The sequence below is a fragment of the Arthrobacter liuii genome (genome assembly GCF_014639275.1).
In the GTDB taxonomy this organism is placed as follows: Bacteria; Actinomycetota; Actinomycetes; order Actinomycetales; family Micrococcaceae; genus Arthrobacter; species Arthrobacter liuii.
On the sequence record NZ_BMFW01000011.1, the window covers coordinates 1 to 55,954 of the forward strand.

A 55,954-nucleotide genomic window follows, 5' to 3' on the forward strand; every position below is an offset into this window, starting at 1 on the left:
AACGCGGGACCAACGAGAACACCAACCGGCTCCTGCGGTTCTGGTTCGAGAAAGGCTCAGACCTCTCCGTCCACACCCCGGAGGACCTCCGCCAGGTCGCCGCGAAACTCAACCGCCGTCCCCGGCCACCCTGAACCTCGAGACCCCAGCCAACCGGCTGAACCAGCTGCTGCTGCAAACAGCGGCCTAAACCCCTGCGTTGCACTGACTAGTTGACTTTGCCGCTCCGCCATTACTGTTAAGTGCCAACTCGCGGCATAGGATCAGGAAGTATGGCTCCTAAAAAAGAACCGGAAACCGATACCGATGCCGACGCCGGCCAGTCAGGCGGGGTCCAGTCCGTGGAGCGCGCCCTGACCGTCCTGGAGATCCTGGCCAGGGAAGGCAGTGCCGGTGTCAGCGAGATTGCCGAGGAGATGGGCATCCACAAGTCCACGGTCTCCCGGCTCATGGGTTCCCTGGTCAGCCGGGAGATGGTCCATCAGAAGAGCGAGCGCGGGAAGTACCAGCTGGGGTTCGGCATCCTGCGCCTGGCCAGCTCCATTCCCGGCCGGCTGAGCCTGGTCCACGAGGCACGGCCGGTCCTGGAAAACCTGGCCCAGGAATTCAAGGAAACCGTCAACCTGGCTGTCCTGCGCTCCAACTACGCCGTAAACGTGGACCAGGCCATGGGCCCCTCCACGCTGGCCACCTACGACTGGGTGGGAAGCCTGACCCCGCTGCACGCCACCTCCAGCGGCAAGGTCCTCCTGGCGGCGCTGGAGGCGGACGACCGGGACCGAATCCTGAAGGAGACGGGCCTGACTGCCCGCACCGCCCGCACCATCACCGCCCGCAAGGAGCTGGACGCACAGCTGCTCGAGACAGCGGCCAAGGGGTACGCGGTGGTGCGGGAGGAGTTCGAGATCGGCCTGAATGCCGTGGCAGTGCCCGTCTACAACCACCAAGGCGTCGTGATCGGCGCCCTCAGCATTTCCGGGCCGGCATTCCGGTTCGACCCGGAGAAGATCCCGGGCCTGCTGGAAACCCTCAAGGACGCGGGACTCAAAGTCAGCGCCAACATGGGTTACACACAGCGCTGAGAGCTCCGAGAGTCAACACGGCAGTGACCGCGGGTTCGTTTAGACCCGGGGTCACTGCCGTGGAGTGCTAAACCCAGATTTGGTAGCCGGACGACTTGTCGAAAATGCGCCGGGTGCTGATGCCCTCGGCGGCTATCCAGAGCACTGAGCCGTCCTCCGCAGACTGGTCCACCACCCCGCTGGCCACGTGCTCACCCCGCAGCCGCACTTCGACGCTGCGGCCGGGTAGTCGCGACCAGTCGACCCGGAGGCCGGGAGCCTTTTTCAACGTGCCGCGGCCCTGCCCATCTAGTTCGAGGTCAAGGTGGGTGGCGCCACGTGCGGCTTCAAGGGCTGCTTGGGAATTCACTGGCCGCTCCGACCGCCGGCGCCGTCGCCGCTCGAATCCGTCGCTGATATTTATTTCATATATCAGCTTGGACTGAGAGTATGGTGCAGGTCGCATTCATGTCAACAGGCACCCCGACGCAGATGGCACTAGGCCCTGAAAAGCGCCTCCCGCACCGCACTTTCGAATCCGCTCACGTGGACGCGGGCAAGCTCCGCGGCCCGCTCCTCATCCCCGTCGATGACGGCGCGGAGCAGATCGAGGTGTTCACGAACGTGATGGGACAAGTCCGGCAGCCGGTCAATGACCATGCACCAGATACGCGTCGCCAGGTTGTCATAGCGGATCAGGATGTCCTCCAGGTGCGGGTTGGCAGCGGCGGCGTAGATGCCCTGGTGCACCCGGGCATCCAGCTGCAGCGTCTCCGTCACGGTCGCCGCGGACACATCGAACGCTTCAACCTTCCCGAGCGTGGCACGCAGCTCGTCCCGGACCGCAGGGGAAGCCACCCGTGCGGCACGCGCCGCCGCGAGGGGCTCGAGCTGGGCGCGGATCTCCGAAATGAAGGAGAGGTCAGTTACGTCCACCCGGGTAGCGAAGGTGCCCCGCCGGGGATAGGTCTTCACCAGCCGGTCCAGTTCCAGTCGCTTCAGGGCTTCGCGCACTGGAGTGCGTCCCACACCTAGATTCTTGGCCAGGAGCTCGTCGTTTAGCAGCTCGCCGGGTTTGATTTCAAGGGTCAGCAGCCAGTCGCGGATGCTCTCATAGGCGACGTCGGCCAGGGACTTCCTCCCCAAGTCGTCCGTCGCCGCCAAAGCTTCGAATGCCACGCTGAGCCCCTTCTTCCCAACCTGAAAAAACCATTGACCTAGCCTATGGACCAGTATACGCTGGCACCCAATCTAATATATCAGTTCATCGCTTTTGAATATATCTAGAAGGAGGAGGGGCATGACCCTCATCGAAGCAGCCTCAGCAACCATCACCCTGCCGGCGCTCAAGGAAGAGCAGGCGCAGAAGTTCGTGCTGACCCTGTCCTGCCGCGAGCAGGCCGGGATCGTGCAGGCGGTGGCCACGTTCCTGTTCGAGCGTGGCTTCAATATCGACGAGCACCAGCAGTTCGACGACAGCCTGCGCGAGACACTCCACCTGCGCACCGCGTTCTCCGGCTCCCCCGGCTACACGCCTGCCATGCTCGAGGAAGAGTTCGCGGGCATCGCCAGCCGGTTCGACATGAAGTTCAGCTTCCACGACCAGATACCCAAGCGCGTCCTGGTCATGGTGTCAAAGTTCGGCCACTGCCTCAACGACCTCATCTTCCGCTGGCGGGGCGGCAGCCTTGGCGGCGAGCTGGTTGCAGTCGTTTCCAACCACGAGACCCACCGCGCCATGGCGGAAGCCGCCGGGCTCCCCTTCATCTACGTCCCCGTCACCCCGGGCACCAAGGCCGAAGCAGAGCGCCAGCTGCTGGAACTGGTGGATGAGTACGAGGCCGACCTCGTGGTCCTGGCCCGTTACATGCAGGTACTCTCCGACGATCTGTGCCGGGCACTGGAGGGCCGGGCCATCAACATCCACCACTCCTTCCTCCCCGGGTTCAAGGGCGCGCGCCCCTACCACCAGGCCTACGACCGCGGAGTCAAGCTGGTGGGCGCCACCGCCCATTACGTCACCGCCGACCTGGACGAGGGGCCGATCATCGAGCAGGAAGTCATTCGCGTGGACCACACCTATGGCCCGGCGCAGCTGTCCCACGTGGGCCAGGACGCCGAGGCACTGGCCTTGTCCCGTGCCGTCCGCTGGCACTGCCAGCACCGCGTGCTGCGGGACCAGACCAGCACCGTGGTGTTCCGGTAAGCACACCTCGTCCGCAGACATAACTCGTAAGGCAGCAGGAGAGACCCCTTGGAATCGTCACCACGCATTGTCATCATCGGAGCCGGCATCGTCGGCGCCAACCTCGCGGATGAACTCGTTACGCGCGGCTGGAACAACATCACCGTCCTCGACCAGGGACCCCTCAACATGCCGGGCGGCTCCACCTCGCACGCCCCGGGACTCGTCTTCCAGACCAACCCCTCCAAGTCCATGGCCCTGTTCGCCAAGTACACCGTGGAAAAGCTGCTGTCCCTCACCGAAGATGGCGTCAGCTGCTTCAACCAGGTGGGCGGCCTGGAAGTCGCCACCACCGAGACCCGCCTGGCGGACCTGAAGCGCAAGCTCGGCTACGCCGCCTCCTGGGGCATCGAAGGCTCCATCCTCTCCCCGGCCGAATGCAAGGAGCTCTACCCCCTCATTAACGGAGAGGACATCCTCGGCGGCCTCCACGTTCCCAGCGACGGCCTTGCTTTGGCAGCCCGCGCCGTCCAGCTGCTGATCAAGCGCACCGAGGCGGCCGGCGTGAAGTACATCGGCAACACCAAAGTCACGGGCATCGAACAGTCCGGCCGCCGGGTCACCGGGGTCCAGACGCCCGACGGCGTGGTCCCGGCCGACATCGTGGTCTCCTGCGCCGGGTTCTGGGGCGCCAAGGTCGGGGAGCTGATCGGCATGTCCGTGCCGCTGCTGCCGCTGGCGCACCAGTACGTCAAAACCACCCCGGTCCCGGCGCAGCAGGGCAAGAACGAACTGCCCAACGGCGCTTCGCTGCCCATCCTCCGCCACCAGGACCAGGACCTCTACTACCGCGAGCACGGCGACCGGTACGGCATTGGCTCCTACGCCCACAAGCCCATGCCCGTTGACCTGGACGAACTCGGCAGCTTCAAGCCGAACGAGATCAGCGAGCACAACATGCCGTCCCGGCTGGACTTCACGGTGGAGGACTTCCTCCCGGCCTGGGAAGCCACCAAACGGTTGCTCCCCGCCCTGCGCGAAAGCGAGATCGAGGACGGCTTCAACGGCATCTTCTCCTTCACCCCCGACGGCGGCTCCCTCGTTGGCGAGTCCAAGGAACTCGACGGCTTCTTCGTGGCCGAAGCTGTCTGGGTCACGCACTCGGCGGGCATCGCCCGCGCCGTCGCCGAACTCCTCGTGGACGGCAAGTCCAGCATCGACCTGGGCGACTGCGACATCCACCGCTTCGAGGACGTCCAGCTGACCCCCGAATACGTCAGCGAAACCTCGCAGCAGAACTTCGTGGAGATTTACGACGTCCTGCACCCCCTCCAGCCCAAGCTCTCCCCGCGCAACCTGCGCGTGTCCCCCTTCTACGCCCGCCACAAGGAACTCGGCGGCTACTTCCTCGAAGGTGCCGGCTGGGAACGCCCCTACTGGTTCGAGGCCAACGCCGAGCTCCTCAAGGAGATGCCCGCAGACTGGCAGCCGCCGGCCCGCGATTCCTGGTCCGGCATGTTCAGCTCGCCAATTGCCGCAGCCGAGGCATGGAAGACGCGCACCGCCGTCGCCATGTACGACATGACGCCCCTGAAGCGCCTCGAAATCTCCGGCCCAGGCGCCCTGAAGCTGCTGCAGGAACTCACCACCGCGGACCTGAACAAGAAGCCGGGAGCCGTTACCTACACGCTGCTGCTGGACCACGCCGGCGGGATCCGCAGTGACATCACCGTCGCCCGCCTCACCGAGGACACCTTCCAGCTCGGCGCCAACAGCAACATCGACACCGCCTACTTCGAACGCGCCGCCCGCCACCAGACCGAAAGAGGAACGGCCAACGACTGGGTCCAGGTCCGCGACACCACCGGCGGCACCTGCTGCATCGGCCTGTGGGGCCCGCTGGCCCGCGAGGTAGTCGGCGCGGTCAGCAGCGATGACTTCTCCAATGACGGCCTGAAGTACTTCCGGTCCAAGCAGGTGGTCATCGGCGGCGTACCCGTCACCGCCATGCGCCTGTCCTACGTCGGCGAGCTGGGCTGGGAACTGTACACCAGCGCCGACAACGGCCAGCGCCTCTGGGATGCGCTGTGGAAGGCCGGCCAGCCGTTCGGCGTCATCGCGGCCGGACGGGCCGCGTTCAGCTCGCTCCGCCTGGAGAAGGGCTACCGCTCCTGGGGCACGGACATGACCACCGAACACGATCCCTTCGAAGCCGGCCTGGGCTTCGCCGTGAAGATGGCCAAGGACAACTTCGTCGGAAAGGCGGCCCTGGAAGGCCGCACCGAGGAGAACTCCGCGCGGCGCCTGCGCTGCCTCACGGTCGACGACGGCCGCAGCCTGGTGCTGGGCAAGGAACCGGTGTTCTACAAGGACCAGGCAGTTGGCTACGTGACCAGCGCCGCGTACGGCTACACGGCCAGGAAACCGATCGCCTACTCCTACCTGCCCGCCGAAGTTTCGATCGGCGACTCCGTGGAGATCGAGTACTTCGGGCGCCGGATCGTGGCCACGGTCACCCAGGACCCGCTGTACGACCCCACCATGACCCGGCTCCGCGGGTAAGGCCATGATCAGCTCAGAGACGATCAGCAGCTACCTCACCCGGTTGGCCGCCAAGAAGCCGACGCCGGGCGGCGGTGCTGCCGCGGCCCTGCACGCGGCCCAGGGTGCAGCGTTGGTGGCCATGGTGGCGCGGTACACCACCGGCGCCAAGTACGAACAGCACGCACCCCTGGTGCAGCGCATTACCGCGGCTGCCGACGGTCTCGTCGGCGAGGCACTGCGCCTGGCCGACGCGGACGAAGAGGCCTTCCAGGCAGTCATCGACTCCTACAAACTCCCGTCCGGCACGGCTGAGCTCAAGGCCGCCCGCGCTGTCGGGATCCAGTCCGCACTCATCCAGGCGGCGCAGACCCCTGCGCGGCTTATCAAGCTGTCTGGCGACATCGTGGACCTTGCCACCGAGCTGTTCGACGTCGCCAACGCCAACGTCATCAGCGACGTCGCAGCGGCCGCCGATGCCGCCCGGGCAGCCGCCACTACAGCGCGCGTGAACATCGACATCAACGTTGTGGCCGTCAAGGACCCGGAGGCACGGGCCCGACTTGCGCGGCAGACGGACGGCATTGAGGAAAAGGTGGTCGTGGCAGCAGATGCCCTCTCGACCCGCGTGGGGGAAAGGATCCTTGGTTGAGCACCACATTACTTTCCGGAAAACCTTTGGCCGCTTTGTTCCAGCAGGAGGTCCAGGAGCAGGTCCGGTCGCTTGGGGTGGACGGCGTCCGCCCGGTCGTGGCGGTGGTCATGGCGACCGCCGACGAGTCAACGCACTGGTACGTCCGTTCCATTGAGCGGGCAGCAGAGCGCACCGGAGTCGGCTGCCGGATCATCGACCTGGGACACGACGCAACGGAGCCGGTGCTGGCCGGCGTCCTGCGGGACCTCAGCGCCGAACCCTCCGTCAACGGCATCATCCTGCAAACCCCGCTGCCGCCCGGTGTCCGGACCGACAGCCTGGTGGGCCTCATCGCCCCGGAAAAGGACATTGACGGCGCCAATCCGCTGAGCCTGGGACGCCTTGCCGTCGGGCAGCCGGCCTTTGCGCCCGCTACCGCGCGCTCCGTCGTCGAGATCCTGGAGCATTACCGGATTCCCCTGGCGGGCAAGGGCGTTGTGGTGGTGGGCCGGTCCGCCATAGTGGGCAAACCCTTGTCCCTCCTGCTGCTGGCACGCGACGCCGCCGTGACGGTCTGCCATTCCAGGTCGGGCCCGCTGGCGCGCTACACGAAGGATGCCGATGTGGTGGTGGTGGCCGCCGGCCGCGCCGGACTGCTGGGAGGCAGCGACGTCTCCTCCCGGACAGTGGTGGTCGACGTCGGCACGAACGTCCTTCCCGACGGCTCGCTGGTGGGTGACGTGGACGAAGCCACCGTCACCGGGACAGCAGCGGCGCTCACTCCGGTTCCCGGCGGCGTGGGCTCTGTGACCACGGCGTTGCTGCTCCTTCACACCGTGGAGGCCGCACGCAGGCAACGGTCATCCCCGCCGCCGGCGTCCGAGGCCCTGGAGCCCCAGGTCCTGGAAGCCGCGGGCTAGGAAGGACACAGCATTGTCAACGGGTGTCCCGTTCTCCGTGAAAGGTGCTTCGGTGGGCCTAAGACCTGGGGAGGTATTCCTCATCGAAGCACCGTTTTCGGACAACGGGGCCCCGCAACCGGCACGGTGCCGGAGACTCAACGAGAAGGGGCCAGGATGGCGGCCAATGGACTGACAGCCACCGTTTCCGGAAGCACCGCCGCGCCGGGCACCGTCCCGGAACGCGGGTGCATACCGTGGTCCGAAGCGCGCCATGTAGCCTTCGGTGCCGCCGGTCCGCTCCCGCCCGTGGCCGTCCCGCACAACAGCCTGAACGTCTACCCCGGCCGGGAACGGCTGGCCCGGCCACGTCTGGAGGCCACCATCCCAGCCTGACGCGGAGGTTTGACCTGTTTACCCCTCACCGCGGCACTCGGTACGACAACCCGGGGCGGTCTCCCTATCCCAACGGGTAGGGCCTTCGGCATGCCCCGGAGCACGAAGCAAGAACGCTTACATACTTCGTCTTTCACAGCTCACGCTCTTGACATTGAGTGTGACCTAGCGCACGATTTTGTTGCATACAGCGAACGTTGTTGATCATCACGGAACGAAGCTCACCTGGATATGCTCCTTCCCGCCCCCGGCTCCACCCGTGATGGCCTTGGAAACAGACGAACGAATTCATGATGGCCGATCCAAAGGGGAGCCCTGGCTCGCGCATCGGCCGCACAACGTTGTCAGCATCCCTGCGGCAGCGCTAAATCACTAAAGGAAACTGTTTATGACTATCAAAGGTGTCAGCACCATCGATCAAAGCAGTGCGGAGCGCCGGAATCTGGGGACGACGCCGAAGTCATCCCGCCAGTCCTGCGCGGCAATATCGGCTGGCATCGAGCCAGTCGGCCTCGTCCACCGGTCATCAAGGGCTGCGTCTGTCCGCACGTCCGGCAAACGGCGCTCTAGTGCCGTCAACGGTTTGCGCTGAAGCAGAAGGGAACGAATCTTAATGATCAATCCGACCAGGACGACGGCCACCGTCGACACCTCCATATCAAAAGAGACCAGCTCCAAGTTCAAACGCCGCTTCATGGTGCGGCTTGTCGCTGTCTTCATCGGCGGGATGTTCCTCGACGGTTACATCCTCGGAATCATCGGCCCCGTCACCGGACCCATGCGGTCAGATCTCCAGCTCGACGCGCTATCTCTGGGCATGATCGCTGCAGGCCCGCTGGCTGGTATCTTCGTCGGCTCCCCGCTGGCTGGCTGGGCTACTGACAAGTTCGGACGCAAGCCCATGTTCCTCGTGGACATGGGCCTGTTCCTCCTCGCATCAGCGGCCCAGTTCTTCGTAACCTCCGGAGACGGAGCCGTGATCCAGCTGGCCATCATCCGGTTCATGATGGGCGTCGCGATCGGCGGCGAGTACGCAATCGGTGGCCCATTGCTATCAGAGTTCTCCCCTCCAAAGCTCCGCGGGCGATTGCTCGGGCTGACCCTGATCGCCTGGTACGTCGGCTTCATGATGGCATTCATCATTGGCACGCTCCTGCACGACGCCGGCACCCCATGGCGCCTCGTAATCGGCACGAGCACGATACTCGCATTCGTCCTGTTCCTCGCCCGCTTCGGTCTCCCCGAATCACCGAGCTGGCTCATTACGAAGGGACGGCGTGAGGAAGCACTCGCCATCGCACACAAATACGTCGAATCGCCCCAGATGCACAACAGCATCACCGAAGAGATCGACCTGAGGATGATCCAGGAGGCCCAAGCCGCGCAGAGCCGGACCAAAATCCAGAGCGCCTCAATCGGAATGCTGTTCTCAAGGCATAACTGGCGCACCACCCTCTTCACCTCGGGTTTTTGGTTCTGCGCGGTCACCCCGTACTTCGCGATCGCAACCTTCGCCGACGACGTGCTCACCCAGTTCGGCTTCGGCGGCGGCTGGGCCGGTGGAGTCGGCCTGTCCGCCCTTGCGACCGCGGGTGTTGTCACAACTGTGCTGCTGATTGACAGGCGCGGGCGCCGAATCCTCACCGTGCCCGGGCAGTGGCTCTGCGCAGGCATCCTGCTGGTCATCGGAGTCTGGGCGGACGCACCAGCGATCCTCATACTGGCCCTGTTCCTCGCCTTCTCCTTCTTCAATGCCGGCTACACGACGTTGACCCAGGTCTATCCGGCCGAGCTGTTCCCCGGCCACCTGCGGGGCATCGGCATGGGCTTCGCCGCGGCCTTCAGCCGCATCGGAGCCGCACTCGGCACCTTCGCCCTGCCCTGGGCGATCAGCAACATCGGCATGGGCCCAAGCATGGTGGTAGCCGCCGCGGTCGCATTACTCGGCGCAATCCTCTCGCAATGGCTCGCGCCTGAGACGAAGGGGCGCACCCTCGCCGAGATCTCAGCAGACGTCTCCCACTGACACACCGGGACTGCACGGTCCGGCGTGTTTGAACTGCTCCCCGAAAGTCAGAACTGATTTCCCAGTCCAACTTTCGGGGAGCGGTTCAGTTTTAACCGGCCCTTCCTGTTCTTCGGCAAAAGTCACTTGCCGCGCCGAGTGGATCAGCAGGGTGTTGGACTGGACATCGCGCCTGCGTCGTGAAGGGTTCCGCGAAGATCTGCGATGCAGCGTCAGCGCTGCATTGGTAACGGCAGCTGACGCAACAATGCAGCAAACCCTTGACATTCCATGTGAGCTGCGCCACTGTGTTGCATATAGTGATGCACGTTGCTTATAGCGAAGCAAACGACCGTCGCCGGCAAGACGCACCCGCTCAGAAAATTTCGAGGTACCCCGAATGCACCAGGCATGCCCGCTCAGTGAACTGGCACCAGGTGAAGCCCTGCGCCTCGACACCTCGCTCGCCAAGTTCAACCTCCGGGACAGTAGCGTCGCCGCCGTGATCATGGTCCACGAATCCACCGAAGCACCCAACCTTCCTCCGGGCCTGACCGTGACCGGACACGTCCAGCCCTGAACCGTCCGGACCGCCGGACCGCCGGAGCCCAGCCCAGCATCAACCAGGAGAACCACGACATTATGAGCGCATCACCCCGCGTCGTCATCATCGGAGCCGGCATCGTCGGCACCAACCTCGCCGACGAGCTGGCAAGCCGCGGCTGGAACGACATCACCGTCGTCGAGCAGGGCCCGCTGGAGCTGGCAGGCGGCTCCACGTCGCACGCTCCGGGCCTCGTGTTCCAGAACAACCCGTCCAGGACCATGACGGAATTCGCAACCTACACCGTCAACAAGCTGCTCGCCCTGAGCAAGGACGGCCAGTCCTGCTTCAACCAAGTGGGCGGCCTTGAACTGGCAACCACTCCGGAGCGCCTGGCGGACCTCAAACGCAAGATGGGCGTGATGACCTCCTGGGGCGTCGAAAGCCGGATCGTGGACGCCGACGAATGCGAAAAGATCTACCCCCTGCTGAACACGAGGAAGCTCAGTGGCGGCCGGGAGGTCCTGGGCGGCCTCCTCATCCCCACCGACGGCCTCGCGCTGGCGGCCCGCGCTGTCCAGCTGCTGATCGAGCGCACGCGCGAGCGCGGCGTCACCTACCGCGGCTCCACTACCGTCACCGGCATCGCCCAGGAGGGCGGCAAGGTCACCGGCGTCGAGACGTCCGACGGCGTGATCCCGGCTGACATTGTGGTGTCCTGCGCAGGCTTCTGGGGCCGTGAACTCGGGAAGATGGTGGGCTTGGAGGTGCCCCTCCTGCCGCTGGCCCACCAGTACGTGGTCAGCACGCCCCTCGCCGAACTTGAGGGCGTCAACGAGCTGCCGAAGGGTGCCAGCAAGCCCATCCTGCGCTACCAGGACAAGGACCTGTACTACCGCGAGTGGGGCGACCGCATCGGCATCGGCAGCTACGCCCACCGCCCGATGCCCGTGGACATGTCCGCACTGCCGAAAGTCCCTGCCGGAGACATGTCCGACCACCGCATGCCCTCCCGCCTGGACTTCACCCTCGACGACTTCGTGCCCGCATGGGAGGACAGCCAGGACCTGCTGCCGGCACTGCGCGGCACCGAAATCCAGGACGGCTTCAACGGCATCTTCTCCTTCACCCCGGACGGCGGCCCACTCATGGGAGAGGCGCCGGAGCTCGAGGGCTTCTTCGTGGCCGAGGCCGTCTGGGTTACGCACTCGGCCGGCGTTGCCAAAGCCATGGCAGAGCTGATCATCGACGGCCGGCCGCAGACCGACCTGCACGGCTGCGAGCTAACCCGTTTCGAGAAGGTGCAGACCTCCGACGCTTACGTCAGCGAAACCTCACAGCAGAACTTCGTGGAGATCTACGATGTCATGCACCCGCTGCAGCCGCGTGAATCGCCGCGGGACCTGCGCGTCAGCCCGTTCAACGTCCGCCAGAAGGAACTCGGTGCCTTCTTCCTGGAGTCCGCCGCCTGGGAACGCCCGCACTGGTTCGAGGCCAACCGCGGGCTCCTGGCCGAACTGCCGGCAGAATGGCAGGCGCCCGAGCGCGACGACTGGTCCGCGATGTTCCACTCCCCCATCTCCGCCGTCGAAGCGTGGAAGACGCGCACCGCCGTCGGACTTTTCGACATGACGCCGCTAAAGCGGGTCTCCGTCAGCGGCCCCGGAGCGCAGGCCCTCCTGCACCGGCTCAGCACGGGCAACATCGCCAAGAAACCGGGTGCCGTGACGTACTGCCTGCTGCTGGAGCACGACGGCGGCATCCGCAGCGACGTGACCGTCGCCAGGTTGGCGGAGGAAGAGTTCCAGCTGGGCGTGAACAGCAACGTTGACTTCGATTACCTCCGCGTGGAAGCCCGCCGGCAATCGGCGGCCGATCCCGCGCAGTGGGCCCATGTCACCGACATCACCGGCAGCACCTGCTGCGTCGGCCTGTGGGGCCCGCTCGCCCGCGAGGTCATCGGCGAGGTCAGCACGGACGACCTCACCAATGACGGCCTGAAGTACTTCCGCACGAAGCAGATTTCCGTTGGGGGCATACCCGTGACGGCGATGCGGCTCTCCTACGTAGGCGAACTCGGCTGGGAGCTCTACACCACCGCCGAGTACGGGCTGAAGCTCTGGGACCTGATGTTCGAGGCCGGCCAGGAGTACGGCATCATCGCTGCCGGCCGCGGTGCCTTCAACAGCATGCGCCTTGAGAAGGGCTACCGGCTCTGGGGCACGGACATGAACTCCGAGCACCACCCCTACCAGGCCGGTTTGGGCTTCTCCGTCGCCAAGGACAAGACGGACTTTGTTGGTGCCGAGGCCCTGGCGTCGCTCCGCGAGCAGCCGGCCGCCAAGACGCTGCGCTGCCTGACGGTCGACGACGGCACGTCCGTGGTGCTGGGCAAGGAACCGGTGTACGTGGGCGGGCAAGCCGCCGGTTACGTCACCAGCGCGGCCTACGGCTACACGGTCCGCAAGCCCATCGCCTACGCCTGGTTGCCCTCGTCGGTGTCCGAAGGGGACGCCGTGGAGATCGAGTACTTCGGCCGGCGCGTAGCCGCCACCGTCAGCGCCGAGCCGTTATTTGACCCGGGCATGGAGCGCCTCCGCGGCTGATCCGCCCCAACCACACCAGGTGGTTGGGCCTGCTTGAGACCGGCAGGCCCAACCACCTTTTTGTTGCCCGCGGAGCGCGTTCACCCCAGGCATGGCAATGGCACCAACCCTGTTGAGTGGGGTGCCGCCGTTGGACCTTGCCGCTTGTCAGCAGCGGGAGCCTGGCATCAGTTGTTCAGGTAGCCGTTCGGGTCCAGGACATACTTCGTGGCCGCTCCGGCGTCGAACTCCGCGTACCCGCGCGATGCATCGTCGAGCGAAATGGCCTTTGCGTTGACCGCTTTGGCGAGTGACAGGGACAGGCTTCCCTTCCGGGCTGCCTCGTCCGCAGCTCCCGGGTCGCCCGTGACGTAGAGGCCGGGAATGCCCACGGAGCCGCCGGCCGTGGTGAGGTCCATCAGCGAGTTGAGCACCGTGGCCGGTGTTTCCTGGGCGGGACCAGCACGTACTCGGCTCGGCCACCGACCCAACCGCCCATGTCCACGTACCCGTAGGCAAAGCCGGGACGGCCCGGGTTCACATTCAGGCAGATCCCGGTCTTGCGCTCTTTGCAGTTCCGGCAGCGGCCGCAGGAAATGTTGAAGGGGACCGAGACGGTGTCCCCGACCTTGATGAACTCGACATCGGGCCCGGTTTCGATAACTTCGCCGGTGATCTCGTGGCCCAGGACAAGGCTGGCCGGGGCGGTCGTCCGGCCGCGGACCATGTGCTGGTCGGACCCGCAGATGTTGGTGCTGACGGTGCGCAGGATGACGCCGTGCGGGACCTTCCGGTCGTTGGCGTTGATTACCTCGGAAGGCCTGACCCTGGCTGCATCAGACCTTCCGTGTGGTTTTGCTTTTCACTTGCGGTGAATCATGGGGGTGATGGGCTCCCGCCGTTCCAGGGCGCGGCTAGGCGTCGATCACCATGTCGGTGCGCGCCGTGGAGCAGCAGGGAAGGAACTTGCCGGCGTCGATTTCCCGTTTGCGGATTCCGCCCTGGTGGTTCATGTCGATCTCCCCGGACAGCTTGACCACCTTGCAGGAGCCGCACATGCCTTCCTTGCAGTTGGCGCCGATGCGGACACCCGCGCGCTGGGCCACTTCGAGGATGTGCTCCTCTGGGTCGATCCGAACGTTGATCCCGGTGCGCATGAAGGACAGGGTAAGGCTGCCCGTTCCCACGGTGTCGAAGCTGGATGCGTCCGGGGATCCGGCCTCCGGCACCGCAGCCGGGGTGCCGGCTGGGGCTTCCGGATTGGCGGCTTCCAGCGCCAGTCCCGTGGCCTGCAGGGTTCCGTCCCCGTCGTAGCCGGGCTCGTAGATCCCGAACGCTGCGGGCTGGCTTTCAAAGTAGTCCTCGGCGGACTCGGCGATGTCCTCAGCGATCTCCCCGGCGATGTCCGCCGCCAGGGCGAGCTCGGCCTGGTATTCGAGGAGCGTCTGCCGGTCCCCGGAGAAGAACTCCATGTAGATGGAGGTGTCGTCGACGCCCACGTTCTTGAGCAGCTCAGTGGCGGTGTTCAGGTACCCCTCGGGTCCGCAGGCGTATACCTGCCGGCCGTTGGCGTCGGGCGCAACCTCGTCGATCATGGCCGCCGTCAGCCGTCCGGTGAACCCTTCCCAGTCCTCGGGCCTGCCGCGGTCACCCAGGGCGTAGAAGACCTTGACGCGCGAGTCCACCGAAGCGATGTAGGCCAACTCCCGGTGGAAGGCAAAGCCGCCGGCTTCCGCGCCGTGGTAGAGCACCACCACGTCGGCGGTCCCGGGCAGGGAGTGGATGGTCCGCAGCATCGACATGATGGGGGTGATGCCCGCACCGGCGGCCAGGAAGAGGTAGCGTGCGCGCCGGTCTGCATCGGGCAGGTGGAATGCCCCCACGGGTCCCAGCATGTCCAGGACGGTGCCTGGCCTGACGTTCTGGTGCACCCACGGGGAAACCAGTCCGCCGGCGTCGCGCTTGACGGTGACGCTGAAGGTCCACGGCTCGGTCGGGGAACTGGACAGCGAGTAGCTGCGGTCTACTGGTTCCTGGGCGTCGCCGTTCACCGGGAAGGCAATGTTCACGTACTGGCCCGCGCGGAATGCCAGGGGCGCGCCGTCGGTGCGGCGGAACACGAAGGTCATCATGCCGCCCGCTTCGGGAACGGTCTCGACGCATTCGGCCATGAACTCCTGCGGATGCCAGGGGCCCAGGGCCTTGGCTGCGCTGGCCGGTCCTTCAATGCTGCCCATCACCCGGTTCCACGGCATTTCAAGGCCGCGGATGCGCTGTGGTTCCTGGACGAGCGTCTCAGTGAGGACATTAATCATGCCAAGTGCTCCTGCACGCGGTGGACGTACCAGTTGATGAAGGCCTCCACCTGGTACTCGCTCTTCATGTACGGGCCGGGCTCGTAGGCGGGGCTGGCAGCGCCCTGCTGGCACAGTTCCACGAACGCTTTGTCCTGCAGGTTTGTCTGCTTCCAGGTGTAGGTGAGCTTGTCCAGGTCGTAGTCCACGCCCTCCTCGGCGTCGTCAGCCACCAGCCAGGTGGTGCGGACCAGGGACTGGTGCTCGTTGATGGGGAAGACGCCGAACGTGATGACGTGGTCGCCCAGGAAGTGGAACCAGCTGTTGGGCTGCAGGTGCATCGAGCAGCGGCCCAGGCGGAAGTCCGGCAGGTCGCCGAGCAGCTTCTTGGAGAGCCTGCGGCCGTCGGCCGAGAACGATTCGCCTTCGCCGTCCAGGGATTCGCGTGAAATGCGGATACCGGCGATACGGGTATCAAGTTCCTCGACCACCTCGTAGGGCAGGCCGTAGCGGCGGCACCGCTCCTCGAGGGAGGACTGGGCTTCCTTGTTGCGGTCCCACACCTCCTCGAGGTGGGTGGGGATCAGGCCCTCGGTAAGGCCCCACGTGGGGAACAGCGAGCAGGCGAGTTCCGGGTGCCCGTCGCAGTGGTAGCACTCACGGTTGTTCTCCATGACGAGCTTCCAGTTGCCCTCTTCGATGATGTTCTGCTGGTAGGCAATCTTCGTCTTGGACAGGTCGTGCGGCGCAAGGTAGGACTCGAAGATCTTGGAGGTCTCGTCGAAGTCCGCCGGAGGTCCGCTCGCGATGCAGACGAAGATGAGGCCGGCAACTTCACGGCTGTGGGCGCGCTTGAGGGCGAAGCAGTTCTTGTCGAACTTGGCCTCGCCCGGGGCAGAGGCGTGGATCAGGTTGCCCTCGGGGGAATACGTCCAGGAGTGGTAGCCACAGACAAGGTTTCCGGTGGAACCGGCAGCTTCGGTCAGGACGCGTGCACCGCGGTGCCGGCACACGTTGTGCAGCACGTTGACCTCGCCGTCGTCGTTACGCAGCACGATCAGGGAGTAGGGGCCGTAGTCCACCGTGATGTAATCGCCCGGCTCCGGCAGCTCGGCAACGCTGCCGGCAAAGATCCAGTGCTGGCCGAAGATGGCCTCCATGTCGAGCTTGAAGACCGTCGGGTCGGTGTAGAAGGGGGCGTCGAGGGAGTAGCCCGTGCGCCGCAAGGCGAACAACTCTGTGATCTCAGCCAACTGCTCGGCAGGCATTGTTGACGCGAGCTTTCCGCGTGCGCTGAGGGGCGCATTCACTGAGGTAGTCATGTGTTTCCTCCCGATAGGGCTGGGTAGTGAGGGATTTGAAGTGTTTAGGAAGCAGGCGGGGCAACAGGGAGCGTCGACGACGTTCTGTTTACGAATGTGGGGAGGCTCATCAGCAACGGAACCGATGACTCCAGAAGAAAACTGGAAGCACCCAACGCAACACCGATCACCATATGCAACAGTGTGACTCCTGCCACGCCGGGTGTCAATGAATTTCGGATATGACGAAAAAGCACGGGTGGTGCCACGGTGGACCCCATTGCTGAACGTAAAGAATCCGGTACCGGAGCCGTCGTTTGGCTGGCCCTCCCCTCCCGCGGACAGGCACGGCGGTCCCATTAATGTCGTACCCCCTTGCCATGATGTGTCTATGGGGAAAGCGACGGTGGCCAAGGCTTATGCGGACATCCGGGCTGCTCTTGCTGCGTTGAACGCTGAGGCGGATGGGTGCGGTTCCGAGCCGTTTTCGGCGGCTGATCCGTTGGCGGGTTTGGCTGATGGGTGCCTGGACATACTTGCAGGCGCCCGGGAGGCTGAGGCCGGGATCGCGGGGCTGAAGGCCAAGGCTGCGGTGAAGTATGCGGAGAGCGCCTCTGTTGTGGCGGGCACAGATGGGCCGGCGCAGGCCCAGGAGATGGCGGTGGCGGCGGAGATCGGCTGCGTGCTGGCTCTGGGGCCGCGCGCGGCGTCGTCGTTCCTGGCCACCTCGCACGCCGTTGTTACCTCGTTGCCGCGGACGTTGGAGGGTTTGCTGGCCGGGGACTTGTCGTGGCAGCACGCCGTCGTGATGGCGGACGAGACGGCCAGTCTTGATGCTGCGGGAGCTGCGGCGCTGGAGGCGCATTTCCTGGCCCCTGACGCCCAGGATCCTGCGCGGGGGTGCCCTGTCGGGGAGATGCCGGCGCACCGGTTCAAAGCCAAGGCGCGGACCTGGCGGGAACGCCACCACGCCGAGAGCATCGAGAAGCGCCACGTCAAGGGAATCGCGGACCGGCGGGTGGAGTACCGGCCGGACCAGGACGGGATGGCCTGGCTGTCCGCGTGCCTTCCCGCGGACCGGGCACTGGCGGGGTGGAACCGGCTCACCGCGATCGCCCGGGGCATGCAGGGACCTGATGAGTGCCGCAGCATGCCGCAGCTTCGGGCCGACAAGTTCGTAGACGCAATTCTCGGCGTCAGTGTCACCAGCGGTGCGGTCGGTGATTGCGGTGGCGCTGCCGATTTGAGTGCTACCCAGGACGATCTGTCCCCACGAATCCGGGCGCAGGTTTTGGTCACGGTCCCGGTGTTCGCGTTGATGGGGTTGACCGATGAACCGGCCATGCTGGACGGGTACGGCCCCATCCCACCGTCAATGGCCCGGCAACTTGTCGCAAACGGGGCCGGATCGTTTTACCGGGTCTTGGTGGACCCGCGGGACGGGGCGCCGCTGGAGATCGGCCGGACAAGTTACCGCCCCACCAAGGCGATGCGGGCCTGGTTGCGGATGCGGGACGCCAAGTGCCCGTTCCCGGGTTGCAGCAACAACTCCCTGGACAACGACGCCGACCACATCCTCGCCTGGGCCAAGGGCGGCACCACGGGGATCAGCAACCTGGGACAGCCCTGCCCCAAACACCACAAACTCCGCCACACCACCGGATGGAAACCAACACCCGCCAGCAAAAACGAACCACCCGGCTGGCTCTCACCCACCGGCAGGCACTACGCAAGCGAACACCAGGACTGGGAACCACCACGATGGCCGGACATCCACGACCGCTTCCGGGTTCCGGAGGAAGGCAGCCCGCTTAACACTGTTCCGGACCTCGTGCAGATCCAGATATCCCCAGCAGAAGATTGGCTGGAGCTGGTCCTGCACGCGCCCTCCGCCTGAGACGGCGAGGCTCATGCGGCCCTGTCCAGGCCTTGCCTGGTCTGTGCTGCCGGTGCTTGGCTGTTGAAATGGCTGATGAAGAGGTATCCAAGAACATTCCGGACGACGAACACCTGCGGGAGGACGTGGCGCCAGAGTCTGAGGCGACATCACAGGATGCCCAGGAGGACCAGTTCGTGCCCGGGCAAACGAATGCCGGGCAACAGGTAGGAGGTCTCGCGTCGGCCAGCAGCTATGGCAAGGACCTGGACCCGGAGGCCGGGCAGGACGGGAACCACCCGGTATAAAAACCTGAGTGGGGGAACAGCGACGGCGGCAACCGGCACCTGCCGGACTGCCGCCGTCGCTGTTTCGGGCTGCAGGACCAATCGCGTCCAGCGCTAGCCCGCCGGGGTGGGCTCCAACTCCCCTGCCGCCTCCCCGGATGCAGATACCTCGGCCACAGCTGCACCGCCCTTATGCAGCTCGAAGCGGACGAACATGGCCTTGAAGCCGGGGGTGTTGGACACACGGGCCACGTTTTCCTTGTGGACCAGGCCGTTGGCCTCCGGGAAGTATGCGGCGGCGCAGCCCTTCGCGGTGGGGTAGGCCACCAGGCGGAACTTGTCCGCGCGGCGGTCAACGCCTTGGAAGGTGCTCACCACGTTCACCAGTTCCCGGTCCTGGAAGCCTGATTCGGCGAGGTCCTCGGGGTGGATCAGGATCATGCGGCGGCCACCGGAGATGCCGCGGTAGCGGTCGTCCAGGCCGTAGAACGTGGCGTTGTACTGGTCGTGGCTGCGGAGGGTCTGCAGCACCAGGTGCCCGGGCGGCGGCGTGAGGTACTCCAGCGGGCTCACTGTGAACCGGCCCCGGCCGATGTCCGTGGCGAAGGACCGGGTGTCGCATGGCGGGTTGGGCAGCACGAAGCCGTTCCTGGTCCGGACCCGGGCATTGAAGTCCTCGAACCCTGGCAGGACGCGGGCAATGTGGTCGCGGATCACGTCGTAGTCGTCGGCCATGCCCTTCCAGTCCACGGGGTGGTCCTGTCCGAAGGTGGCCTCGGCCATCCGCGCCACGATCACGGGCTCTGCCAGGAGGTGCTCCGAGACCGGGGTCAGCCGCCCCTGGGTGGAATGGACCACGGACATGGAGTCCTCCACGGACAGGAACTGCGCGCCCTTGGGATGTTTGTCGTCCTTGCCCGTCCGCCCCAGCGTGGGCAGGATCAGCGAGGTGCGGCCATGCACAATGTGCGAGCGGTTCGGCTTGGTGGAGATGTGCACGGTCAAGCCGATCCGCTGAATCCCGGCTTACAGCGCCCCGGTGTCGGAGCAGGCCAGCGAAAAGTTGCCGCCCGTGGACACGAACACGTCCACCTCGTCGCGTTCGAAGGCCTCCATCGATTCGACAGCGTCGTAGCCGTGGTGCCGAGGAGAGGAGATACCGAACTCAGCATCCAAAGCCTGCAGAAGCCATTCCTTCGGCTTTTCCCAGATGCCCATGGTCCCGGTCACCCTGCACGTTCGAGTGCCCACGGACCGGGTTGTTCGATGCCAAGGAAAGGCGCACCGGTCTTCCCGGCGCGCCTTTCACTGTTGAATTGCTTTGCTCTTCCGCTGGCTAGTGCGGGACCTTGGCCAGGGTCTCCTGCTCCGCGGCGATGGTGGTGTTTTCGCCGTGGCCGGTGCGGACCACGGTACCGGGCGGCAGCGTGAGAAGGCGTCCGCGGATCGACGTCAGGATGGTCGGGTAATCGCTGTACGACCGGCCGGTGGCGCCCGGGCCGCCGTTGAACAGCGTGTCTCCGGTAAATACGGTCCCTTCGCTTTCCAGGTAGAAGCACGTGGATCCCGGTGAGTGGCCCGGCGTGTGAATGGCACGAAGGGTTGCCCCGGCCACCTGGAACTCGTCGCCGTCTGAGTGGTAGCGGTCCGGCTTGGCATCCGGGTACACCTGTTCCCAGAGCACCAGGTCCTCCTGGTTCAGATAGATCGGCGCGCCCAGCGCATCCGCAACCTCGCGCGCGGCACCAATGTGGTCGTTGTGCGCGTGCGTCAGCAGGATGGCCTGAACCTTACGGCTGCCCACCTGGCTGATGATCGCGGCGGCGTCGTGGGGCGCGTCGATAATGACGCACTCCTCGTCGTTGCCCACGATCCAGACGTTGTTGTCCACATCCCAGGTGCCGCCGTCGAGCGAAAACGTGCCCGAGGTGACCAGGTTCTCAATGGTGACGCTCATGCAGGCGCCCCCGCCGACTGGATCTCAACCACAGAACGCAGGACCTTGCCCTCGTGCATCTTCTCGAAGGCTTCCTCCACCTGGTCGATGGTGATCCGCTCGGACACGAACGCGTCCAGGTCCAGGTTGCCCTGCTTGTAGTGGGACACCAGCATGGGGAAGTCCCGGGAGGGCAGGCAGTCGCCGTACCAAGAGGACTTCAGCGAACCGCCGCGGCCGAAGACGTCCAGCAGCGGGAGCTCCAGCGTCATTTCCGGGGTGGGGACGCCCACCAGGACCACGCGGCCGGCAAGGTCGCGGGCGTAGAACGCCTGCTTGTACGTTTCAGGACGGCCGACGGCGTCAATCACCACATCCGCCCCATTGCCTCCGGTGAGGGCACGGATGGCTTCCACCGCGTCCTCCTGCTTGGAGTTCACGCCATGGGTGGCGCCGAGGGACCTGGCCATCGCGATCTTGTTGTCGTCGATGTCAACGGCGATAATCGTCGTCGCGCCCGCCAGCTTTGCGCCGGCGATCGCGGCGATGCCCACGCCGCCGCAGCCGATCACTGCCACGGACTCGCCGCGCTTGACCTCACCGGTGTTGATCGCCGCGCCAATGCCTGCCATTATGCCGCAGCCCAGCAGGCCAACGGCCGCAGCATCCACCTCGGGATCAACCTTGGTGCACTGCCCGGCAGCGACCAGAGTCTTCTCCGCGAACGCGCCGATGCCCAGGGCCGGGGAGAGTTCGGTGCCGTCCTCGAGGGTCATCTTCTGGGCGGCGTTGTGGGTGTTGAAGCAGTACTGCGGCTGGCCCTTGGCACACGCCCGGCACTCCCCGCACACGGCACGCCAGTTCAGGATCACGCGGTCACCGGGAGCCACGGAGGTGACATCGGGGCCCACAGCGCTCACCACGCCGGTGGCCTCGTGGCCCAGCAGGTACGGGAAGTCATCGCCGATGCCGCCCTGCTTGTAGTGCAGGTCGGTGTGGCAGACGCCGCAGGTTAGGATGTCCACCAAGGCCTCCCCCGGACCCGGATCCGGCACCAGGATGGTCTCCAGCGAAACCGGAGCGTTCTTCTCCCGGACAACGACAGCTTGAACTTTATGGACCATGGTTCTTGTGTTCCTTTCCTGGACCCTGCCGGATCCGGTGAGTCGGCACCAAGTGCCAATCTAGCTGACAGACCGTGCCCGGGGACCATGTCATCCCGCCGCTGGGGCCCAATTAATTGCGTAATACACAACGCGTTGCACATGGCGCCTACTGCGGAATATGACAGCGCACACACTTCGTGTCAATAGATATATCAGTTGCAGCTCAGAAGAAGCACCCTTCCTGACCCCTTTCGGTGGAGTTTTTAGACAGATAACAGGGCCTACAGCGGGGCCGGAAGTCCCGTAACCAGTCCACAAACTCCAGCAGTAGGCTGGATGGCATGGCTTTTGAAAAAACCCCCGCCGGGCGCCCCGAAGTTAACGTCCGCCGTGCGCCCAAGTACGTTCCCTTCCTGGTCCTGGGTGCACTGGTGGGTGTTGCTGCGGCGGCAGCGGTGGCGTACGCCCTGCCCGGGGACCCCAGCTTTGATCCCGGCTCGGTTTTCGGGTTCTTCCTGATCATGTTCGGCGGGGGCGGCGCCATCCTTGGTGCGGTGTTGGCGCTGGTCCTGGACCGCCGCAGCGTCAAGCGCCAACAGCGGGCCGTAGTGGAGGCCGTTCCGGATTCGGAGCCGGACACGGACCAGGAGGGCTAGCAGGTCACAAACCGCCGGCCGGAAAAGTCCTACCGCATCTCGTGAGATAATCGACCAGTGGCACGCGGCGATGGAAAACTTTCCCATGATCTTCTCCCCGGCGAAAAAGGCCCGCAGGACGCTTGCGGCGTCTTCGGCGTCTGGGCTCCGGGCGAAGAAGTAGCAAAACTTACCTATTACGGGCTGTATGCACTGCAGCACCGCGGTCAGGAGTCGGCTGGCATCGCCACGAGCGACGGCAAGCGGATCAACGTCTACAAGGATATGGGCCTTGTGTCCCAGGTCTTCGACGAGACCACCCTGAACACCCTAACCGGGCACCTGGCCGTGGGCCACTGCCGCTACTCCACCACCGGCGCCAGCCACTGGGCCAACGCGCAGCCCACCCTCGGCGCCACCGCCACCGGCACAGTGGCCCTGGCGCACAACGGCAACCTGACCAACACCGCCGAACTCAACGCCATGATCACCGAACGCAATGGCGGCAACCTGACCGGTGAGATGAAGCAGGGCAACACCTCCGACACCGCCCTGGTCACCGCACTGCTTGAGGGCGAGCCGGGCAAGACCCTGGAAGAGACCGCCACCGAGCTGCTCCCCAAGATCAAGGGCGGTTTCTGCTTCGTCTTCATGGACGAGGGCACCCTTTACGCCGCACGTGACACCTTCGGCATCCGCCCGCTGGTCCTGGGCCGGCTGGAGCGCGGCTGGGTGGTCGCCTCCGAGCAGTCCGCCCTGGCCACCGTGGGCGCCAGCTTCATCCGGGAGATCGAGCCGGGCGAATTCATCGCCATCGATGAGGATGGTGTGCGGTCCAAGAAGTTTGCGGAGCCGACGCCGGCTGGTTGCGTCTTCGAGTACGTTTACCTTGCGCGCCCCGACGCCGCCATCGCGGGGCGTTCCGTCTACGAGTCCCGCGTGGAGATGGGCCGCCAGCTGGCCCGCGAAAACACCCAGTCGGCGGACATCGTCATTCCCGTCCCGGAATCCGGCACCCCCGCCGCAGTGGGCTACGCCGAGGAATCCGGCATCCCGTTCGCGCACGGCTTCGTCAAGAACTCCTATGTGGGCCGCACGTTCATCCAGCCCTCGCAGACCCTGCGCCAGCTGGGCATCCGGCTCAAGCTCAACGCCCTCGAGTCCGTGATCCGCGGCAAGCGCGTGGTGGTGGTGGATGACTCGATCGTCCGCGGCAACACCCAGCGCGCCATTGTGCGGATGCTCCGGGAAGCCGGCGCCGCCGCCGTGCACGTCAAGATTTCCTCGCCGCCGGTGCAGTGGCCCTGCTTCTACGGCATCGACTTCGCTTCCCGGGCAGAGCTGATCGCCAACGGCGCCACCATCGAAGAGATCTCCCAGGCCATCGGCGCAGACTCTTTGGCATACATCTCCGAGGACGGCATGATCGGTGCCACCCGGCAGCCGCGGGAGCGTCTCTGCACCGCCTGCTTCACCGGTAAGTACCCCATCAAGCTTCCGGACGCAGACAAGCTGGGCAAGAACCTGCTGGAACGTACCGACCTGGGCGGATTGAAGCCGTCCCCGTCCGCGCTGCCGGGCCAAACTGCCGCGCTGGCCGTCGACGCCGCGGAGGACCCGGCGGAGAAGGCCGGTGCCACCGGTTGCGATCCGGGCCCGGACTCCGAATTCGAGAACCTGCTGACCGAAGCCGACCTTGTGCCCGACGTACCCGCCGCCACCAGCGCCGACAAGAAAGAGTCCGTATGACTTCCGCTAACACCGCCGCAGAAAACTCCGGCATCACCTACGCCTCCGCGGGCGTGGACGTTGAAGCCGGGGACCGCGCCGTCGAGCTCATGAAGGACGCTGTCAAGGCGACCCATAACTCCTCGGTGATCGGCGGGGTGGGCGGCTTTGCCGGCCTCTACGACGTCTCCCGGCTGCTGACCTACAAGAAGCCGTTGCTCGCGACATCCACGGACGGCGTGGGCACCAAGGTTGCCATCGCCCAGGCCATGGACATCCACGACACCATCGGATTCGACCTGGTGGGCATGGTGGTGGATGACATCGTGGTGGTGGGCGCCGAGCCGCTCTACATGACCGACTACATCGCCTGCGGCAAGGTGGTCCCCGAACGCATCGCGGACATCGTCCGCGGCATCGCGGCCGCCTGCTCCGTGGCCGGCACCGCCCTGGTGGGCGGCGAAACCGCCGAGCACCCCGGCCTGCTGGGCGAGCACGAATACGATGTCGCCGGCGCAGCCACCGGTGTTGTCGAAGCCGATGCCCTGCTGGGCCCGGACCGCGTCCGCGCTGGCGACGTGGTGATCGGCATGGCCTCCTCCGGCCTGCACTCCAACGGCTACTCCCTGGTCCGCCGGGTCATCAACCACGCCGGCTGGGCCCTGGACCGCCAGGTCTCCGAGCTCGGCCGCACGCTGGGCGAGGAACTCCTGGAACCCACGCGCGTCTACGCGGCCGACTGCCTGGACCTGGCCCGCACCTTCCCGGTCAGCGCCAGCGCGGCGGTTCACGGTTTCAGCCACGTCACCGGTGGTGGCCTTGCCGCCAACCTGGCCCGCGTCCTGCCGCGGGGCCTGGTGGCCACGGTGGACCGCGCCACCTGGGAGCTGCCAGCCATCTTCAAACTGGTGTCCGAGCTGGGCAATGTCCCACTGGCCGACCTTGAGCGCACGCTGAACCTGGGCGTGGGCATGGTGGCCATCGTCTCCCCCGACGCCGCAGATGCCGCCGTGGCGCGCCTCAACGAACGGGGACTGCCGTCCTGGATCATGGGCACGGTCAGCGACGATTCAGGCTCCATCCTGAAGTCCGGCCCGGATTACGTCCAGGGCGCCAAGGGCGTGGACGGCGGTGCGGTCCGCCTGGTCAACGCCTACGCGTAAAGCCTTCTTCGAGTGCTCCGCAACTGCCCTTTTGGACCATCAGAACGGCGTTTACGGAGCACTCGATGTCTTTAAGGGTGGCTAGGCGGTTTGGATGAGGTTGAGGATGCCGCCCTGCGGGTCCTGGATTGTGGCCAGTGAACCGTCAACCGGGCGGCCATCCGGCTCCACGAGGACCTCGCCGCCCGCTGCATGCGCCGCCGCTGCCGCCCCTGCAACATCAGCCACGCCAAAGTAGACCTGCCAGTCCGCCTCGTCGCCTTCATCGGCAGGAACAACGCCGGCCACCTCACGGCCGTCGATGAGCAGCGTGCTGTAGCTGCCGCCGTCGTCCTGGGGGTACTCGGTGACCCCATGCCCGAAAAGCTGCTGGAAGAAGCCGACGGCGGCTTGTGGCTCGGGCGTGAAGAGTGCCGCCCACGCCAGCGCGCCCGGCTCATTGAACAGGTGGCTGCCAAAGTGGCTTCCCGCTTGCCAGAGTCCCGTGGTTCCGCCGCCGGGAGGGGCGAAGAAGCCCAGGACACCGGTGTCGCCCACCTTCTCCGGCCCGAATTGGGCGGTCCCCCCGGCGTGGCTGGCTTCCTCGAGCAGCTCCGCGGCGTCTGCGGCAGCGAAATAGATGTTCCACTTTGCGGCGGTGCCGGCCTGCAGCTGCAAGGAATTTTGCGGCGCGATGGTGGCCACGAGCTGCCCGCGGACAAAGGCCTGCGCGTAGCTGCGTCCGTCCGGGGTGGGAAAGTCCTGGTAGGTCCAGCCGAAGAGCCGGTTGTAAAAGTCCTTGGCGGCCGCAACATCGGGGGTCTGCAGATCCGCCCAGCAGGGCTCGCCCTGACGGTATCCCTCAGCTTTTGACATGGGACCCACGCTACACGGACCCCTTGAGCAGCAACGAGCGGCAGGGGCACAATAGCGAATATGGCCGGCCTTGTTGACATTGACGGACACCCGACATGGGTTGAGGACCTGGGTGGGGGCGCCGCTCCCCTGCTCCTGCTGCATGGCGGCCTCAGCAACAGCGATGCCCTTCTCGCCACCCTCGGGCCCGGGCTGTCGGAGCACTACCGCGTTATCGCCTTCGACCGTCGCGGACACGGTTATACCGCAGACACTGCTGCGGAATTCCACTACGCCGGCATGGCCAGGGAGGCGGTCAGCGTACTCGAAAAAGTGGCCGGTGGCCCCGCCCATCTCGTTGGGTGGAGCGATGGCGGCATCATCGCCCTCCTCGTGGCGCTCCAACGGCCGGACCTTGCGGCGAAACTGGTTGTCATCGGCACCAACTACCATGTGGACGGTATCCAGCCGGTCGAGTTGGACCCGGGTTCCCCGGTGTTCCAGGAGCTTGGCCGGGCCTACGTTGAGCGCTCTCCTGACGGGCCGGGGCACTTGGAGGAAGTGATCCGCAAGTCCATGCAGCTCACCAGAACGGAGCCCAGCCTCACCACGGAAGATCTTGCCCGGATCCAGCAGCCGGTGCTGGTGGTGGCAGGCGACGATGACCTGGTGGCCCTGCCGCACACCGTCTCGTTGTACGAGGCATTGCCCAACGGGCAGCTGGCTGTAGTTCCGGGGGCGTCGCACGCGCTGCCGCTGGAGCAGCCCGCCACGCTCACCGGCCTGATTCTTCCATTTCTGGCAGCCGAAGGACCACCACAAACATTGATGCCCATCAGGCGTGCCCGGACCACAGCCACGGACGCCGAAAAGGCCCGTTGAGACACACCCCAGACGGGCATGCCCCAACGGGCCTTTTGACCGAGGTCAGCACTGGTGGTGCCGCAAAGGAAGCACTGTGGCGAAGGCCAAAGGATGGTAGGCGGACTACCATGCCGCAAGCTTGCGACAGCTAGCCGATGCGACGGTTGTCTACCTCGTCGTCATCGTCATCCAAATCGTCCGCGTACTTATCCACATAAGCCGAATAGTCCGGTTCAACCGGTTCATTCGCGTAATGGCTCGTTGTACGACTGCCCGGGCCCGTCAGCTCACGCTGAAGTGCTGAGTAGTCAGTGTTCGGGGAGTAGTACTTAATGTCCCGAGCCTGCTTGGTAGCTTTTGCCTTTTGACGGCCGCGCCCCATGGCGTGACCCCCTTTTGTACTTGGACCGGAGGTGGTCACCTTGGCGATCGGTGAGGCCCCGGAATGTTTGGTCAATTTGTCGTACACCTAGATTACATGCTTTCGGCTGGCCCCGCTTGCCGCCGACCTGCCGGACTGCCGCGTGGGGTACCATGACGCACCTCCACCCGCGGGATTCCGGCATTTTTCTTCGGTAGAGTCACATGAGAACTGCCGATTTTGTCTGGCCTTTGGCGAGCCGTGGACCAAAACCCAGGAGGATGCGCACCCGTGAACCACCAGGACATCCCGCCCAAACCCGCCACGCCGCCGCGGACCGGAAGCCTACCCAAGGTCCCGGGCGGGGACGGTGCTTCAGCCCCAGCTCCCGAATCCATTACCTGGTCCCAGCAGCGCCAAGACCCCGCACCGGACAGGCACGCCAACAGGAGGCCGGCGTTCTGGAAGGCGTTCCTCGTCGTCGTCATCCTGGCTGTTGCGGGTTCGCTGGCGTGGCTTGCCGTGTGGCTGAACTCCGCCCCCGGCGCAGATACTGCGAAGAGTGAGGCGCCGGGCGTGCTTCAGACCGCTGTAACACCGCCCGCTACTCCCCAGCCGCTCCCCCGGGACGGGGTTGCCCCGGCTGCGTACGCGGTAGGTGACTGCTTCAAGGATTTTGATCCCCAGGCCCTGACGTCCACCGTGGTGCCGTGCGATACGGGGCACTCGGCGCAGCTTGTGGCCACCCTCCACTACCCGGACAGCGCCGGCTACCCGGGCGCAGATTCGCTCAAGGCTAAAGCGCTGGAGGTGTGCCAGGCAGCGAAACTCGGTCCGGCGGCGAAGCAGTTCCAGCTCAACTACCAGCGCAGCTTCCCCAGCAGTACCAGTTGGGGATCCGGCGACCGCAGGGTGGACTGCTACGTCACGGCCGACCACGGCAATGTGATCAACGCAAGCGTGCTGCCCTGACGGCCTGACCGCCAGGGCAGCACACCAGCGCCTGAACCAGCCGGCTAGTCCTTCCGCCGCACTGAAAGCCCGGAACTTGGGGCACCGGTCAGCGCATCGACATTGCCCTCGGTGAGTTCGCCGAGGTCCGCGGCGGTGTCGACAACCACGGTGTCGCCGTCGCTGATTTCACCGGCGAGGATGCCCTTGGCCAGCCGGTCGCCGATCTCACGCTGCACCAGGCGGCGCAGCGGCCTGGCGCCGTATGCGGGGTCGTAGCCGGACAGTGCCAGCCAGGCCTTGGCGCCGTCGGTGACTTCAAGGGTGAGCCGCCGCTCCTGCAGCCGCCGCCCCAGCTCTTCCACGTGCAGCTCCACGATGTGGGCCAGTTCCTCCACCGTGAGGGCGTCGAACAGCACCACTTCGTCGAGCCGGTTGAGGAACTCCGGCTTGAAGGACGCGTTCACGGTGGCCATGACCGCGTTGCGCTTGGCCCCGGCGTCCAGGGACTGGTCCACCAGGAACTGGCTACCCAGGTTGGAGGTCAGCACCAGAATCACGTTGCGGAAGTCCACGGTGCGGCCCTGCCCGTCGGTGAGGCGGCCGTCGTCGAGCACCTGCAGGAGGATGTCGAACACCTCCGGGTGCGCCTTCTCCACCTCGTCCAGCAGCACCACGGAGTACGGACGACGGCGGACGGCCTCAGTCAGCTGCCCGCCTTCCTCGTAGCCCACGTAGCCCGGAGGCGCCCCGACCAGCCGGGCGACGCTGTGCTTCTCCCCGTACTCGGACATGTCGATGCGCACCATGGCACGTTCGTCGTCGAACAGGAAGTCCGCCAGGGCCTTGGCCAGCTCGGTTTTGCCCACGCCGGTGGGGCCCAGGAACAGGAACGAGCCGGTGGGCCGGTTCGGGTCGCTGATGCCGGCCCGCGCGCGCCGGACAGCGTCGGACACGGCGGTCACGGCCTTGGACTGGCCAATCAGGCGCCGGCCCAGCTCCTCCTCCATGTGGAGCAGCTTCTGGCTTTCACCCTGCAGCATGCGGCCGGCGGGGATGCCGGTCCATGCGGAAATGACTTCGGCGATGTCGTCAGCGGTGACTTGTTCGGCCACCATCTGCGCGGATTTGTCCGTCACCGCCTCTTCAGCTGCTGCCGCGGCATTCAGCTCCCGCTCAAGCGCGGGAATCTCGCCGTAAAGGACGCGGGAGGCGGTCTCCAGGTCGCCTTCGCGGGCGGCCTTGTCGTACGCGGAGCGGAGTTCGTCCAGCTTGGCCTTGAGGTCACCCACCCGGTTCAGGCCTGCTTTTTCGGCTTCCCAACGCGCCTTCAGTCCGTTGAGCTCTTCGGTCTTGTCGGCCTTGTCCGCACGGAGGGCCGCCAAGCGTTCCACGGAGGCCTCGTCCTTCTCGTCCGCCAGCGCCAGTTCTTCCATGGTCAGGCGGTCAACTACCCGCTGGAGCTGGTCGATTTCCTCAGGAGCGGAGTCGATTTCCATGCGCAGCCGGGAGGCTGCCTCGTCCACCAGGTCGATGGCCTTGTCCGGCAGTTGCCGCCCGGAGATGTACCGGTTGGAAAGTGTGGCCGCCGCAACCAGGGCGTTATCGGCGATAGTGACCTTATGGTGCGCCTCGTACCGCTCCTTGAGTCCACGGAGGATGCCGATGGTGTCCTCCACGCTGGGCTCGCCCACGTACACCTGCTGGAACCGGCGCTCCAGCGCCGGGTCCTTCTCGATGTTCTCGCGGTACTCGTCCAGGGTGGTGGCACCGATCAGCCGCAGCTCGCCGCGGGCCAACATGGGCTTGAGCATGTTGCCGGCATCCATCGAGGACTCTCCGGTGGCGCCCGCCCCCACCACAGTGTGGATCTCATCAATGAAGGTGACGATCTGGCCCTCGGAGTTCTTGATCTCCTCCAGGACAGCCTTGAGCCGCTCCTCGAATTCACCGCGGTACTTGGCTCCGGCCACCATGGAGGCAAGGTCGAGTGCAATCAGGGTCTTGCCGCGGAGGCTCTCCGGGACGTCGTTGGCCACGATGCGTTGCGCCAGCCCTTCGACGACGGCCGTCTTGCCAACGCCGGGCTCGCCGATGATGACGGGGTTATTCTTGGTGCGGCGGCTGAGGACCTGGACGATGCGCCGGATTTCCGCGTCGCGGCCGATCACCGGATCCAGCTTGCCCGAACGCGCCATGGCGGTCAGGTCCGTGCCGAACTTCTCCAGGGACTGGAAGGTGTTCTCCGGGTCCGGGCTGGTGACCTTGCCGTCGCCGCGGACACCCGGCAGGGCGGCGAGCAGGGCCTCGTGGGAGGCGCCGGCGTCGCGCATTAAGCGTCCGACGGCGTCGCTTCCGGCAGAGAGGCCCAGGAGGAGGACCTCGGTGGAGACGAAGGTGTCACCGAGGCGGTCGGCTTCATTCTTGGCGTTCTGGATGGCCTGGAGGGCGGGGCGGGACAGCTGCGCCTGCTGGGTGGAGCCTCCCGACGTGGCGGGCAGGGCCTTGATGGCGCTGCTGGCCTGGACACTCACGGCGTCCGGATCCGCGCCGGTGGCGCGCAGCAGCGCGACGGCAACGCCCTCCCGCTGGTCGAGCAGCGCCTTGAGCAGGTGGGCCGGCTCCACTTGGGGGTTTCCGATGGTGGAGGCGTTCATCGCCGCGGCCGAAAGAGCCTCCTGGCTCTTGGTGGTGAATTTGACGTCCAAAGAGAGCTCCTTTCGGGGGCTTGTTGACTAAGTTGAGTGTACTACGCTCAACTTTGCGCAGCGAGGTCCACAAGCCATGTTTGCCCACGGCGAAACCGCTGTCCAGAGCCGGAGGTCCTGACGGCTCAAATCCCGAGTCCCGGCGCTACGTCGCGTACACGGACACGGCGGCGGCCTTGACCACGAAGTGCACCGACATGCCCGGCACAAGGCCCAGGTCCGCGGAGGCTGCCGGCGTGATGTCCGCGGCCAGGCTGCCGGCCCGTACCCGGACCTGGTCGCCGTGGGGTTCGAGGTCGGTGATGGTGACGGTGAACGAGTTCCGCGGGCTGCCGTGGGCGTCGTCGAGGAACACGGATACAGCCGACGGCGGGAACACGGCCACGCCCTGACAAGCTGGCGTGGCCGATTGGCCGGCTTCCTCCTCGTGGCCGGCAATCCTGAGTCCCTGGCTGGTCAGCACTCCCGCTCCGTCCAAGGAGCCCGGAATGAAGTTCAGCCCGGCGAGCCCCGCGGCAAAGGAACTCTTGGGGCGTTCCAGCACGGCCCGGGTTGGGCCTTCCTCGGCGATCCTGCCGTTTTCCAGGATGACGACGCGGTCCGCGAGCATCAGCGCATCCAGGACGTCATGCGTGACAATGATGGCCTGGCGCCCAGCCAGGACCCGCTTGAAGAGGCGGCGAAGGAGCGGGGCGGAGTGGATATCAAGGGCTGCGAGTGGTTCGTCCAGCAGGAGCAGCGCAGGATCAGCGGCGAGCGCACGCGCCACGGCCACGCGCTGGGCCTGGCCGCCGGAGAGCTGGGCCGGACGCTGTCCGGCAAGGTGTTCCGCTTCGACGTCCGCCAGCAGGCGCAGGGCGTGATCCTTCGCGTCCCGCTTGGGGACGCCGGCGCTGCGGGGCCCGAAGGAGACGTTGTCCACCGCGCTCAGGTGGGGGAAAAGCAGTGGCTCCTGGGCGAGCAGGGCGGTGCCGCGGTGGTGCGGCGGTGCCCAGGTGCGCTTTTCGCCGTCGAGGTCGAAGAGGGTGTTGCCGTTGAGTTCGGCCCGGCCGCTGTCCGGGCGCAGCAGACCCGCAATGCTGGACAGCAGGGTCGACTTCCCGGCGCCGTTGGGCCCCATGACGGCCACCGTTTCGCCCGGCCGGACCGTCAAGGCCACGTCGAATCCGCGCCCGGCCACGACTGCCTGGAAGGACAACGTCACTGGACGTTCCCTGGTGCCGGTGCGGGCGCCGTCGTCCGTTTTCCTGATCCAGACCGGACCGCCGCCGGGCGACGGTAGGCAAGGGCAACCACCGCGACGGCCACCGCCACCAGCACCAGCGACAGGGCGACGGCGGCGTCCGGGTCCGTTTCCCGCTGCAGGTAGATCTCCAGCGGCAGGGTCCGGGTCACCCCCTGCAGGCTGCCCGCGAAGGTCAACGTGGCACCAAACTCGCCCAGGCTCCGAGCGAAGGAGAGGACGGCGCCGGACGCCAGCCCCGGCAGGACGAGCGGCAGCGTGACGCGCCGGAACACGGTGCCGGGCCGTGCACCCAGCGTCGCCGCCACGGCCTCGTACCGGGAGCCGGAGGTGCGCAGGGCACCCTCGAGGCTCACCACCAGGAAGGGCAGCGCCACGAATGTCTGCGCCAGGACCACTGCCATGGTTGAGAAGGCGATCTGCAAGCCCAGCATGTCCAGGGTCTGGCCCAGCAGCCCCTGGCGGCCGAACGTGTAGAGCAGGGCGATTCCGCCCACCACGGGGGGAAGCACCAGCGGCAGGAGCACCAGCGAGCGCAGCAGCCCCTGCAGGCGGAAGGTGTCGCGGGCAAGGACCAGGGCCAGCGGGACGCCCAGCAGGATGCACAGCAGGGTGCTCGCTGCCGAGGTCCGCAGGCTCAGTCCCAGCGCGGTCAGCGATGACTCTGACGTCACGAGCGGAATGAACTGCGCCCAGTCCACGCGCAGCACCATCGCGAGCAGCGGAAGCACCACGACGACGACGGCCAGGACTGCCAGCGCACGGACCCAGCCGGGGATGCCGGAGTACGCCTGCGTGTCCACCGCGTGCCCTGCCCTTCTGCCGATCCCCGCTGCCGTACCTGCCTCCCCGATGTGCTCAGCGGCTTTCGAGTACCGTCTTGAGCGTGGCCAGTTGGGCCACCTCCGACTCCATGGTCCTGGTGACCATCGAGTCCAGGACCCGCATCAGGAGCGGCAGTTTAACGTCCAGGCTGAAGTGTACGGTGGTCTTCCCGCCGTCCCCGGTAAGGGTGTAGGTGCCGGTGGGGCGGGCTGGACCGGCAACCACTTCGAAGCCCAGCAGGTGGCCGGGCTTGGCCTCCGTGATCCTGTAGTCGCCCTGTATCGGGCGGCCCTTGGGCCCGGCCAGGGTCTGGCTGTAGACCGCCCCCAACTGGCCCGCCGTGCCTTCCTTGAGGGAGATGGACTGCACGCCTTGGCGCCAGGCAGCATTGTTCAGGCCGTCAGCCAGGAAGGCGTATACCTCATGGGCAGGCCGGTTGATGGTGATGCCGTTCTCTGCGTGGGCCATGCGTTTCCTCCGGTGGTGGGCTGAAGAAATCCGGGAACTGGATGAGTGGTGTTCAAGGGCGCTCCGGGCTCAATTGCCGGTGCACCTGGCCCCACCCTACTGCCATGTGCCTGGGCCTGGCCCTACTGTCCCGGGGGTCCGAATCCCGCCGCGGCCAGGACCTTTTGGCCCTCCGCACCCGTGACCAAGTCCAGGAAGGCCTGCGCGGCAGCCCTGTTGCGGCTGCCGGCGACGCCCGCAATTGGATACGTGTTGACCGCGCTCCCGGCTTCCGTGAACTGGATGCCGGACACCTTGGTTCCGGCGGTTTTGATGTCCGTGCCGTAGACAAGCCCGGCGTCGGCTTCGCCGGAGACCACCTTGCCCAGGACGTCGGTGACCGCGTTTTCCTCACTGACCGGACTCAGCGTAAGGCCCGCCGTCTCGGCCACTTTCGCCGTGGCAGCGCCGCACGGGACCTGCCTGGCACAGGTGACCAGCTTGATGCCCGGCCGCGCCAGGTCCTTCAACGATGCGATTCCGGCCGGGTTTCCCGGGGGCACTGCGATGGCCAGGGTGTTCGTGGCGAAGTTCCTGGGCGTTCCGTCAGCGAGGCCCGCGTCCTGCAGTTTCTTCATATTGGCCGTGTCCGCGGATGCGAATACGTCAGCGGGCGCACCCTGGCTGATCTGGCTGGCAAGGTCGGAGGACCCGGCAAAGCTCAGGCTGACCCTGGTTCCCGGGTTCTCCGCTTCAAAAGTGCCGGCGAGTTCGGTGAACGTGGCCTTGAGGGAGGCGGCAGCGTACACGGTGATGGTGCCGTTGGGCGTACCGCTGCCCTCCCCTGCGGTTGCGCCGGGGGCGGTTCCGCCGGCGGCGCAGCCGGAGAGGATGGCCACGAGCAGTGCGGTGACAGCCAACAGGGGGGACAGCAGGACGGCATTCGGCCGGACACGTGTCGGGGACACGGGGGCTGTACGTCGGGTGTGGGGCAGGATCATGCCGTGGCCCGTCCCTTGGGCGATTCAATGATGACCGTCGTTGCCTTGACCACAGCGGTGGCCACGGCGCCCGGTTCCAGGCCCAGTTCGCGCACGGCTTCACTGCTCATGAGCGACACAACCCGGAATGGGCCGCACTGCATTTCCACCTGGGCCATCACCTTGTCCGTAATGACGTTGGTGACCAGGCCCACGAGCCGGTTCCGGGCCGAGCTGTTGCCACCTCCCGGATCATCGGGCAGCTGGGCCAGCTTCTGCGCATGGGCTGCCAGTTCCAGTCCGTCGACGGCGAGCCGGCCGGAGGGGTCCCTGAGCGGGGTGAGGGTTCCATGCTCGGTCCAGCGGCGGACGGTGTCATCGCTCACGCCCAGGAAACGGGCAGCTTCAGAAACGCGAATAAGGGCCATACGACGATGTTAACCCGCAGATGCGGCACCAGGAACTGCATCGTGGCGCAAAAGAGGAGAGGCGGGTAGATTCACCGCATGGGGACACGGAAAGCCTGGGCTGAAATTGTTGAGTGGCTGGGCGCCAACGCACCAGTAACCGCCCGGACCATTCGGGCCCCCGCACCCGAAGCGTTTATACGTTCATTTGAAGAGGCAGCACCGAACGGGTGGCCCAAAGACCTGTCGACGCTCTATCGCCTCTTCGACGGCGCAGAGCCATCAACTGCAGGGTATATCCTCCCGAGCTATCGTCCGCTCCCTCTCAAAGAAGCGGAGGAGACACGGCAAATGTTGCTCGACGTCTGGGCGCGGGTGGGAGAGGAAGCAAATGCACTGGATAAACAGGAGAAGAGGTCGCCGCTTCACGTGAATCTGCGTGCCGCCTTCGAGGCTTACGGCGGTGCTCTTGCCCCCACGCCCCATAAACCTTACGACCCGGCACACGCTGAAGCTGAAGAGGCAGGGACCAGGGTTTCCATGTTCATCCCATCCTTCCTCCCGGTCGCAGACGACGGCTCCGGCGACTTTCTGTTCGTCGACCTGAGGAAAGGACAGCAGTACGGCTGCGTAAGCGAATACTTCAAGGAAGAGGCCGACTGGCGCCCGGCGATGTGGCCATCCCTTGATGCTCTTTTGGCCGATACTCTGCTGAGCCTGCGAACCGGCCAACCCGCGCTGTCGTTCATGCCCACCGTCAGAGAGGGCAGGCTCCATTGGGGAATTCCTCCGGGACGTTGAGGGTCGCCGGGTCTGGTGTTCCCGGCGCGAGGTCCGGAATTCCGGACTGCTGGGACGACACGGCCGAGCGGCGCTAGGATCTTTTCAGCAGACAGCCGAAAGATTCCGGGCTCGGGAAGGATCACTTGATATACATCGACCCGCCGCTGTGGCCTGCCCACGGAACCCACTTTTCGCATCTGGTCTCAGATGCTTCATTGGATGAGCTGCACACGTTCGCCGCTGCTGCGGGCATCCCCGAGCGGGCGTTCGACGGCGACCATTACGATGTGCCGGAACGTCGCTTTAATGAGCTGGTGGCGGCGGGCGCCGTTTCGGTGGAGGCCAGGGTGCTGGTCCGCAAACTTATCGGCAGCGGGCTGCGCATCCCGGCACGCCGGCGTAACACGTCGCTGAAGGTCCCGTTACTGAACCGCTGGGAGGCCATCATGCCCGGCCACGACGCACTGTTCCTGGACCTGCTGGACCGGTGGAGCGAACCGCACCGCCACTACCACGGCTGCACGCACCTGTTAGCCGTGCTGGAGGCGCTGGACCTCCTCGCCGAACCGGGGGAGGCGCCGCAGACAGTGCTGCTGGCCGCCTGGTTCCATGACGCCGTGTACCGCGGCGCGGCAGGGCAGGATGAGGAGGAGTCAGCCCGGCTTGCGGAGAAACGGCTGGCCGACTCCGGCCTGTCGGCATCGGAGGTGGCCGAAACGGCACGGCTGGTCCGCCTTACCTCGGATCACCGGCCTGAACCGGGTGACGACGACGGCGCCCTCCTCTGCGACGCTGACCTTTCGATTCTCGGTGGTGGGCCGGAAGAATACGCCCGCTACGTTGCCGCCGTGCGGAAAGACTACGCGCACATCGGTGACGCCGACTTCTCAGCCGGCAGGGCCGCCGTCGTCCGCCAACTGCTGGAACTGGACCCGCTCTTCCACCATGAGCGGGCACGGGATCTTTGGCTGGAGGCCGCGCACCGCAACCTGGAAAGCGAGCTGGCGTGAACGCACCCGGCTCCGGCACGCGGCACACGTACTCCGCCAACGCCGCGCACCGGCAACTCCCTTTCGCGGTTCGGCTGGACTGGGGACTGGACGGCGCCATGACGGTGGCGCCGGGCGCGGACATCGCAGTGGTGGTGGATGTCCTGTCCTTCAGCACCTGCGTCAGCGTGGCACTGGACAAGGGCGCGCAAGTCTTCCCTTACAGGTGGCGGGACACCAGCGCGGAGGACTTCGCCGCCCACCACCACGCGCAGTTGGCAGGCCCCCGCGACGGCGGCGGACTGAGCCTCTCCCCCGCAAGTTTCCGCGCCGCGCGGTCATTGCAGCGGGTGGTCCTGCCGTCCCCCAATGGTTCTGAACTGTGCCACGCACTGTCCGCGGAAGTGCCACTGGTCGCCGCGCTGTGCCTCCGGAACGCTGCCGCCACGGCCGAGTGGGTGGCGGCCAACCTCCCGGAAGACGCCGTGGTGGCGGTAGTTGCCGCCGGTGAGCGCTGGCCGGACGGAACACTTCGCCCTGCCGTGGAGGACCAGATCGGAGCCGGGGCGTTCATTGCCGGGCTGGCGGCTGCAGGCAAGGGCGGCTATGAAGCAGGGGACGGCAGGCACGGCTATGCGCCGGAGGCAGCGGCGGCCATAGCTGTCTACGAATCCGCCGAACCGCGCCTGCGCGAGATGCTCCAGCACTGCTCCAGCGGCCGTGAGCTGTCCGGCGCCGGCTACGCCGAGGATGTGGACATCGCCGCGGAACTGGACCAAAGCGAATCAGTGGCCATCCTGCGGGACGGGGCATTCTCACCGCTTTGAAATGGCGCCGGAAGTGGCACGGTTTACGAATCCCGGCACCGGTGCAACACTGCACGGATGACCCCGCGCATCCAAGCCATCGCCGTTGATTCGACCGACCCCCGCGTTCCCGCGGCATTCTGGGAAAAGGCGCTTGGATGGCGGCGCACCCATGAAGAGGACGACGAGATTGTGCTGGAGCCGCCCGCAGGCAGCGCGGAAGAGGGTGTGGCCCCAGACCTGATCTTCCTTAGGGTCCCGGAGCAGAAACAACTCAAGAACCGGCTGCACCTGGACCTCCGGCCCGAAGACCAGGACGCCGAAGTCGCCAGGCTGGAAGGGCTTGGCGCCACGCAAATTTCTGTGGGCCAGGGTGCGGCGGCCACCTGGGTAGTCATGGCAGACCCGGACGGCAACGAGTTCTGCGTGCTGCGCGCCCTGCGGCCTGGCGATTCTGCCTAGCGGTAGGTGCGCACAGGGTAATGGCTGGCAAAAGGCCTGTTGGTGGGCACGATCTGCTTGCCCAGCGGCATCAGGGATACCGGGATGAGCTTGAGGTTGGCGATGGCCAGCGGGATGCCAATGATGGTCACGGCCATAGCGAATGCTGTCACCACGTGGCCGATGGCGATCCAGATCCCGGCCACCAGCAGCCAGATCACATTGCCAAGCAGCGAAAAGACACCGGTGCCGCCGGGCTTGTCCACCACCATGCGGCCAAACGGCCACAGCGTGTAGGCGGCGATCCGGAATGAGGCAATGCCCCACGGAATGGTGACGATCAGCAGGCAGCAGACCACACCCGCGAGGAAATAGCCCAGGGCCAGCCAGAAGCCGCCGAAAACCAGCCAGATAATGTTCAGAAGTGTCTTCATGCACCCATTGTGCCCCCGGCCCACTGACAAAAAGGTGGGGGATTCCCCTGATCCTGCCCTGATCCCGCTTCCCGGCGGCCAGAGGCGGCAGTGCCTAGACGGTGGCAGTCGCCTTTGCGGCATGGACGAAGGCGCGGATCTTGGCCAGGTCCTTCACGCCGCGGGACGCCTCGACGCCGGAGGAAACATCAACCCCCCAGGCCTGCGCGGCGGCTGAGGACTGGCCCACGTTCGCCGCGTCAAGGCCCCCCGCCAGGAGCCAGTTCCGACCCTGGAGCACCGGCAGGGCCGCCACCGAGGCGTAGTCCCAGGACTCGCCGGAGCCCGGCACGGCGGCATCGACCAGGAGCAGGTCCTCTCCCCAGTCTTCGAACTCATCCCGGGCGGCACCGGTGGTGATGGCCCTGACCAGCTTCATGCCGGCGTCGTGCACCGTCGCCACGTCCGCCCGTGACCGGGTGCCGTGCAGCTGGATCCATTCCAGGCCCGCCGCCCGGGCAATGGCGATGGCATCGGCAACGGGCTCATCCCGGAACACACCAACAGGGAATACGGTGTTGGGTACTCCTGCCAGCAGGGAGGCTGCCTGCGAGGGCGAGACAACACGGGGGCTGGCGGTGAGGACGAATCCCACTGCATCCGCGCCGGCGTCCACTGCTTCGCGGACCGATTCGGGCGTGCTGAGACCACACACTTTGACGAACATTCCCGGCTCCTTCAGGCTGTTTTCGTGTTGACCCCCCGGAGGAGAGTAGCAGGGACGGGACCCAACTGCGATGCCGGCTGCTGCGGGGAACTAGGCTGGGCTGATGCAGATCATCCGCTTCGCAGAGCTCACGGCTGAACCATGGCGCAACGGCGGCGGGGTGACCAGGGAAATCGCACGCCAGGGATCGGCGGACGGCGGCTGGGACTGGCGGGTGAGCATCGCAGACGTCACCAAGGCGGGTGACTTCTCGCCTTTCCCGGGCATGGAGCGCGTCCTGACCGTCATTGAGGGGGAACTGCTGCTGCTCACCCTGGACAGTGCAGAGCAGCCCCTGGAGAAGTACCGTCCCTTCAGGTTCGACGGCGGCACGGCCACCACGGCGAAGCTGCCCACCGGGGACATCCGGAACCTGAATGTCATAACCCGCTCGGGAGCGTTCAAGGGGCACACGTCCATCATTGAGCTCTCCAAAAAACGCGCCCACCCCGTGTTTGAGGGGCAGCTTGGGGTGCTGCTGCAGGGACAGGCGAAGGTCAGCGTGGGCAGCGCAGAGCCGCTCGAACTGGGCCGCTACGACGCCGTGGTGGGGTCCGACACCAATTCTCCCGAGGTCCTGGGCCGCGGTTTCCTGGCCGTGGTATCCATCGATCCGCAGGAACCTTCGGCGTAAGTACCGGTGCGGTGGTGAGGTTGGGCACCACTGGTGGCCGCCCGCCGTCGTGAGTTGCTACGCTGGAATCCAAGGCTCCGAACACGGGCCTCCGGACGACGGTTCAGTACCCGGCACGCGACAAGACTGGCCAAAGGATCTGGTCATGTCGTGGTTAATCCTCATACTTTCCGGCGCGCTGGAGGCCGTCTGGGCAGCCGCCCTGCACCGTACCTTCCAGGTTTCCGGACGCCGGCGCCTCGCCCCCGCCGCACTGTTCCTCGTGGCCGTTGCCGCCAGCACCGGCGGCCTTGCCGTCGCCATGCAGTCCATTCCCACGGGCACCGCCTACGCGGTGTGGGTGGGAGTGGGCGTCGTCCTGACCTCCGCCTACGCGATGGCCACCAAGGTGGAACGCCCGACGGCGGCCCGCCTGCTGCTGCTGTCCGGCATCGCCGCGTGCGTGGTTGGCCTGAAAGTGGTGGCGTGATGATGCAGCGTTCACTTCCGTGGCTGGTGCTCCTGGCCTCGGCGGTCCTGGAGGCAGTCTGGGCCACGGCCCTGGGCCTGTCGGACGGTTTCAGCGAGCCCCTGCCCACCGTTGTCTTCGCCGTGACGGCGGCCCTGAGCATGCTGGGCCTGGGCATGGCAATCCGGAGCATTCCGCTGGGCACCGCATACGCCATCTGGGTGGGCATCGGCGCTGCGCTGACCGTTGGCTGGGCAATGGCCACCGGCACGGAACCCTTCAGCGTACTGAAGCTGCTGTTCATCGCGGGGATCGTTGGCTGCGCCGCGGGCCTGAAGGCGTTGCCGGCCAAGGACAGGGTCCCCAGTGACAGCGCACCGACGGGCGTGCCCCGTGGCTGACGCGCACAGTCCGCGGCTTATACCTCTAGGCTTTTGCCATGGACTCCCCCGAGATCACCCAGGCCGTGGACGCGCTGCGGCGCAGGATGGTGCCCGGAGCGCGGACTATCCTGGGTATCGCCGGAGCGCCGGGGTCCGGCAAGTCCACCTTTGCGGCCTGGCTGCAGGAGCAGTTCAGCCCGGGGACCTCGGTTGTGGTCCCCATGGATGGCTTCCACCTGGGCAACGCGGTCATCGGGGGAACCCCGCTCCGGCAACGCAAAGGCGCGATTGATACGTTCGACGCCGGCGGCTACCTTTCGCTGCTGCGCCGCCTGGCGCGCCGGGACGAGGCAGTGGTGTACGCGCCCGAGTTCCGCCGCACCCTGGATGAGCCGGTAGCGGCCTCCATCGCCGTCCCAGCCGACGTTCCGCTGGTCATCACGGAGGGCAACTACCTGCTGGCGGGGCAGGAGCCGTGGAAAGAGGTCCGGACGCAGCTGGACGAGGTGTGGTTCCTGGAAACCCCGCCCGCGCTCCGGCTGCAGCGGCTCGTGGACCGGCACATCTCGTTCGGGATGGACCGCGAAGCCGCGGTGGCCTGGGCCAACGGACCCGACGAGGCCAATGCCCGCCTGATCCAGGCCACCCGCCCGGCGGCGGACCGCATCATCCCCTGGCTGTAAACGACGATTTTCAAGAGCAGGAACGAACAGGAGAACCATGGCAAACGCACCCACCAACCCCGGCGGCACCGTCCAGCTTGGCGACGGCCTGGCCGTCAGCCCCCTCGGATTCGGCGGCATGGCCCTCACCCCTGTGTACGGCGAGGTGGACCCCGCGGAGGCCCTGCAGACACTGCACCACGCCGTGGATGCCGGTGTCAGCTTCATTGACACGGCCGACATCTACGGCGGGGGCAGCAACGAGGAGCTGATTTCGCAGCTGCTCAAGGACCGGCGGCCCGAGGTCCAGCTGGCCACCAAGTTCGCGCTGGTGGGCACGCCGACTGACGGCTACACGGACATTCGCGGTGATGCGGCCTATGTACGCCAGGCCGTGGAGCGGAGCCTGCAGCGGCTGGGCACCGACGTCATCGACCTCTACTACATGCACCGCCGCGACGTCCGCGTCCCCATCGAGGAAACCGTCGGCGCCATGGCGGAGCTGGTCCAGCAGGGCAAGGTCAAGCACCTGGGCCTGTCCGAGGTGACGGCCCAGGAACTGCAGGACGCGGCAGCGGTCCACCCGATCGCCGCGGTCCAGAGCGAATGGTCCATCTGGAGCCGGGACGTGGAACGCAACGTTGTTCCCGCCGCGGCCGGCCTGGGCGTGGGCTTCGTCCCCTATTCCCCGCTGGGCCGCGGCTTCCTCACCGGAACGGTCGACACCTCAAGCCTGGGAGCCAAGGACTTCCGGCGGAACATCCCCCGTTTCGCCCCGGATGCCGCAAGTGCCAACCAGGCTGTGGTGGACGCCGTCCGGTCCGTGGCGGACCAGCTGGGCGCCACACCGGCACAGGTTGCCCTGGCCTGGCTGGTCGCCCAAGGCAAGCGGCTGGGCCTGCCGGTGGTCCCTATCCCCGGCACCCGCAAAGCCGCGCGCATCGACGAAAACCTGGGCGCCCTGGCCCTGGACCTCACCCCGGCGCACCTGGAGGCCCTGGACGCAGCGTCGGACGCCGTCGTCGGCTCCCGTTCCGCGGACCCCACGTGGGTGTCCGAAGGGCGCGAATAAGCGCATTTCCCAAAGCCAATCCGCCGTACACCCCGACCCTAAGGAGACCCATGACTGCCATCGTCCACTTTGAAGTCCAGATCGATCCCGCCCACCGGGAAGACGCCGCCAAATACCTTTCTGAAACCCTCGCCGCCACCCGTGCCTGGCCCGGCAACCAGGGCATCGAAGCGCTGGTGGACGACGCCGACCCGTGCCACATCCTGGTGGTGGAAACGTGGGCCACCACGCAGGACCATGACGACTACGCCGCCTGGCGGAGGACTCCGGAGGGGAAAAGCGGGCTGCATGAAGTCCTGGCCGCTCCGCCGTCCAAACAGGTTTACTCGACCACCCTGCCGCTGAACCTGCAGCCATCCCAGGGCTAAGCCATGGACTCACTTCTGTACGACCTGCCGGCCCTCACCATCCGCAGCATTTCCGTCAGCGAAATGGACAACAACGTGTACCTGCTGACGGCCAAGGAGAGCGGAGCGCAGCTGCTGATTGACGCCGCGGATGACTTTTCGGCCATCCGGCAGTTGCTTGCGGACGGAGCTGCGGACACTGCTGCCGCGACGCGGCTGGCGCTGATCGCCACCACGCACCAGCACTGGGACCACGTGCGCGCGCTGAAGGACCTGGTGGAGGCTACCGGTGCCCGGACAGCGGCGGGAGAGGACGACGCCGATGCGTTGCCGGTTCCCGTGGACCGGCGGCTTGGGCACGGGGACAAGGTAGCCGTGGACGGCTTTGAGCTCGCTGCCGTGCACCTGCGGGGACACACCCCCGGGTCCATCGCGTTTGTGTACCAGGACCCGGAGGGGCCTGCCCATATCTTCTCCGGCGACTCGCTGTTCCCGGGCGGGGTGGGCAACACGCAGAAGGACCCGGAAAGGTTCGCCCAGCTCTTGTCCGACGTCACGGAGCGGCTGTTCGGCACCTACCCGGACACCGCCGTCGTGCATCCCGGGCATGGCAAGCCCACCACCCTGGGTGCCGAGCGGCCGCACCTTGAGGAGTGGCGCGCCCGCGGCTGGTAACCCACAAACGCATCGAGTGCTCCGTAACTGCCCTTATGGACCTTCTAAAGGGCGGTTACGGAGCACTCGATGGATTAGTTAGGCGGGGCCCCGCCGGCGGGGACTAGCGGCTGCGGCGTTCGTTCGACGCGGGAGCGGACGCGCGGCGGGGGCCGCTGCGGGCGGGACGGCCTGAACCGCCGTTGCCGGAACCGCCGCTGCCCGAACCGTAGGAGCCACCGGAAGTTCCGCCGGTGTTGGAGGACCAGACAGCCTTGTTGCCGCCGGTTGCACCTGATGAACGCTGGCCGGAGGTGCCTGCTGCTGCCCGCTGGCCGGTTGCCGGGCGGCCGCTGCGCTGGCCACCGCCGGACGCCGGGCGTCCGCCTGAGGCCGGGCGGCCGGAGCCGCCGCGCGGGGCATCGCTGCGGGTGATCCGGGAATCGCCCCGGCCCTCTGCGGCACGGCCGTCGGAACCGCGGCCGGCCGATGAGCGGCCACCTGCTGCGGGGACGTCGTTGCGGTGGGTCGAGGCGGCGCCGCGGCCGCGGGCATTGCGGCGGGCGGCCGCAGCTGCAACAGCGCGGTCCTCGTTCTGCTCTGCGTTGCGGTCGAAGGCGGCGCGGGCTTCGGTCCGGCCCTCGAAGGCTGCTGCGCGGCGCTCTGCACGGGGAGCGTCGCTGCGGGCGGGCTCGGCCGAAACCTTGCCACGTCCGCCGCGTCCGCCACGACCACCGGCGGACGGCGCAGCCTGGCGCCGTGCCCGCTTGCGCTCGGCGTTGGCACCGGTGGAGGTGCCGCCACCCTGCTTGGGGGCCTTGGCTGCCAGCAGTGCGGCCCGGGTGCGGGGGTCAACCTTGTCGGCGATTTCGCCCACCAGGTCAGCCACGATCTGCGAGCTGGCGGTAACGCGCTCGAAGTTGACGTCCACGCCTGCGGCCTTCATCAGCTTCTTCACGTCGGTCTGCTGCTCGGGCAGGGTCAGGGTGACCACGGTGCCGTCGGAACCGGCACGCGCGGTGCGGCCGGAGCGGTGCAGGTACGCCTTGTGCTCGGTGGGCGGGTCCACGTGGATGACCAGTTCGACGTCGTCAACGTGCACACCGCGGGCGGCGACGTCGGTGGCCACCAGGACCCGGACGTCGCCGTTGGAGAACTCCGCCAGGTTGCGGTCACGGGCATTCTGCGACAGGTTGCCGTGCAGGTCGACAGCGGGGATGCCGGCGTCGGTCAGGGTCTTGGCCAGCTTGCGGGCGTGGTGCTTGGTCCGCATGAACAGGACACGGCGGCCGGCGCCGGAGGCGAGCTCCACGATCAGCTGCTTCTTGACGGTCTGGTCGTTGACCACCAGCACGTGGTGTTCCATGGTGGTCACGGCTGCCTGCGGGTCGTCCACCGAGTGGGTGAGCGGGTTGGACAGGTAGCGCTGGACGATCTTGTCCACACCGTTGTCCAGGGTGGCGGAGAAGAGCAGGCGCTGGCCCTGGCTGGGGGTCATGTCCATAAGCTTCTTGACCACGGGCAGGAAGCCGAGGTCGGCCATGTGGTCTGCCTCGTCCAGGACAGTGATCTCCACGGCCTCGAGGGTGAGGATGCGCTGGCGGATCAGGTCCTCCAGGCGGCCGGGGCAGGCGATGACGATGTCGACGCCGGCGCGCAGCGCCTTCTCCTGGCGGGCCTGGGAGATGCCGCCGTAGATCACGGTGGTGTTCAGGCCTGCGGCCTTGGCCAGCGGCTCGATGGTGGCGTTGATCTGCGTGGCCAGCTCACGGGTGGGCGCCAGGACCAGGCCCATGGGGCGGCCGGGCTTGCGGAAGTACTTGGCTTCCCGCTCAGCGAGTCTTGCTACAAGCGGGATGGCGAAAGCAATGGTTTTACCGGATCCGGTCCGGCCGCGGCCCAGGACGTCACGACCGGACAGCGTGTCCGGAAGGGTCTTCACCTGGATGGGAAACGGTTCAACGATTCCCTGCGCGGAAAGGGTGTCTGCAAGGGCCTTGGGAGTACCGAGGGCAGCAAAAGTAGTCATGTAGTTTTTTACGGTCTTTCTGGCGGTATCCGGGCGGATATCGGCCCCCGATGCCGGTTGGACCAGGGGTTTCGCCGAAGAAAAGTCAGGTGATCAACCGGGCGCTGTAAATAAGGACAGCCGGCCGGGACCAAATGGAACGCGTTCATCGACGCAGGATGTGCCTCTCACATGAAGAAAGCCCACTCCCTGGAAAGGATCTCCAAATCAGGAGCAGGCGGCATCACTGCACATCAAGTTCCTCCAGTCTAGCATCCCGGCGCGCGGCACCCGTCCCCGGCGTTGCCTTCGGCGGCACGGCGGGGCAGTGTTGTGGCATGAGCGAACACCCGGGGCAGTACCAGGAGCCGCACCAACACGAAGCGCACCAGCGCCGCGCGCACGACGGCGGCGGCTCGCCGGAAGCGGATGGCGGCGGCATAGATGCCGCAGCGGCCTGGGACGAGCGGTACCGCACCAAAGCGCGGCTCTGGAGTGGGAAACCGAACCCGCAGCTTGTCCGCGAGGCCGGTGGCCTGCGGCCGGGACAAGCGCTGGAACTGGGCTGCGGCGAAGGCGCCGACGCCATCTGGCTGGCGCAGCAAGGCTGGTCCGTAACCGCCGTCGACGTTTCCGCCGTGGCCCTGGAACGGGCCCGCTCCCACGAGCTGGCGGAACTGGCGCGGGAGAGCGTGAACCCGCCGGACGGGGACATCGGCAGCCGGATCACCTGGCAACTGGCCGACCTTACGCAGTGGCAGCCGGACGCTTCCTACGACCTGGTGACGTCTCAGCTCCTGCATTCCCAGGAACTCGACTGGCGGATCCCGCTGCGCACCGCGGCCTCAGCCGTCAGGCCCGGCGGAACCTTGCTGGTGGTGGGCCACCACCCGGACCGGCTGCCGCCCTGGGGCGCCGACCACCACCATCACCGGGACATGTTCTACACCGGCGACCAGCTGGTCCAGGAGCTCGGGCTGGACCGGGTGGACGCCAATGACCGTCCGGAGTGGCAGCTGGAGGTCCTCACCAGCCGGGAGCGCCAGGTGACCGGGCCGGAGGGACAGGAAGCGGTGATCGCCGACGTCGTCATGCGCGCCACCCGCCTGCCCTAGCTCCGGTCGCGCTCCCGCGTGGTCACCCGGGGCGCCACCAGGGCCGCGGCCACACCGATGGCCGCAGTGAAGGCGAAGACGCCCACGAAGGACTGGACCGCCGTCGTAAATGCTGCGAACACAATCCCTGTGGTGGCCAGCGAAAGGGCTCCGCCGAGGGAGTCGGAAATGGACATGGCGGAGCTGTGGAAGCCTTCGTCCTCCTTGGCGGACAGCGCCAGGGTCATCACGCTCAGGCGAGGGTAGAGCAGGCCCATCCCGCCGCCTGCCAGGACCCAGCCGGCGATGGCGACGGCGGCAGGCCAGTGCAGCGCCGTGGTGACCAGGGCCAGGAGCACGGCAGCCAGGACCATCAGCGACCCTGCCTGAACGGCACTTCGGTGGGGCAGCCGCGAGCCCAGCCGGCCCTGGACCGCCGCGGCACCGGCCCAGGCCAGCGCTCCCCCAGTGAGCGTCAGGCCGGCCAGGGTGGGCGGGAACGAGTACTGGTCAATCAGGAGATAGGGCAGGTAGACCTCCGCGCCGAAGAACGCCGCCGAAGCGAGCCCGCGCGCCAGGATCACGCTCGGCAGCCCGCGCCGGCCTGCGAGGGTGCCGGCGGGCACCAGCGGCCGGACCGCCACCATGGCAAGGACGACGGCGGCCAGCGCCAGGAGTACCGTGGCGGCGGGAAAGGCGGGGATGCTGACGTCCGCCGAGAGATTGAGCCCCAGCACCGCCAGCGCGGCCAGCGCCGCCCATCCCAGTCGGCCCAGGGCCCAGGGCGGGGTGCTTTCTTGCGGCTCACTCGCCTCCCGCGGCTCGCTTGCCTTCCCGGGCCCGTCCAGGTCGCGCAGCACCGGCACGATCATGGCCAGCGCGGGAACGACAAGGCCCACCACGCCCAGGAACACCCAGTGCCAGCTGAAGACCTGGGCCACCAGACCGGCGGCGAACGGCCCCACAAGCGAAGGGACCACCCAGGCGGCCGAAAACGCGGCGAAGATCCGAGGGTGCAGCGGGCCTGGAAAGAACCGTGCCACCAGCACGTAAAGGGCCACGGTAAGGGCGCCGCCGCCGAGCCCCTGCACCAGGCGTCCGCCGACGAGCATCGGCATGGCGGTAGAGGTGCCCGCGATCAGCAGGCCCAGCACGAAGAGGGCCACAGAGGCATACAACGGCATTGCCGGCCCGCGCCGGTCGGACCAGTTGCCCGCCCCCACCATGCCGATCACACCGGTGGCGAGAGGGCCTGCAAAAGCCAGGGCATACAGGCTTCCGCCGTTCAGCTCCCGGCTGACCAGGGGCATGATGGTGGTCACGGCAAGGGATTCGAAAGCCGACAGGAACACCAGGGCACAGGTGCCGACGGTTACCCAAAGGTACGGGGGCCGGAAGAGCCCGGTGGCTGGTCGGGCGGCCGGGAGGGTGGAGTCCCGCACGGCGTCTCCTAATCCACGAACCGGTTCCGGCCGGACCGGTAGCCAAAGACAGCCGCGAGCAGGCCCACCACCATGAACAGGACGCCGGCGGGAACAAAGGACCCGGTGGCCTGGTGCAGCTGCCCCACCATGAGCGTCCCCGTGGAGCCCACGCCGTAGCCCACGCCCTGCATCATGCCGGACAGATGGGCGGCGGTATGCCCGTCGCGGGTGCGGAGCATGATCAGCGTCAGCGCCGCGGCGGTAAGGCTCCCCTGCCCCAACCCCAGCAGCCCGGCCCATACCCAGATCAGGTCCAGCGGGCCCAGGATGCTCAGCACGAATCCCGCGCCGGTCATCAGTGCCACCACCATGTTGATGGCGCGCTGGTCCCGGAACCTTGCGGCCAGGGCCGGGGCGAACAGTGAACCCAGCATCTGCAGCACGATGCAGACGGCGACGATCAGCCCCGCCGTGGCCCCGTCGACGCCGCGCTCGCGGAGGATGGGCGCCAGCCAGGCGAAACCACTGAAGGACATCATGGCCTGCAGCACCATGAAGATGGTCACCTGCCAGGCAACGGGTGAGCGCCACACGTTCACGCCGTCCCTGACCACACGGTGCCGGACAGTCTCCTGCCGCACGGCCACAGGAAGGAACAAGAGAAGTACGACGGCGGCGGGCACCGCCCAGATCCACAGCGCCTTGGTCCACTCCCCCGTGGCCGTGTAGACCGGGTAGGTGAAGCCGGCTCCGAGCGCGGCGGAGGCACAGATGGCGGTGGTGTAGAGGCCACCCATGAGGCCAAGCCGTTGCGGGAAGTCGCGCTTCACCAGGCCCGGGAGCAGCACGTTGCACAGTGCGATCGCCGCGCCGCAGGCTGCCGTGCCAACCAGGAGGGCAGGCAGGTGGCCCGCACCGCCCAGGGCTGCTCCGGCGTCCACGGGCCTGAGCAGCAGCCCCGCAGTCAGCAAAGCCATGGCCCCCAGCAGTACCCGCTCCGCACCGAACCGGCGCGCAAGCACGGGGGCGAGAGGCGCGAAAACACCCAGCAGTGTCACGGGAACGGTGGTCAGCACCACCACGGACCAGCCGGGCAGCCCCGCCTGGGAGGTGACCTCCGGCAGGACGGCGGAGAGGCTGGAAAAGACGCTGCGCAGATTCATGCCGATCAGGACCAGGCATACACCGAGGTAGGCCAGGGCACGCCGGCTGCCCACACGGGTGGGTCCAGGGGCCGGGAGCTCATCGATTTCGGCATCAACCAGGTTGCTGAGCTCCGCCAGGCTGCTGCCCCTCCTGGTCGGGCCCTGGACTTCCCCTAAGGCAGTCCTTCGCCGCTGCTTCCCCGCCTCGGCGTTCGTTGCGTCAGTCATCCGCCCATTCTTGCAGGAGAGCGCAGCCAGGTTTTCCACATACGGCAACTCCTGCCTTCCGGCACCCCGTTGCAGATCCGTAGCTTGAGGAAAGCAGCCGGGGTGCCCAAACCCCTGCCCCACCGATACTTGCCCACGGGTAAACAAACTGACTGCCGGAAGTAGATGATCACCATGGACTCACGGGAAACCGTCCCGGTTGATGCAAAAGGCCCCTTCCTTCAAGGACCGGCAGCCGCCACGCCAGGCCCCGGGAAAGCTATCGCAAGTCTTGTCCTGGCCCTCCTTGCACCCCTGAGTCTGGTGATCACACAATCCCTCGCCGCCTTCGCGCTGCTGCTGACCTTTCCCTACAACGGTCCGTCAAAGCTCCCGTGGGTAGCGCCATTGGTTCTTTGGAGCCTGCCCATGATCCTCGGGTCCATCTCCACCGGTTTAGCCATCACGGTGATTCGAGACGCGAAACAGCAAGGGTTTGCCAAGGGCATGGCGACCGCCTCGCTGTGTGTGTCGGGCGTGGTGTTTGTGATCGGACTCCTGCTCTCGATAGGCCTCATGCTGATGATGCACTGACCTGCATTTTCCTGGAGGGAGGCCGCTGCTCAATTCAGCCCGTCCATTGCGCCCGCCGGCATTGTTCCCGCGGCGCTATTCTGGAAGGGATGAACGAATCCCCTGAAAACCCCCAGCAGCCGCATGTCCCGCGGCCTGTCACGCCCGGAACCCAGGCCTCCTTCGGCACCTACGGCGGCCGCCCGGTCAGCTTCGTGCGCCGCGGCACCAGGCTGCAGGGCCGGCGGCAGGCGGCCTGGGCTGAACACGCCGAGCGGTGGGCGGTCGACGTTCCACGGCACGTGGCCAACACCTCGGTCCACCCGGACTACACCTTCGACGCCGCGGCAGAGTTCGGCCGCGAGGCCCCGCTCATCGTCGAGATCGGGTCTGGCCTTGGCGATGCCATCTGCCATGCGGCTGAACAAAACCCGGACACGAACTTCCTGGCGGTGGAGGTGTATACACCCGGGCTGGCCAACACGATCATCAAGATCAACAGCCGGGGCCTGGACAACGTCCGCGTGGTGGAGGCAAACGCCCCGGAGGTACTGGCCACCATGCTGCCCGGGGGTTCAGTCAGTGAGCTGTGGGTCTTTTTCCCTGACCCCTGGCACAAGTCGCGGCATCACAAGCGCCGCCTGATCCAGCCCGAGTTCGCCGGCCTGGCGGCAAAGGCTTTGAAACCCGGCGGCCTGTTCCGGATCGCCACCGACTGGTCCAACTACGCCATCCATGTCCGGGATGTCGTGGCCGGCTCAGCAGACTTCGAAAACCTGCACACCGGCGAGCGCCGCGGACCCGAAAGCCCGCTGACCCAGGTGTGGCAGTCCGGCGTCGAATCGGTGGTGGGCGGGGCACCGGTCCGGGAAGGACGCGCACCCGTGAGCACCGGACACACCGGTCCCAACGAAGGCGTGGACGAAACCGGGGGCTGGGCGCCCCGGTTCGAAGGAAGGATCCCGACCAGCTTCGAGGCGAAAGCCCACGAGGCCGGCCGGCTCATTTTCGATCTCTGCTACCGCCGCCGGTAAAGGTGCGCCGGGCACGGGCGTTCGGGAAACCCTCAGCCAACGCTGATGGCGGCACCGATCTCCCTAAGCATGTCCAGCCGTGGTTCCGCTTCGGGGTTCAGGTAGGGCCAGATGACCACGACACCGATGAACCGCTCGCTTTCCCAAACGCCCACCGTGGCTGCCACCTTGGCCGGACCGCCGTCGTCGTCATATCCCACCACCACCGCGTACGCGGACTTGCCGGGCAGGTGCAGCTCGCCCTCCGCCAGGAGGGTGCCGCCGCGGTCCTCAAGGTAGAAGCCCGACATCAGGTGCGCCCAGCCGTTGGCCTGCGGCGCATCCTGGACGGAGGTGTCGTCCTTGATCACGGTGACCAGGACACCGCCCAGCAGGGCGTACTGTTCGCTGTTGGGCCCGGCCGTGGAGTCGTGCAGGACCTGGGTGTGCTCGGGAAAGTCTGCGGTGAAGCCCAGCGGGGATTCGATGTGCACTGACATGGTTTCAGAGCCTCTCGAGCTTGGTGTCGTTGGGGACTTTATAGTACGTGGACACGTTGGTGGTGGACTGGTTCTCGGTCTTGACCTCCACTTCACCCACCTTGACGTCAAAGCCTGCCTCATTCTTGGCTGTCACCACCGAGTTCACCTGGACGGTGGCCGAGCCTGCTTCGTACAGCCTGGCGGCATCCCGGGCGGCGCCGGTGTCGTTTCCCAGCGCCACGTTATGCAGGTAGCTGTCGATGATCGGGCGGTTCTCCGGGGAGTAATCCACGTCGATCTTGACGGTGCCCTGGGTTCCGGCCGTCACGGTGGAGTCGAACTTCGCCGCCTCTGTCTTCACGCCGGAGGTGATGCCCTGGGCCACGGTCCCGTCCATGGAGACGGAAACGGAATCGATGTTGTTGTTCGTGTCCATGTTGACCTGCAGCCCTCCCTTGCCGGAGGCCTCGAACACGCGGCCGTCCAGCTTGAGCTGGCCGTTGGCGGAAACCTCGCCACTGGCTGTGGAGGTGCCGTCCGTCAGGTTCCGCTCGTAGGAAAGGTCGAGCTTCGCCCCGCCGGACGCCGTGCCGGACTCGCCCGAGGCGTCAAGCGAGAACGTTCCCTTGGCTTTGTCGGTCTGTCCCGTGGACCCGTTGTCCTTCGCCGCATCGTTGATCGTGTCCAGGATGTATTCGGGCGGGTTGCCGGCCACGTCCCTGATCTCACCGATGCTGTCCGGCGGAAGGTCGCGGTACATCTGTTCGCGGGCGGCCATGGCTTCCTCCACAGTGGCGAACGTGTACTCGCGGGAGACCTCTCCGGTCAGCGTGGCACCGGCCGTGCCGGTGGTGTCATTGACGCCAAGGCCCATGTTTCCGTATACCTTCATGGTGGCGGAGCCGTCGGCGTTCTCCACCACTTCGGTCCCCACCTCGGCACCGCCGTGGACCCAGGCCACCCTGGCTTCGATGGATGCCTTGCCTGTTTCCGAGTAGACGGGGATGTCCGCCTTGGCCAGTTCGTGGAGGTGCTGCTTGGCCAGCTGCTGCGCGGCTGCAGGGATGCCGCCGTCCATGCGCATGAGGTCCTTGGCTAAGGGACCATTGCTGCCTTTACCCTCGATCAGGTATCTGCGGTCGGCGTCAGAGAGCCCGGCCCACCACTTCGCCTGCTCTTCGGGGCTGGCGTTGAGCATCCGGTCCAGCCCCGACTCCAGTTCCCGGTGGTGTTCTGCGAGCGCCCTGGCGGCTTCGGCCTTTTCCTGGAACCATTCCTTGGCCTGCTCCGCCATAGACCTGATCCGGTCCCAGGTGCTGCCGCCGGAGCCGCCGCTTCCCTGGGTGGAAGCTTTCTCCTGCTCGTCGGCGTTCTTCATCAGGATTTTGGAGTTTTCCCGAAGGCTGGCCACGACTTTGTCCAGGCTGGGCCGGTGGCTGGCGCTCCACTCCTGGCGGAAGCGTTCACCGTCCCTGCCCTTCCACGGCGCGGACTGGATCTGGCTCTGCAGTGACCCGGCCCGGCTGCTCAGCAGGGACGCTGCCTGGTCCGCCGCCTTGGCCAGCGCCCGCAACTGGCTGATGTCTGCGCCGTAAAAAGTCATGGTTTCCCCCGGAAAAGAGTGCGGTACGTGTCGAACGCTGGTCCTTATGGTTGCGCAGGGTTATGGAGCGCGGCGATGGGGATCCCTCCCCATCAACGGGTTGCCGGGGAGCCAGCCGGCCTGTTCCCCAAAACCAACACGGGGCCAACGCGGGACGAACGCCGGGCCAACTGTCCGGGGGCCGCCCGGCGTGGCACGATTGCCTTGTAAGCAGGGCACGAACACCAGCGCACTACCGCTCCCGTCCAAAGGAAAGACGATCAAAGAAGAACTGAAACAGGTCGTTGACAAGGCCGAGGACGTCACGAATTCGCGCATCCTCGAGGTCTTGGCCCGGTCCGGGTTCGTGGCCAGCGGCATCCTGCACCTGCTGCTGGGTGCCAGCTCCATCCGGCTGGCGGTGGGCGGCACGGGCAATGCGGATTTCAGTGGCGCGGTGGCCGAACTGGCCACCATGCCTGTGGGTCCATTCCTGCTGTGGGGCAGCTTCGCGGCCTGCGCCGCATTATCGCTCTGGCAGGCGGGCGATGCGATCTTCGACTTCAACCACCAGGCCACCAAGACAAAGGTCAAGAACAAGGCCAAGGCCACCCTGCAGGCGATCGTTTACGCCGTTCTTGCCCTCACCTTGTGGCACTTCGCCATGGGCACCGGGACGGGCGGAGACAACCGGAAAGCCACAAGCGACTTCACCATAGCCATGATGCAGGCCCCGGGCGGGGTGGCGCTGCTCGTCCTGATCGGCGTGGCAGTCGCGGTCACGGGCGTCGTCTACGGCATCCGCGGACCGAAGAAATCGTTCGAGAAGCAGCTGCGGATGCCTGCCCCCGGCCCAGCCAGGACAGCGGTGACAGCCCTGGGAGTGGCGGGCTACCTGGCCAAGGGAACTGTACTGCTGCTGGCCGGGCTGCTCATCGCCGTCGCCACGATCAAGGAGCATCCGGAAGATTCCACGGGCCTGGACGGCGGCCTGCGGGCCCTCCGCGACCAGCCGCTGGGCCCCTTGCTCCTGGCCGCAGTGGGAGCCGGGCTGGTCTGCTATGGCGCGTACATGATCATGCGGGCGCGGCTGGCCAAAATGACCAAGTAAGCCCCTCACCAGCACGATTAGGTGAAGGCATGCCCCATGTACTCATGGAACGGATCGGCAGCCTGGTGCTGGGCTACGAGCTCGAACGGTGGATCGGTCGGGCTGGGTCACCGTCACGCTCCCGCCAAGGCCCTATAACCTTATGAGTTGGTCTGCACCGGGGCACCACGCCGCCGGCATGTACACGCAGCTCACCGCCAGTTAATACCTTCGGGAAGTCCCGGCACAGCCAAGACGCACGGATCGTTGCGATCCAGATGCGGTTGGACTCCGGGGGCTTGTAAAGAACGTTGGAGCTCACACTGCCGGGTCCGTCGCAGGGGTGAACCGGGCGGGGCTGTGCGCAGTCCTAAGTCCGAGCCGGCCGGCACGGACGCCGTTGGCGATCACGACGATTTCGGCCAGTTCGTGGATAAGGACCACGGCGGCGAGTCCCAGCATGCCGAACAGCGCCAGCGGGATCAGTATGGCGATCAGGGCCAGGGACAGGCCCACGTTCTGGAGCATGATGCTCCGGGTCCTGTGCGCGTGATCGAGGACCTGCGGCAGGTGGTTCAGGTCCTCGCCCATCAGGGCGATGTCGGCGGTTTCGATCGCGACGTCGGTGCCCATGGCCCCCATGGCGATGCCGGTGTCGGCGGTCGCGAGTGCCGGGGCGTCATTGACGCCGTCGCCGACCATGGCGGTGGGCTGGCGGCTCTTGAGCGTGCGGATAATCTCCGCTTTATCCTCGGGTCGTAGGTCGGCATGGACCTCGGTGATGCCCGCGTCATTAGCCAGCGTGGTGGCGGTGATGAGGTTGTCGCCGGTGAGCATGGCCGTGGTGTAGCCGGAGGCGCCCAGCCGGGCAATGACTTCCCGGGCTTCGGGCCTCAGCTCGTCGCGCACAGCGACCGCGCCAATGACCTGGCCGCCGTCCTCGATCAGGACAGCCGTTGCGCCGGCGTGCTGCATCCGTTCGACCTCGCCGGCCAGCGGGCCGGCGTTGATCCAGCCCGGCCGGCCAAGGCGGACAGTCCTGCCATCGAGCCGGCCCTCCAGACCGGCGCCGGGGACGGTGTCGACGTCCGTGATGTCAGCCCGGTCCGTGGCGGCTGCGAGGATGGCGCGGGCCAGAGGGTGTTCGCTGTGGGATTCCAGGCCCGCCGCGAGGGCCAGGACCTGTTCCCGGGTCGCGGTTCCGGTCGCCGCGACGTCGATCACTGCAGGCTGATTGCGGGTAAGCGTTCCGGTCTTGTCCAGTGCGATGGTGCGGATCTTGCCAAGGGCTTCCAGGGCACCGCCGCCCTTGATCAGTACGCCGATACGACTGGCCGCACCCACGGACGCGACGACCGTGACGGGGACCGAGATGGCCAGCGCGCAGGGTGATGCGGCGACCAGGACGACGAGGGCGCGTTCAAACCACAGCAACGGTTCCCCGACGATGAAGCCGAAGACGATGATCAGGGCCGCGGCGATCAGGATGCCCGGGACGAGCTTGCTGGCGATGGAGTCGGCCAGGCGCTGGCCCGGGCCCTTGCGGGACTGCTCGGCCTCCACGATGTGCACGATCCTGGCCAACGAGTTGTTCTCCGCAGTGCTGGTGACTTCAACCTCAAGCGGTCCGGTGCCGTTGATCGACCCGGCAAAGACCTCGCTTCCCGGTCCGGCCTCGACCGGCACGGATTCACCGGTCAGCGCCGAAGTGTCCAGGGACGTGCGGCCGGTGAGGATCCTGCCGTCGGTGGCCAAACGCTCCCCGGGCCGGACCACCATCCGGTCCCCAAGGATGAGTTCTGCCGGGTCGACCGTGACCTCGGTGCCGCCGCGCAGCACGGTCGCCTCGGCCGGGACCAGGTCCAGCAGGGCGCGCAGGCCACGGCGGGTCTTGGCCAGTGAGTACTCCTCAAGGCCTTCGGAGATCGCATAGAGGAAGGCCAACATGGCGGCCTCCTCGAACTGCCCCAGGGCGACGGCACCGACGGCGGCGATCGTCATCAGCGTCCCGACCCCGATCTTGCCCTTGGACAGGCGCCTCAGGGTGAAGGGAACGAACGTCCACGCTGCAACCAACAGCGCGGCGATTTCCAGGGGAAGCGTCAGCCACTGCGGGCCCCCGGCCAGCGAGGTGATCCACGC

General features: G+C 66.5%; 53 protein-coding genes, 3 pseudogenes and 1 riboswitch (1 of these 57 cut by a window edge). Of the genes and pseudogenes, 32 read left to right on the plus strand and 24 right to left on the minus strand.

Going from position 1 to position 55,954, the window contains the following annotated elements; all coding sequences use genetic code 11:
• Positions 1–190 (plus strand): annotated as a pseudogene (locus tag IEW19_RS12445) (IS30 family transposase); the annotation flags it as partial.
• Between the two features lie 82 nt (positions 191–272).
• On the plus strand, positions 273–1,082 hold the full coding sequence (locus IEW19_RS12450; RefSeq protein ID WP_188571948.1) for an IclR family transcriptional regulator: 810 nt from the start codon (positions 273–275) through the stop codon (positions 1,080–1,082).
• Between the two features lie 67 nt (positions 1,083–1,149).
• On the opposite strand, the gene IEW19_RS12455 is transcribed toward IEW19_RS12450, so the two are convergent.
• On the minus strand, positions 1,150–1,431 hold the full coding sequence (locus IEW19_RS12455) for a hypothetical protein (protein ID WP_188571949.1): 282 nt from the start codon (positions 1,429–1,431) through the stop codon (positions 1,150–1,152).
• A gap of 128 nt (positions 1,432–1,559) precedes the next feature.
• A complete protein-coding gene (locus IEW19_RS12460) occupies positions 1,560–2,240 on the minus strand; it encodes a GntR family transcriptional regulator (protein ID WP_188571950.1) in 681 nt (226 codons plus the stop codon).
• A gap of 121 nt (positions 2,241–2,361) precedes the next feature.
• Between IEW19_RS12460 and purU the strand changes: the two genes are divergently transcribed.
• The 8 genes from purU to IEW19_RS12500 all read left to right on the plus strand — a co-directional run bounded on the left by purU (position 2,362) and on the right by IEW19_RS12500 (position 12,871).
• Entirely contained in the window at positions 2,362–3,267 is a 906-nt protein-coding gene (gene purU / locus IEW19_RS12465; protein WP_188571951.1) for a formyltetrahydrofolate deformylase, read from the plus strand.
• A gap of 48 nt (positions 3,268–3,315) precedes the next feature.
• The gene (locus tag IEW19_RS12470) at positions 3,316–5,808 is read left to right on the plus strand and encodes a GcvT family protein (protein WP_188571952.1); all 2,493 of its coding nucleotides are present in this window, start codon (positions 3,316–3,318) and stop codon (positions 5,806–5,808) included.
• A gap of 4 nt (positions 5,809–5,812) precedes the next feature.
• A complete protein-coding gene (locus tag IEW19_RS12475; protein ID WP_188571953.1) occupies positions 5,813–6,439 on the plus strand; it encodes a cyclodeaminase/cyclohydrolase family protein in 627 nt (208 codons plus the stop codon).
• The gene (locus tag IEW19_RS12480) at positions 6,436–7,341 is read left to right on the plus strand and encodes a bifunctional 5,10-methylenetetrahydrofolate dehydrogenase/5,10-methenyltetrahydrofolate cyclohydrolase (protein WP_188571954.1); all 906 of its coding nucleotides are present in this window, start codon (positions 6,436–6,438) and stop codon (positions 7,339–7,341) included. Before IEW19_RS12475 ends, IEW19_RS12480 begins: the two co-directional genes overlap by 4 nt.
• Before the next feature lie 156 nt (positions 7,342–7,497).
• Positions 7,498–7,716 (plus strand): hypothetical protein, encoded by a 219-nt coding sequence (locus IEW19_RS12485; protein WP_188571955.1) that lies wholly within the window; start codon positions 7,498–7,500, stop codon positions 7,714–7,716.
• Between the two features lie 613 nt (positions 7,717–8,329).
• Positions 8,330–9,742 (plus strand): MFS transporter, encoded by a 1,413-nt coding sequence (locus IEW19_RS12490; RefSeq protein ID WP_188571956.1) that lies wholly within the window; start codon positions 8,330–8,332, stop codon positions 9,740–9,742.
• A 379-nt stretch (positions 9,743–10,121) separates the two neighbouring features.
• Complete coding sequence (locus IEW19_RS12495; RefSeq protein WP_188571957.1) at positions 10,122–10,301, plus strand: hypothetical protein; 180 nt, start codon at positions 10,122–10,124, stop codon at positions 10,299–10,301.
• A 62-nt stretch (positions 10,302–10,363) separates the two neighbouring features.
• Complete coding sequence (locus IEW19_RS12500; protein WP_188571958.1) at positions 10,364–12,871, plus strand: GcvT family protein; 2,508 nt, start codon at positions 10,364–10,366, stop codon at positions 12,869–12,871.
• A 167-nt stretch (positions 12,872–13,038) separates the two neighbouring features.
• On the opposite strand, the pseudogene IEW19_RS12505 reads toward IEW19_RS12500, so the two are convergent.
• The 3 genes and pseudogenes from IEW19_RS12505 to IEW19_RS12515 form a co-directional block, all read right to left on the minus strand.
• Positions 13,039–13,688: pseudogene (locus IEW19_RS12505) on the minus strand (alcohol dehydrogenase catalytic domain-containing protein); the annotation flags it as partial.
• A 76-nt stretch (positions 13,689–13,764) separates the two neighbouring features.
• The gene (locus IEW19_RS12510) at positions 13,765–15,165 is read right to left on the minus strand and encodes a ferredoxin reductase (protein WP_188571959.1); all 1,401 of its coding nucleotides are present in this window, start codon (positions 15,163–15,165) and stop codon (positions 13,765–13,767) included.
• Positions 15,162–16,466, minus strand: coding sequence for an aromatic ring-hydroxylating oxygenase subunit alpha (locus tag IEW19_RS12515; RefSeq protein ID WP_188571960.1), 1,305 nt, complete (start codon positions 16,464–16,466; stop codon positions 15,162–15,164). The genes IEW19_RS12510 and IEW19_RS12515 overlap by 4 nt, the downstream gene beginning before the upstream one ends.
• Before the next feature lie 370 nt (positions 16,467–16,836).
• Here IEW19_RS12515 and IEW19_RS12520 point away from each other — a divergent pair, with 370 nt between their 5' ends.
• Both IEW19_RS12520 and IEW19_RS12525 read left to right on the plus strand, forming a co-directional pair.
• On the plus strand, positions 16,837–18,342 hold the full coding sequence (locus IEW19_RS12520) for an HNH endonuclease signature motif containing protein (protein ID WP_188571961.1): 1,506 nt from the start codon (positions 16,837–16,839) through the stop codon (positions 18,340–18,342).
• 68 nt (positions 18,343–18,410) lie between these two features.
• On the plus strand, positions 18,411–18,629 hold the full coding sequence (locus IEW19_RS12525; protein ID WP_188571962.1) for a hypothetical protein: 219 nt from the start codon (positions 18,411–18,413) through the stop codon (positions 18,627–18,629).
• Positions 18,630–18,722: 93 nt separating this feature from the next.
• Here the strand turns inward: IEW19_RS12525 and IEW19_RS12530 are convergent.
• The 3 genes and pseudogenes from IEW19_RS12530 to IEW19_RS12540 all read right to left on the minus strand — a co-directional run.
• Positions 18,723–19,866, minus strand: a pseudogene (locus IEW19_RS12530) (molybdopterin dinucleotide binding domain-containing protein); the annotation flags it as partial.
• Positions 19,867–19,944: 78 nt separating this feature from the next.
• Complete coding sequence (locus IEW19_RS12535) at positions 19,945–20,565, minus strand: MBL fold metallo-hydrolase (RefSeq protein WP_188571963.1); 621 nt, start codon at positions 20,563–20,565, stop codon at positions 19,945–19,947.
• The gene (locus IEW19_RS12540) at positions 20,562–21,668 is read right to left on the minus strand and encodes an S-(hydroxymethyl)mycothiol dehydrogenase (RefSeq protein WP_188571964.1); all 1,107 of its coding nucleotides are present in this window, start codon (positions 21,666–21,668) and stop codon (positions 20,562–20,564) included. Before IEW19_RS12540 ends, IEW19_RS12535 begins: the two co-directional genes overlap by 4 nt.
• Positions 21,669–21,991: 323 nt before the next feature.
• Between IEW19_RS12540 and IEW19_RS12545 the strand changes: the two genes are divergently transcribed.
• Genes IEW19_RS12545 through purM form a run of 3 tightly spaced genes read left to right on the plus strand, consistent with a single transcriptional unit; the run spans position 21,992 to position 25,176 of the window.
• Positions 21,992–22,306, plus strand: a complete 315-nt coding sequence (locus tag IEW19_RS12545) for a hypothetical protein (protein WP_188571965.1) — start codon at positions 21,992–21,994, stop codon at positions 22,304–22,306.
• Positions 22,307–22,363: 57 nt separating this feature from the next.
• Entirely contained in the window at positions 22,364–24,034 is a 1,671-nt protein-coding gene (gene purF, locus IEW19_RS12550; RefSeq protein ID WP_188571966.1) for an amidophosphoribosyltransferase, read from the plus strand.
• Positions 24,031–25,176: a phosphoribosylformylglycinamidine cyclo-ligase gene (gene purM, locus IEW19_RS12555; protein ID WP_188571967.1), complete on the plus strand. Its 1,146-nt coding sequence runs from the start codon at positions 24,031–24,033 to the stop codon at positions 25,174–25,176. Before purF ends, purM begins: the two co-directional genes overlap by 4 nt.
• Before the next feature lie 81 nt (positions 25,177–25,257).
• Here purM and IEW19_RS12560 read toward each other — a convergent pair whose 3' ends face one another.
• On the minus strand, positions 25,258–26,031 hold the full coding sequence (locus IEW19_RS12560; RefSeq protein ID WP_188571968.1) for a VOC family protein: 774 nt from the start codon (positions 26,029–26,031) through the stop codon (positions 25,258–25,260).
• Positions 26,032–26,091: 60 nt separating this feature from the next.
• Here IEW19_RS12560 and IEW19_RS12565 point away from each other — a divergent pair, with 60 nt between their 5' ends.
• Positions 26,092–26,892, plus strand: a complete 801-nt coding sequence (locus tag IEW19_RS12565) for an alpha/beta fold hydrolase (RefSeq protein ID WP_188571969.1) — start codon at positions 26,092–26,094, stop codon at positions 26,890–26,892.
• Between the two features lie 130 nt (positions 26,893–27,022).
• On the opposite strand, the gene IEW19_RS12570 is transcribed toward IEW19_RS12565, so the two are convergent.
• Positions 27,023–27,256: a DUF3073 domain-containing protein gene (locus tag IEW19_RS12570; protein WP_188572049.1), complete on the minus strand. Its 234-nt coding sequence runs from the start codon at positions 27,254–27,256 to the stop codon at positions 27,023–27,025.
• A gap of 270 nt (positions 27,257–27,526) precedes the next feature.
• Here IEW19_RS12570 and IEW19_RS12575 point away from each other — a divergent pair, with 270 nt between their 5' ends.
• A complete protein-coding gene (locus IEW19_RS12575; protein WP_188571970.1) occupies positions 27,527–28,207 on the plus strand; it encodes a septum formation family protein in 681 nt (226 codons plus the stop codon).
• Between the two features lie 44 nt (positions 28,208–28,251).
• Here the strand turns inward: IEW19_RS12575 and clpB are convergent, their stop codons facing one another.
• The 6 genes from clpB to IEW19_RS12605 all read right to left on the minus strand — a co-directional run bounded on the left by clpB (position 28,252) and on the right by IEW19_RS12605 (position 34,817).
• Positions 28,252–30,894, minus strand: a complete 2,643-nt coding sequence (gene clpB, locus IEW19_RS12580; protein ID WP_188571971.1) for an ATP-dependent chaperone ClpB — start codon at positions 30,892–30,894, stop codon at positions 28,252–28,254.
• 145 nt (positions 30,895–31,039) lie between these two features.
• Positions 31,040–32,098, minus strand: coding sequence for a sulfate/molybdate ABC transporter ATP-binding protein (locus tag IEW19_RS12585; RefSeq protein WP_188571972.1), 1,059 nt, complete (start codon positions 32,096–32,098; stop codon positions 31,040–31,042).
• Positions 32,095–32,940 (minus strand): ABC transporter permease, encoded by an 846-nt coding sequence (locus IEW19_RS12590; protein ID WP_188571973.1) that lies wholly within the window; start codon positions 32,938–32,940, stop codon positions 32,095–32,097. Before IEW19_RS12590 ends, IEW19_RS12585 begins: the two co-directional genes overlap by 4 nt.
• A gap of 55 nt (positions 32,941–32,995) precedes the next feature.
• Complete coding sequence (locus IEW19_RS12595) at positions 32,996–33,430, minus strand: SRPBCC family protein (RefSeq protein WP_188571974.1); 435 nt, start codon at positions 33,428–33,430, stop codon at positions 32,996–32,998.
• A 122-nt stretch (positions 33,431–33,552) separates the two neighbouring features.
• Positions 33,553–34,377, minus strand: a complete 825-nt coding sequence (gene modA / locus IEW19_RS12600; protein ID WP_229748459.1) for a molybdate ABC transporter substrate-binding protein — start codon at positions 34,375–34,377, stop codon at positions 33,553–33,555.
• 29 nt (positions 34,378–34,406) lie between these two features.
• Positions 34,407–34,817: a TOBE domain-containing protein gene (locus IEW19_RS12605; RefSeq protein ID WP_188571976.1), complete on the minus strand. Its 411-nt coding sequence runs from the start codon at positions 34,815–34,817 to the stop codon at positions 34,407–34,409.
• A gap of 78 nt (positions 34,818–34,895) precedes the next feature.
• Here IEW19_RS12605 and IEW19_RS12610 point away from each other — a divergent pair, with 78 nt between their 5' ends.
• From IEW19_RS12610 to IEW19_RS12625, 4 genes are all read left to right on the plus strand, one after another.
• A complete protein-coding gene (locus tag IEW19_RS12610) occupies positions 34,896–35,597 on the plus strand; it encodes an SMI1/KNR4 family protein (protein WP_188571977.1) in 702 nt (233 codons plus the stop codon).
• Between the two features lie 125 nt (positions 35,598–35,722).
• Positions 35,723–36,589 (plus strand): DUF4031 domain-containing protein, encoded by an 867-nt coding sequence (locus IEW19_RS12615; protein ID WP_188571978.1) that lies wholly within the window; start codon positions 35,723–35,725, stop codon positions 36,587–36,589.
• Positions 36,586–37,395 (plus strand): 2-phosphosulfolactate phosphatase, encoded by an 810-nt coding sequence (locus IEW19_RS12620; protein WP_188571979.1) that lies wholly within the window; start codon positions 36,586–36,588, stop codon positions 37,393–37,395. Before IEW19_RS12615 ends, IEW19_RS12620 begins: the two co-directional genes overlap by 4 nt.
• A gap of 57 nt (positions 37,396–37,452) precedes the next feature.
• Positions 37,453–37,836, plus strand: coding sequence for a VOC family protein (locus IEW19_RS12625; protein ID WP_188571980.1), 384 nt, complete (start codon positions 37,453–37,455; stop codon positions 37,834–37,836).
• On the opposite strand, the gene IEW19_RS12630 is transcribed toward IEW19_RS12625, so the two are convergent.
• Entirely contained in the window at positions 37,833–38,249 is a 417-nt protein-coding gene (locus IEW19_RS12630; RefSeq protein WP_188571981.1) for a YccF domain-containing protein, read from the minus strand. The two genes, IEW19_RS12625 and IEW19_RS12630, sit on opposite strands and share 4 nt — an antisense overlap.
• 94 nt (positions 38,250–38,343) lie before the next feature.
• Positions 38,344–38,955, minus strand: coding sequence for a phosphoribosylanthranilate isomerase (locus tag IEW19_RS12635; protein ID WP_188571982.1), 612 nt, complete (start codon positions 38,953–38,955; stop codon positions 38,344–38,346).
• A 103-nt stretch (positions 38,956–39,058) separates the two neighbouring features.
• Here IEW19_RS12635 and IEW19_RS12640 point away from each other — a divergent pair, with 103 nt between their 5' ends.
• The 7 genes from IEW19_RS12640 (at position 39,059) to IEW19_RS12670 (ending at position 43,215) form a co-directional block, all read left to right on the plus strand.
• Positions 39,059–39,628, plus strand: coding sequence for a HutD/Ves family protein (locus IEW19_RS12640; protein ID WP_188571983.1), 570 nt, complete (start codon positions 39,059–39,061; stop codon positions 39,626–39,628).
• 69 nt (positions 39,629–39,697) lie between these two features.
• Positions 39,698–39,763, plus strand: a riboswitch (guanidine-III (ykkC-III) riboswitch).
• Positions 39,764–39,773: 10 nt separating this feature from the next.
• Positions 39,774–40,097 (plus strand): DMT family transporter, encoded by a 324-nt coding sequence (locus tag IEW19_RS12645; protein WP_188571984.1) that lies wholly within the window; start codon positions 39,774–39,776, stop codon positions 40,095–40,097.
• Positions 40,097–40,477, plus strand: a complete 381-nt coding sequence (locus tag IEW19_RS12650; protein WP_188572050.1) for a DMT family transporter — start codon at positions 40,097–40,099, stop codon at positions 40,475–40,477. Before IEW19_RS12645 ends, IEW19_RS12650 begins: the two co-directional genes overlap by 1 nt.
• A 38-nt stretch (positions 40,478–40,515) precedes the next feature.
• A complete protein-coding gene (locus IEW19_RS12655; protein ID WP_188571985.1) occupies positions 40,516–41,142 on the plus strand; it encodes a nucleoside/nucleotide kinase family protein in 627 nt (208 codons plus the stop codon).
• 37 nt (positions 41,143–41,179) lie between these two features.
• Positions 41,180–42,193 carry an aldo/keto reductase gene (locus tag IEW19_RS12660; protein WP_188571986.1) on the plus strand — a complete coding sequence of 338 codons (1,014 nt, stop codon included), beginning with the start codon at positions 41,180–41,182 and terminating at the stop codon, positions 42,191–42,193.
• A gap of 50 nt (positions 42,194–42,243) precedes the next feature.
• Positions 42,244–42,561 (plus strand): putative quinol monooxygenase, encoded by a 318-nt coding sequence (locus IEW19_RS12665; protein WP_188571987.1) that lies wholly within the window; start codon positions 42,244–42,246, stop codon positions 42,559–42,561.
• 3 nt (positions 42,562–42,564) lie between these two features.
• Positions 42,565–43,215: an MBL fold metallo-hydrolase gene (locus IEW19_RS12670; protein WP_188571988.1), complete on the plus strand. Its 651-nt coding sequence runs from the start codon at positions 42,565–42,567 to the stop codon at positions 43,213–43,215.
• A gap of 103 nt (positions 43,216–43,318) precedes the next feature.
• Here the strand turns inward: IEW19_RS12670 and IEW19_RS12675 are convergent, their stop codons facing one another.
• Positions 43,319–45,223, minus strand: coding sequence for a DEAD/DEAH box helicase (locus IEW19_RS12675; protein ID WP_188571989.1), 1,905 nt, complete (start codon positions 45,221–45,223; stop codon positions 43,319–43,321).
• Between the two features lie 317 nt (positions 45,224–45,540).
• On the opposite strand from IEW19_RS12675, the gene IEW19_RS12680 reads away from it, so the two are divergent.
• Positions 45,541–46,317 (plus strand): SAM-dependent methyltransferase, encoded by a 777-nt coding sequence (locus IEW19_RS12680; RefSeq protein WP_188571990.1) that lies wholly within the window; start codon positions 45,541–45,543, stop codon positions 46,315–46,317.
• Here the strand turns inward: IEW19_RS12680 and IEW19_RS12685 are convergent.
• Positions 46,314–47,738: an MFS transporter gene (locus IEW19_RS12685; RefSeq protein ID WP_188571991.1), complete on the minus strand. Its 1,425-nt coding sequence runs from the start codon at positions 47,736–47,738 to the stop codon at positions 46,314–46,316. The genes IEW19_RS12680 and IEW19_RS12685 overlap by 4 nt on opposite strands.
• 8 nt (positions 47,739–47,746) lie before the next feature.
• A complete protein-coding gene (locus IEW19_RS12690) occupies positions 47,747–49,093 on the minus strand; it encodes an MFS transporter (RefSeq protein WP_188571992.1) in 1,347 nt (448 codons plus the stop codon).
• A gap of 165 nt (positions 49,094–49,258) precedes the next feature.
• On the opposite strand from IEW19_RS12690, the gene IEW19_RS12695 reads away from it, so the two are divergent.
• Positions 49,259–49,666, plus strand: coding sequence for a hypothetical protein (locus tag IEW19_RS12695; RefSeq protein ID WP_188571993.1), 408 nt, complete (start codon positions 49,259–49,261; stop codon positions 49,664–49,666).
• 89 nt (positions 49,667–49,755) lie between these two features.
• Complete coding sequence (gene trmB / locus IEW19_RS12700) at positions 49,756–50,679, plus strand: tRNA (guanosine(46)-N7)-methyltransferase TrmB (RefSeq protein WP_188571994.1); 924 nt, start codon at positions 49,756–49,758, stop codon at positions 50,677–50,679.
• A 32-nt stretch (positions 50,680–50,711) separates the two neighbouring features.
• Here trmB and IEW19_RS12705 read toward each other — a convergent pair whose 3' ends face one another.
• Together IEW19_RS12705 and IEW19_RS12710 are read right to left on the minus strand one after the other, a co-directional pair.
• Positions 50,712–51,158: a hypothetical protein gene (locus IEW19_RS12705; RefSeq protein WP_188571995.1), complete on the minus strand. Its 447-nt coding sequence runs from the start codon at positions 51,156–51,158 to the stop codon at positions 50,712–50,714.
• Between the two features lie 4 nt (positions 51,159–51,162).
• Positions 51,163–52,743, minus strand: a complete 1,581-nt coding sequence (locus IEW19_RS12710; protein WP_188571996.1) for a fimbrial protein — start codon at positions 52,741–52,743, stop codon at positions 51,163–51,165.
• A 271-nt stretch (positions 52,744–53,014) separates the two neighbouring features.
• Between IEW19_RS12710 and IEW19_RS12715 the strand changes: the two genes are divergently transcribed.
• Positions 53,015–53,833: a DUF1206 domain-containing protein gene (locus tag IEW19_RS12715; protein WP_188572051.1), complete on the plus strand. Its 819-nt coding sequence runs from the start codon at positions 53,015–53,017 to the stop codon at positions 53,831–53,833.
• Positions 53,834–54,130: 297 nt separating this feature from the next.
• On the opposite strand, the gene IEW19_RS12720 is transcribed toward IEW19_RS12715, so the two are convergent.
• On the minus strand, positions 54,131–55,954 hold the 3' portion of the coding sequence (locus IEW19_RS12720; protein ID WP_188571997.1) for a heavy metal translocating P-type ATPase. 132 nt of this gene lie beyond the right edge of the window; only the last 1,824 of its 1,956 coding nucleotides appear in the window; the start codon falls outside the window, past its right edge — the gene reads right to left on this strand; its stop codon occupies positions 54,131–54,133.

Excerpts from the sequence above, each read along its gene's own strand:
- IEW19_RS12545 (WP_188571965.1), top strand. The coding sequence starts at position 21,992 with ATGGCTTTTGAAAAAACCCCCGCCGGGCGCCCCGAAGTTAACGTCCGC.
- IEW19_RS12655 (WP_188571985.1), top strand. The coding sequence starts at position 40,516 with ATGGACTCCCCCGAGATCACCCAGGCCGTGGACGCGCTGCGGCGCAGG.
- IEW19_RS12515 (WP_188571960.1), bottom strand. The coding sequence starts at position 16,466 with ATGACTACCTCAGTGAATGCGCCCCTCAGCGCACGCGGAAAGCTCGCG.
- IEW19_RS12485 (WP_188571955.1), top strand. The coding sequence starts at position 7,498 with ATGGCGGCCAATGGACTGACAGCCACCGTTTCCGGAAGCACCGCCGCG.
- IEW19_RS12625 (WP_188571980.1), top strand. The coding sequence starts at position 37,453 with ATGACCCCGCGCATCCAAGCCATCGCCGTTGATTCGACCGACCCCCGC.
- IEW19_RS12665 (WP_188571987.1), top strand. The coding sequence starts at position 42,244 with ATGACTGCCATCGTCCACTTTGAAGTCCAGATCGATCCCGCCCACCGG.
- IEW19_RS12630 (WP_188571981.1), bottom strand. The coding sequence starts at position 38,249 with ATGAAGACACTTCTGAACATTATCTGGCTGGTTTTCGGCGGCTTCTGG.
- IEW19_RS12595 (WP_188571974.1), bottom strand. The coding sequence starts at position 33,430 with ATGGCCCACGCAGAGAACGGCATCACCATCAACCGGCCTGCCCATGAG.
- IEW19_RS12510 (WP_188571959.1), bottom strand. The coding sequence starts at position 15,165 with ATGATTAATGTCCTCACTGAGACGCTCGTCCAGGAACCACAGCGCATC.
- IEW19_RS12660 (WP_188571986.1), top strand. The coding sequence starts at position 41,180 with ATGGCAAACGCACCCACCAACCCCGGCGGCACCGTCCAGCTTGGCGAC.
- IEW19_RS12675 (WP_188571989.1), bottom strand. The coding sequence starts at position 45,223 with ATGACTACTTTTGCTGCCCTCGGTACTCCCAAGGCCCTTGCAGACACC.
- IEW19_RS12535 (WP_188571963.1), bottom strand. The coding sequence starts at position 20,565 with ATGAGCGTCACCATTGAGAACCTGGTCACCTCGGGCACGTTTTCGCTC.
- IEW19_RS12650 (WP_188572050.1), top strand. The coding sequence starts at position 40,097 with ATGATGCAGCGTTCACTTCCGTGGCTGGTGCTCCTGGCCTCGGCGGTC.
- IEW19_RS12540 (WP_188571964.1), bottom strand. The coding sequence starts at position 21,668 with ATGGTCCATAAAGTTCAAGCTGTCGTTGTCCGGGAGAAGAACGCTCCG.
- purU (WP_188571951.1), top strand. The coding sequence starts at position 2,362 with ATGACCCTCATCGAAGCAGCCTCAGCAACCATCACCCTGCCGGCGCTC.
- IEW19_RS12670 (WP_188571988.1), top strand. The coding sequence starts at position 42,565 with ATGGACTCACTTCTGTACGACCTGCCGGCCCTCACCATCCGCAGCATT.
- IEW19_RS12640 (WP_188571983.1), top strand. The coding sequence starts at position 39,059 with ATGCAGATCATCCGCTTCGCAGAGCTCACGGCTGAACCATGGCGCAAC.
- IEW19_RS12495 (WP_188571957.1), top strand. The coding sequence starts at position 10,122 with ATGCACCAGGCATGCCCGCTCAGTGAACTGGCACCAGGTGAAGCCCTG.
- IEW19_RS12570 (WP_188572049.1), bottom strand. The coding sequence starts at position 27,256 with ATGGGGCGCGGCCGTCAAAAGGCAAAAGCTACCAAGCAGGCTCGGGAC.
- IEW19_RS12690 (WP_188571992.1), bottom strand. The coding sequence starts at position 49,093 with ATGACTGACGCAACGAACGCCGAGGCGGGGAAGCAGCGGCGAAGGACT.
- IEW19_RS12490 (WP_188571956.1), top strand. The coding sequence starts at position 8,330 with ATGATCAATCCGACCAGGACGACGGCCACCGTCGACACCTCCATATCA.
- IEW19_RS12705 (WP_188571995.1), bottom strand. The coding sequence starts at position 51,158 with ATGTCAGTGCACATCGAATCCCCGCTGGGCTTCACCGCAGACTTTCCC.
- IEW19_RS12680 (WP_188571990.1), top strand. The coding sequence starts at position 45,541 with ATGAGCGAACACCCGGGGCAGTACCAGGAGCCGCACCAACACGAAGCG.
- IEW19_RS12610 (WP_188571977.1), top strand. The coding sequence starts at position 34,896 with ATGGGGACACGGAAAGCCTGGGCTGAAATTGTTGAGTGGCTGGGCGCC.
- IEW19_RS12710 (WP_188571996.1), bottom strand. The coding sequence starts at position 52,743 with ATGACTTTTTACGGCGCAGACATCAGCCAGTTGCGGGCGCTGGCCAAG.
- IEW19_RS12525 (WP_188571962.1), top strand. The coding sequence starts at position 18,411 with ATGGCTGATGAAGAGGTATCCAAGAACATTCCGGACGACGAACACCTG.
- purM (WP_188571967.1), top strand. The coding sequence starts at position 24,031 with ATGACTTCCGCTAACACCGCCGCAGAAAACTCCGGCATCACCTACGCC.
- trmB (WP_188571994.1), top strand. The coding sequence starts at position 49,756 with ATGAACGAATCCCCTGAAAACCCCCAGCAGCCGCATGTCCCGCGGCCT.
- IEW19_RS12500 (WP_188571958.1), top strand. The coding sequence starts at position 10,364 with ATGAGCGCATCACCCCGCGTCGTCATCATCGGAGCCGGCATCGTCGGC.
- IEW19_RS12520 (WP_188571961.1), top strand. The coding sequence starts at position 16,837 with ATGGGGAAAGCGACGGTGGCCAAGGCTTATGCGGACATCCGGGCTGCT.
- IEW19_RS12560 (WP_188571968.1), bottom strand. The coding sequence starts at position 26,031 with ATGTCAAAAGCTGAGGGATACCGTCAGGGCGAGCCCTGCTGGGCGGAT.
- IEW19_RS12565 (WP_188571969.1), top strand. The coding sequence starts at position 26,092 with ATGGCCGGCCTTGTTGACATTGACGGACACCCGACATGGGTTGAGGAC.
- IEW19_RS12475 (WP_188571953.1), top strand. The coding sequence starts at position 5,813 with ATGATCAGCTCAGAGACGATCAGCAGCTACCTCACCCGGTTGGCCGCC.
- IEW19_RS12605 (WP_188571976.1), bottom strand. The coding sequence starts at position 34,817 with ATGGCCCTTATTCGCGTTTCTGAAGCTGCCCGTTTCCTGGGCGTGAGC.
- IEW19_RS12635 (WP_188571982.1), bottom strand. The coding sequence starts at position 38,955 with ATGTTCGTCAAAGTGTGTGGTCTCAGCACGCCCGAATCGGTCCGCGAA.
- IEW19_RS12450 (WP_188571948.1), top strand. The coding sequence starts at position 273 with ATGGCTCCTAAAAAAGAACCGGAAACCGATACCGATGCCGACGCCGGC.
- IEW19_RS12645 (WP_188571984.1), top strand. The coding sequence starts at position 39,774 with ATGTCGTGGTTAATCCTCATACTTTCCGGCGCGCTGGAGGCCGTCTGG.
- IEW19_RS12695 (WP_188571993.1), top strand. The coding sequence starts at position 49,259 with ATGATCACCATGGACTCACGGGAAACCGTCCCGGTTGATGCAAAAGGC.